The organism is Chryseobacterium sp. DZ-32 (assembly GCF_059587025.1).
Genome location: NZ_JCAIOM010000005.1, coordinates 1 through 56,995, shown reverse-complemented (window position 1 = coordinate 56,995; position 56,995 = coordinate 1). Strand labels below are relative to the sequence as shown.

Genomic DNA, 56,995 nt, shown 5'->3' with positions numbered 1-56,995 from the left:
GCTCCGCAGTAAGGACACTGATAATCCCCGTATTCTACAATGACTAAGCTGGCATCTGAGTTGCCCTGAGTATGGTCAGCATTGCTGACTGATGGTTTAAGTGACATAATTATTTCATGTTAAGGTTTTCTAATGCTTCTAAAATTCCGTCTGCGCCAGGATTGATGGCGGTGGGAGAGAGGTAGCTCCATTCGATGAGACCGTCTTTATTGATGACAAAAAGGGCTCTGTTGCATTCTCCTTCTTCGTCATTGTAAACACCATATTTCCTGGCTGTTTCTCCTTTGGCTTCAAAGTCTGCAAGCAGTGGGAAGTGCAGGTTTCTGGATTGTGAAAATGCCAGATGGCACCATTTGCTGTCTACGGAAATTCCGAAAATCTCCGCATCATATTTTTTGAAATACTTCAGCATTTCGTTGTACAATGCCATCTGGTCACTGCACACCGGGCTCCAGTCTGCCGGGTAAAATGCAAGGATAACGTTTCGTCCTCTGAATTCGGATAAGGTAATCTTCTGGTCCGGGGTTGCAAATAATGTAAAATCAGGGGCAACCGTATTTTTTTCTAGCATAGGATTAGTTTTTAATCGTTGTAATTGGTATTGTGAATGCACAGATGAGCAGTAAGGCTGCCGGAAACATCAACGTCCAGTTTCCTGAATAAGAGAGCAGGAAAGGAGCTGCTGAAGCACCGGAGAGAAAGCCCATCCATAAGAATAACAAATGAAAGATATTTATTTTGTATTCCTTCCGCTCCTCTGCCTGATTACTCATGACAAACAGAGCAGCTGTTCTTGCCAGACTGTTTAAAGTTCCTGTCACAAAATCGGTATTGATCTTTTGGTTACCTACCGATGTGATAATGGTATTCATAAGGCCCATTGAAAAACCGATAACAGCTATAGACACTTCATTGGCAATATGCTCATAATAATCAGTAATACTGTAAAGGATCATGATGCCGGAAACCGTGTAGAAGATCATCTTTGTACTTCTGAACTTCTTTGATAATGATAGACACGTTCCTGTATAAATCCCCACCAGAAAAAAGATGATTACAATGACAGAACTGATGATAACACCATATTTTCCACTGAAAACCGCTGCACCTAACTGAGTCGTATTGCCACTCATAAAAGAAACGTAGGTTTTCCATCGTATCAGTCCTGTGGCATCTGTATATCCTGCGATAAAAGCAAGGAATACTGCCAGTTTCTCCTGTGTTCTGACGGTCTTGTCAGGGAGCAGGATTTTTGTTTCCGGAATCACAGGCGCTATTTTCCAGGTTTTATGAATACTTTCTTTTCCGGAAATTTTTCTATTTCTCCTTCCTTCAGTCCGAAATTCGTAATGATCACATCTTTAGGGTTTCCTGCCAGCCATTCGCTGATATCAATGGATTCATAGGTGCCGCTATTAAATCCGATCAATACTTTACAGACGGTATCTCCGGTATTTTTGATATAGTGCCCGGCTCCCATAGGTACATAACCTACATCACCGGCATTGAACTGTTCTGTAACAGAAACTCCTTCTGCCAGGAATACCGACATTTCTGCCTGTCCGGATATAAAATACTGCCACTCATCCGCATTCGGATGCCAGTGCATTTCTCTTAAAGCACCGGGCTGCAGCTCCAGCACAGAACCGGCCATTGTGGTGCTGATCGGAAATTCCTTACTAGTAACCAATCTTTGGAGACCGCCGCCGGGAATGATTCTTGGCTGCTGGGAATGTAGAGGATATCGGTGCAGGCTTGTCAGTTCAATGTCTGATTCCTCGGGACGGGCTGCAGCATTCACAGAGAGTTCATCCGGAACGACTCCCGCTGCGAAGTAAACCTCTTTCTGTGGAAGTTCTGCTACTTCTTCAAGGCTTAGTCCTAAATTCTGTGCAACGATTTCAGGAGGCATACTTGACACAAAATCTGTAACGCTGAAGGTATGGTCTTCGGAAAAATTACCATTGTCAAAAATCAGAATGAAATGACATTCCTCTGTTCCGGTAGCCTGGATGGAATGTCCGTAGCCTTTCGGGAAATACCATACATCCCCGGGTTCAAAATTATCAGTATAACTTCGTCCGTCCGGATGGATAATCGTTGTACGTACCGTTCCTGAAATTACATACGCCCATTCTGCGGCATTGGCATGCCAGTGAAGTTCTCTCATGCTTCCGGGCTGTAATCTCATGGAAACTCCTGCAATACCTACAGAAGCAGGGAATTCTTTTACGGAAGCACCTCTTGTTGTACCACCGTCATTGGTACGCGGTTCTTTTTTTTCTAATTCGTATCTGAAACTTAATGATGATGGATTCATAGTATTATTTTTTTTGTGATTAATGCTCTTTGTTTTTGCTATTGTAAAGCTACTTCTGAATTTTACTTTTTCTTGATGTCATTCGGTGAAAAGGCAAAATGAGTCGTTGAGGATATAGAGGGGTTGCTACTTTTTTAAAAAGGCTGGATATATTGACCTGTCAGTGCTTTATTTTCAATGCTTTTTGCAAAGTTTGGTGTTTCCTCATGATTGTGGGCATCAGAAGCAGCCTGTCTTGATGCAGCGGCATCTGCAAGGTTGATCCCGTGTTCTTTCAGATATTCAAACATTTCGGGGGTGGCTGTCGCATGAATTTCATTGGTATAAAGACAGGTGTTTTCATCAATCTTTGTCACTTTCAGTTCCCATAGAACCTGAACTTTTGTACGTCCGTTTTTTGTAATTGAATCAGAGATGGAAAGCATGCGGCAGTAATCGGGGCGGTGAACATCTGCAACATAATGCTGTACCATCAGTGCATCCCCAATGGTTTCTACATTTAAAGATACCGGCTTACCATCAAAGGTAACTGAAATAGCAGCTCCGATATGCTGGGTAGAGCAGCGCTGATATTCGGCGTCCGGCAGATTAAGCAGCCAGTCTGCGATATTCACTTTTTCAATGGGTGCATGGATGATGGCACTTACGCTTGAGTGAGATAGTGCGTTTTCGGGAGTTTGTAAGATTTCCATAGTTGTTGATTTTGATTGTGATGTTATTGATGATGTAAAGCTACAAACCGGTTGTTTTAATTTTTAATGCTGTTCGGTCAACAGGCGAAAACTGTCGTTGAATAAGGCGATGATGTTCAAACGATAACAGGACAAACGTTCCTGAAAACAAAAAAATCACTGTAGGTTACAGTGATTGATAAAGGATAATTTTTAGATAGAGTTATTTATACAGCCATTTTTTGATCAGCCTGGTATAATTGGGCATCACGGCAAATACCATCAGAAAAACGATGATTCCGGAATTGATGAATCCGTCGGAATAATGATTGGCCGGAATATGTAAAAACCGTAAAAAAGGAATGATCAAAGCAGGAATAAGTACAGACAGCGGATAAATGGCAGACCAGGTTGCCAGAAACTGTTTCCAGCGTACCGGAACTTTATTCCCTTCATTTTCTGTCGTAAAAAGAAAATCAAGCCCGGATCTGATCTGATAATGGTCATTTTTTCTGAACAGCGGATTGGCTTTCTCAATGAGTTTTTTCCGGTTATCCGACTCCATCCAGCTTTTAAGATGATTAATCGTATCAAAACGGATAATGACAGTGTATACAAAAGTCAGATCGGGAATAGGACGAACAATCTGAAGATCAATAAAGCCTTCCGAATGCCTGGTGACAGGCACAATTTCGTCCAGCCATTTTTCATACTGTGATTGTTTTCCATCCAGAATATGATGGGTAATGACTACTGAAGCACCCTGATTTTCCATAACTGATTTTTTATGGGTTAATTTAATATGCCCTTTTATACTGCCACGGAATTTCTGTTTCAATATCTAATGTCTTGGCAGAATGAATAGCAAAATAAGGATCTCTCAGATGTTCCCGGGCAATGATTACCAGATCTGCATCTCCATTGACAATAATATCATTAGCCTGTTCTGCTTCCGTAATCATTCCAACAGCTCCTGTTAAAATCCCGGTCTGTTCTTTAATCGCTTTTGCAAAAGGAACCTGATATCCGGGAAATACCTTATCCTTGCTTACATTGGTAAATCCACCGCCAGATGCCGTAATGAAATCTACACCATTTTCTTTAAGGATCTCTGAAAGTTTAATGCTGTCTTCCAGAGTCCAGGCTTCCTCCGATTCTATATAGTCAGTAGAGGAAATTCTTACGAAAAGAGGCATCTCAGCAGGAATAGCTTTTCTGATTTCCTGAACGGTTTCCACAAGGAAACGGATCCTGTTTTCAAAACTTCCGCCATATTCATCCTGTCTTTTGTTGATCACTGCGGAATAAAACTGATGGAACAGGTAACCATGTGCTGCATGAAGTTCAATGGTATCAAAGCCTGCTTCAAGAGTACGAAGGGCTGCTTTAACAAATTTCGTCTTTAGTTCCTGGATCTCATCAATGGTGAGCTCTTCAGCAAAAACTCCGTTGAATTCCTGGGCAGAAGATGATTTTACCGTCCAGCCTCCTTCTTCCGGAGTGAGAGGTTTCATTCTTTCATTGGGATGTTTCAGGCTGCCTTTTCCTCCTGCATGCCAGAGTTGAACCCCTATTTTGGCATCCTGTTCATGCACAAAATTTACGATGTTTTTCCAGGCATTTTTCTGTTCATCGTTCCAGATCCCTACATCAGATAATGTTGCCAGACCTTCTTCTGAAACGGCTGTACATTCGGTAAGAATCAATCCTGCACCGCCAACAGCCCTGCTTCCGAGGTGAACGAGATGCCAGTTGTCGGGAACTCCGTTTTTAGCGCTGTATTGCTGCATAGGAGATAGTGCAATCCTGTTCTTTAAGGTAAGACTGCGAATGTGTATGGGTGAAAATAAATTCATTTTTTCTTATTTTTAAATTGTTTTTGAAAATGCTTCAGCTTCAGAAACAGCTTTCAACAAAACGTTCTGTACTTCTGCCAGTATTTTTTGCAGATCAGTATTTTCTGCTGATGCTGTTTCAAGAATATCAAGTCTTTCCTTTAACAGAGGATGTAATCCCATGATGGCAATGCTGGATTTCAGATCATGAGCCCACAGTTTCATCCCTGAAAAATCCCGGTTTTCATAAGCTGTTGTCAATTTCTGTAGATGATTGGGAATATTCTCAATAAACTGTTGAGTGACCATTTGTTCGAAGCTTTTATCTCCGCCGCTTACCGTCTGCATATAAGTGAGATCAATATACTGATAGTCAGATGATGGATTTTCGGTTTTCTTTTCGTTTTTATTATTTTCTTTAAACCCTAGTTTCGAAATCAGCATAAACAACTCTTCTTCATTGACAGGCTTAGGAATATATTCGTTCATCCCACGGCTCAGGCATCTTTCTCTTTCTCCTGCCAGCGCATGGGCGGTCATTGCGATGATCGGAATATCCAGTTTGAGTTCTTCCCGTATTTTTTGGGTGGCAGCATATCCATCCATCTGCGGCATCTGTATATCCATTAAAACCAGATCGCATGTATTGCTTTTGAGATAGCTTACTCCTTCAAGACCATTCGATGCAATATGAAAATCAATATTCCACTGGGAGAGCAAATGTTTCATCAGGCTTTGATTGATCACATTATCATCAACCACCAGTACTTTCAGGGGCGTATTGGACTTATCTTTAAAATAGTGGGGATCAACAGCTGGAATGACAGTAAGCTGTTCCTCAGCAATTCCGTAAGGAATATAGAAATGAAATGTAGTTCCTTTGCCTTGTTCACTGCTTACTTCGATGTTTCCGTTTTGCAGTACAATCAGGCTTTTCACTATGGATAAACCTAATCCTGTTCCGCCGTAATTTCTTGTCGTTGAATCTTCTCCCTGGTTGAATCTTTCGAATATTTCAGTAAGCTTTTCTTTGTCAATTCCAATTCCGGTATCTGAAATTTTAAATCCCAGAACAGCTTCGTTCTCTGTTTGCTGTTTACTGTAGATTTCAATAGAAATATTTCCCTGATGGGTAAATTTTATGGCATTTCCGATCAGGTTAACTAAAATCTGTGTCAGTCTTGTAGCGTCTCCCACCAATGTGTCAGGAATGGAAGAATCAACAGTACTGGAAATGGTAAGTCCTTTTTCTCTGGCCCGTTCTGTAAAAAATGTTTCTACGGAATTAACCAGACCATTGATGCTGAAAATTCCCGGGGTAATGCGCATCATTCCTGCTTCTATTTTGGATAAATCAAGAATGTCATTAATGATGGCCATAAGGTTTTCTCCGGAACGTTGTATGGAAGAAACAAATTCTGCTGAGGTTTCGTCCAGTGGGCGTTTTTGCAGCAAATTGGTGAAACCGAGAATTCCGCTTAAAGGAGTTCTGATTTCGTGGCTCATATTGGCAAGGAAATTTTCTTTGGTCTGTGCCGCTACCAACGCTTTTTTCTCGGCAATATCAAGTTCGCTTATGAGTAATCTCTGACGTTTAAACTGACGAAGAATGTGATACCCAACGACAGAACCTCCCAAAATCAGTAAGACCAATATTGAAATGTCATAAAATCTTGCTTTCTGCCCCATTTCCTCACTTTTCTGGCTGAGTTCAACCATATTCAGTTTTCTGCTTTCATATATTTTAGCCGTGATGCTGGTGATTTCATTAGAAATTTTTCTTGCATGCGGATTAGCAATGGAGGTATTATCGTCCATGTTTCCAACAGAAAGATAACGGTGCAGGAGTTTATCTTTGGTTGTTTTCTTTTCCATGGCAAGAACACTTAACCTGTGGATCAGCTTTTCTTCTTCGGCGTTTACATTGTCTTTGGAAAGAGAATCCAGGAAATTTTCAATCTGACTGATTTTTTGGTCGATGCCTTCAAGATGGGTGGTATCATTCGTTGCAATAGAAGCTCTGATTCTGCTTTCCACCCCCAGAATATCACGGTCAATCTCCCGTAAATGATTGCTTGAACGCAATTCGCTCAGCAAAGTATTGTTATTCTGAATCAGCGCCTTGGTATTTCCTGCAGAATTGAGCTGAACAGCTATCAATAGGAGTGAGCCCGCAATAAAAGTCAGGATAATAAAATAGCTGAATCGTTTGTTATCCATTACTGAAGATATGTTTTTCATAAATAACGGTCTGATTTAAGATAAAGAGTTCCGGGTAACAGTCGGGTTTACTCCGGGCCCATCCACAAATAGAGATCAAAAGATGGACAGACATGCCAGATGTCTGTCAATGCTAAAAGACATTCATTCTTGTATTGAGTGCTTTACGGTACGCATCCGCTACGGGAATGAATTTACCGTTGATCATAATACCGCCGTCCTGAAGGGTGTCAATTTTGCCTACAGAAACAATATAGGAACGGTGGACTCTTATAAAATGATCCTTGGGAAGACGTTCTTCGGCAGTTTTCATTTTACCGTGAATGGCAAACATCTTTTCTTTGGTGTAAAACTTTACATAATCACCCATGGCTTCTGCGTAGAAAATATCATCCAGCTTTAAGCGCCTTGTAATATTGGAATCCCTTACAAAAAGAAACTCGTCCCTTGTGATTTCCACATTTTCTTTTCTGCTTTCAAGAATCGTCTGTGCCTTGCTTACAGCCTGCAGAAATCTTACCGGCATAATGGGCTTTAGAAGGTAATCTGCAATATTAAGCTCAAAGGCTTCCAGTGCATATTCTTTTTTCGAGGTCGTGAAAATGATGATGGTCTCTTTACCGGAAAGGGTTTTCGTGAGCTCAATCCCTGTCATTTCCGGCATTTCTATATCAAGAAATATCAGATCTACTTGATTGGACTGAAGATAATGATAAGCTTCTATGGCATTGGAAAACTCGCTGACAATGGAAAGCTCCGGAACCTGTTTGGCGAGATGGGCTAATGTTGTTCTTGCAATATCATTATCATCCACGATTAAGGCTTTCATAGGTATAGTTGTTTATGATTCACACAAAGATAATTATAACTTTTTTATTTTATGTTATCTGAAATAGGAGCGGATCATCCAGGCCATTTCTTCATGAGCTTCCATCAGGCCTGTAATAAAATCGCTGGTACCGTAGTCTTTATAGGTTTCTGCAAATGGAGTAATATTTCCGCGGAGAAATTCGATAATGCTTTCATGGTCACTTAATAAATCTTTCATGTATCCGGGGCCATCGTTTGTTCTTTCACTGTATTCCGTTAAATGAGTCAGTTCCAGATAGATTTTCATAGTCGCCGGTGCATAATGTCCGATTTTACGCATTCTTTCTGCAACGCTGTCCATCAGTTCATCCAGTTGTTTGTATTGTTCTTCAAAGAAAATGTGATTGGCATGGAAGTTATCTCCGGTTACGTTCCAGTGGGCATTTCTTGTTTTAATGTAAAGCAGTGTTTCATCTGCCAATAATTTTGCTAATTGTTCTGCAACAGCTTCAGTGTTTTTTTCTGTAATTCCGATTTTTGTTTTCATAATAATAAGATTTTAGTTGAGCATTATTGCCTTTTTCTGATGTAAAGGTCAGTCATAATCCTGGAAAACAATCTGTATTTTCGGCGAACGGGCAGAATCAATCGGTGAAAAGCGGACAATTTCCGCTTTCCATAAGTTTCAGAATAATATAACAGATAATTTTATAAGCTGAGATGCTTCTTTAAAAAGGCAAGACTTCCTTCTGCCAATGTCTGAGCATCATAAGGTGATTTCTGCCATAATGAAACCTTTTCCTGCATTCCCGGAATTGAGGAACTGAAATTTTCAAGAACCAAATTCCCTTCAAAATTGATCTTTTTCAATGCCGAGAAAAATTCTTCCCAATTGATGGTCCCTTCTCCAAGCATGCCCCGGTGAGACTCTGTCACATGAATATGCTTCAGCATTTTTCCGGAATTGATGATTGGGTCATAAAAATTATCTTCCTCGATATTCATATGGAAGGTATCAAGGTGAAGGAAGAGATTATTTCGGCCCGTTTTCTTAATAAGTTCCAGTACATTTTCTGCCGTATTGCAGACATAGGATTCATAGCGGTTAATAGGCTCTATGGCAATATCTATACTTTTGGTTTGGGCGTAATCCGCCACATGGCACCACACATCAGCAATGATTTCTTTTTCGTTTTCTGTAAGTGGTTTTCCTGTAAAAACACCGATTCCGCCATGCAGGACACCAGCCAGAAGATGGGTTTCCAGTTCATATACTTTATCGATGGCTTTTTTGATAAGCTTTTCCGCAGCTTCAGGATAGAATGCAATATGAGCGTCTTTGGGAAGGTTCAGTGAGCATACTGCTTCCAGATGGTTGTCTTTCAGTTGTTTTTTTACGGTTTTGGCATCAAAATCCATTGATGCAGGTAACAGTATTTCGATCAGATCAAATCCGGCCTGAGCCGTTTTTTCTATCGCATATTTTCCTGATTCCGCATTCCATAACGGAGTGATCCAGGAGAGTAGGGAAGCCCCTAATTTTATATTCATTATATTTTTTTATTTAATTTAAAAAATCCACCATTCTGTTCGTATTCCGAAATAAGTCCCGTATCTTTTGGCTCCTGACTGCTGTAAAAACGGTGAGTAAAGACTGTTCATAGCCTCATCATTATACCTTGATACTTCTGCAATAAAACGGATGTGGGGTCTTGCCCAGACGCTTCTTTCAGCGGTAGGTACCATGGTAGGAGCTAAAACCAGCTTCATCATTGATGCCGCATCCTGGGTTCCGTTTTTACGGGTTGCATAGTGAAATTCAGAGAGAATATGAAACCAGTTGTTGTAATAATAAGTGGCCCTGATTCCTGTATTAAACTCTGTTTTTTTGTTGAAAATTTCACGGTTATAATAGTCCATCGCTTTATCAGTACTGGTTGATCCTCCTTTACTTTTGGTGAAAACAGCATAGGGATTAAGCGACCACCGGTTTGAAATATTCCAGAGGAAATGTTCAACAACCGTAAGAGAGTAAGCTCCTTTATATGTTTTTGTGACCTCATCAGGAGCTCCGTAGGTTCGCCAGGTCTGTGTGTTACCATTATCACCTCCATTGGCAATTCCTGTCCCGTATCTTACAGAAAGCTGATTGAATGAACCCGGAATTGTTGTTGGAATATCTGTATTTAATTTAGCTCCAAAAACCCAGCCCTGATCCGATGGATATTGCTCTACAGAATTTTCCCCTGATTTTTCTACATGATGAAATTCTGCCAGTAATTTCAGCTTGTGCTTTGTATTTTTAAAGGGAAGGGTCTGCTCAAGGACAAAAACCTCCCTTTGCCTGTAGATCAGGTTTTTTGATCCGCTGATCACATTGGTGTAAGAATATGGAGTGGAGTTGCTGGCTGTGGTATCAATAGCTGCCGGGAAAAACATTGAAAACCTTGTGTTTTTATGTCTTAGTCCCCAACCGGTTGCGGAATGGTCATCAAAATAAAAGTAATCTGCAATGTGAATGTCATCATATCTCAGCCATCTTGATCCCGCCCAGACATCCCAGTCACTTCCCATAATGTTTCTTGCTTCAACAAAGGCTTCCGGCAAGGCAATAATCATCCCCTGATTGGATTTTGAGTCTACATTTCCCAGAAAAGTCCCTCCTGAATAAAAGCTCAGTCTGGCCTGCATATCGATCTTTGTACTTTTTGTACTGTCACCGTTTATCACCGGGCTAAAATGGAAGGCTGGTAAGAAATCTACGTAATCTCCCTGATCCATTCTGCCACCTAAAGATCCCTGATTGTTCAGATTCAGCTGCCTTCCTGTTTTTCCATCGGCATTCGGAGAATAACCGGCTCCGATTCTTCCGGTTGTTCCGAAGGAAAATTTCTTATTGGTTATCGTGATCTGGGCATTAATTTCCCTGCCAGCACACGTAAGTAACATGAGCCAGGCTAATAAAAGCTTTGTTTTCATAGGGATTATTTAAGTGTTTTGGGCTTGTAGAATTTTAATGCAAATAATAAAATAACGACATAGCAGAGAATAGGAAGGAGGTAGGCATGTGCAATATCTTTTTCAGCAATTCTCCCCATGATCGGTGGGAAAACAGCTCCTCCAAACATTGCCATAACCAGGAATGAGGAAGCCTGCTGAACTTTAGATCCTAATCTTTTAAGCCCAAGACTGAATATGGTAGGATACATCACACTGAGGAAAAGGTTGAGCAAAATAAGGCTTACAAATGATACCCATCCGAAACTTTGGGAAATAATCAGGCACAGAACGATATTACATGCGGTAAAAATAGCCAGCAGTTTGTTGGGAGCAATGAATCTCATCAGGAAAGTTCCGATAAATCTTCCGATCATCATCATGGCCATACTTAAAGAAAAGTAATAGGAAGCCTGAATTTCCGGAAGGTGCATTTTTTCTACCCCGTAATTGATAAAATAAGCCCAGGTTCCGCCCTGTGCGGCAATATTAAAAAACTGGGCAATAACTGCAAATATAAAATGTCTCTGCTTGTAGAGCGGTGCGTGCGGATCTGATACAGACTGGTCTTCTCCTTTTTCATTTTCTGAAATGATGATATCTTCCGCATGAGGGTCTTTCAGATCAGGAACCCTGATAAAGCTGAAAATAATAGTAATCGCAAGAATGACAATCCCAATCCAGGTATAAAGATTTTTTACTGAATCCAGTGATCCAGATCCGGAATCAGGAGTTCCGAAAATAAAATATCCGCCTAAAAGAGGACCGATAATAGCTCCCAGACCATTAAAAGACTGGGCAAAATTAACCCTCTGATCACTCGTCCTTTCATCCCCCAAAGCGGCTACAAAAGGATGGGCTACCGTTTCAAGGGTTGCCATTCCCATCGCAAGAACAAAAAGAGCTAGTCTGAAAAAGTTAAATGAGGAAGTGTCGGCGGCCGGAATAAACAGAAAGGCTCCCAGTGCAAACAATGAAAGACCCAGGATGACTCCTAATTTATAACCAAATCTTTTCATAAACAGACCTGCCGGAACGCCCATCAATGCATATGCCCCAAAAATGGAAAGCTGTACCAGCCCTGATTTGGACTTCGAAATGTGAAGAACGTTCTGGAAATGCTTATTCAGAACATCACCCATGGTAAGAGCAATAGCCCAGAAAAAGAATAAGGAGGTAACAAAGGACAGGATGATATAGTATTTTTTATCTGTAAATTTTGGAGTATTCATATCGTATGTTTTTAAGAGGTTTTACAGCTGTTTTTTTCTCTGAATGCCTTGAATTCTTCATAGGTATAATCCGGACATGCTCCTGATTTCGATGTGATAAAGGCTCCCAGTGAAGTTGCCTGTTTCATGATCTCTTCCGGCGATTTTCCCTGAATTCTTTTAGACAGAAACCCGGCAAGAAAAGAATCCCCACTGCCCACAGTATCTGCAATTTCAATATGAACTGCCGGAAAATTATAGGCAGTATCCCCCACAAAATATCTGGCGCCTTTACTTCCTTTCGTAAGCACAATTTCATTCAGATTAAAATAAGTCTGGAGATGTCTGATACTGGTATCTTCATCAATATAGTCTTCACCGAGATATTCAAGAATTGTTCTGAGCTCTGCCTTATTCATTTTAACAAGGTCAGCTTTATGCAATAATTTTTTAATGAATTCAAAATCGATGAAAGGAGGGCGGAAATTAACATCAAAAACCCTGAACTTTGAATATTCCAAAAGTTGCAATAGTGTATTTTGGGAAGCTTCACTTCTTGTGATCAGACTTCCAAAAACAAATGCTTCTGAATTTTGAATCAGTTCTTTATGTTCCGGCAGAGGTTGGATATAGTCCCAGGCAACTTCCTTTACAATGTCATATACAGCTTCTCCATGCTCATCAAAATCAGCAATTACAGTTCCTGTAGCCTTTTCCTGGTCTACCTGAATGAAATCTGTTGTTATTCCCCAATCCTGAATTTGGTTAAGAAGACGGTGCCCTAATTCATCATTTCCTATACGGCTTAGCATTTTGGTGCCGATTCCCATTTTAAAAAGGTTGTAGGCAACATTAAATGGTGCACCACCAGCTCTGGATCCGGAAGGGAAGATGTCCCACAGAACTTCTCCGAAACATACCACGTGATTTAATTTATTTTTTATCATAATAGATTAAACGTTTAAGTTGTTATTTAAAAAAAATGATTGTTATAGATTTGATTATTTTAAAGATGCTTTGGCAATCAGTTTGGCGGATAATGTTATTCTTTTACCTGTTGCTGCGTAATGGTTAATTTGTCCGTCCAGAAGCTTGATAGCCTCTTCAGCCATTTCTTCAATGGGCTGCTGGATGTAGGTAATCTCCGTAGGGAAGAGGTCATAGGCATCCGTTTCATCAAATGCCAATACTGAGACCTGTTCCGGAACTTTTATATTGTTTTTAACGAGATAGGAAAGCCCTGCTACCGCAAGTTTATTACTGGAAAAATATAACGCAGTATTTTCTGGAGTTTTCCCCAACGTACTTTCAAGCTTAGAATGTACCTCCTGTACAATATTTTCCAATCCTACCAGAAGATATTGAATTTCAACTGTTTTGCTGGAAGAACTTACCGCTTTCTCAAAACCATGCTGGCGGTCCAGAAGATGTGGAAGATCAGTTTCATAGCCAACGTAGATCATTTTGTCAAAGTTCTTATTAAGAAGCAGGCTGGCTGTGTTTTCCGCAATCTCTTGATTATCAATGGTAATTCCGGGAACAGAAACCCCTTTAAGATATCTGTCAATCGTTACAACAGGATATTTAATATGAATAAGGTTTTCTAGTGTCTTTTCTGATCCTGCTACGGGGGCAACGATCATTCCGTCTACCTGCTGCTGTGAAAAGAGTTCGGTAAGTTTTTTAAATTTTTCTGCATTCTCATCAGAACTGCCGATGATCAGGGTATAACCCAACTTTAAAGCTTTATCTTCAAGATTTCTTGCCATATGGGAATAGAAGTCATTGGAGATATCCGCCACGATTAATCCAAGAAGCTTTGTTTTATTGGTTTTCAAACTTTTTGCAATCTTATTCGGAGTGTAGTTAATCGTTTCAGCAATTTCAAAAATTTTTTTCCGGGTCTCCTCACTGATACGCTGTCCTTCCTTTCTGTTAAGAACATAAGATACAGTGGCTACGGAAACTCCTGCCAGTTTAGCAATATCTTTTATGGAAGACCTTTTCATTTTATTTTTTTAGTGCACAAAAATATTTCAGAAAATAGTAAAAAAACAATAGCTGTTTTTTTTGGTGGTTTCCGAAAAATATGTAATTTCGCACTTTTTTTAAAAATAACCAACATCTTCATTATCAGCGTTTTACTTTATTGTTGTCTTTTTTCAATATGAATAAATTGTTAACTTATTGAATGTAGAGATTAAATTTAGGTTAAACGTTTATCCAATAAATTTAATTTTTAAATTTAAACAGCTGGAAACTAAGTTTTATATTTAATAATAAAGAAACATAATAATGAGAGTTTTTACTTTATACTATAAAATAAAACCCTGCAACTCATATGAATTGCAGGGCTTATTTTGAGAATACAGTCTTTTAACTTAAAATATCACATGGCGCTACACAGATCACCCATGGACATCTTTTGATTCCCGGAGGTGGGCAGCAGGCTTCAGAGCAGCTTGTCGCTCCGCCATTAATATTCCTCAACTGGTCTCTTGAAATTTTTTTTACATTTTTCATAGTCAAGTAATTGAATTACACTGAAATTAAGGCTGGTTTCCGCCACCGCATCCGTCGTAAGGCATACATTGCCACTTACCACCGATTAAACAAAGTTGACCACCTCTGCAGTCAATTCCTCCCTTAATTGTTTTCAATTCTTTTCTTTCGATTTTCTTTAAATTTTTCATAATAAATTGTACGTTTAGTTCAATTCGAAATTAATAAAATTTTATCAACCATGATAGAATTATTGTAAAATTTTTATTTTTTAGTTGCTTAATTGTAGAATGATTAAAGTTTATTTTATGTAATGAAGTAAAATGTTTTTTGGGAATAAGTTTAAACCAATCCTTAAACTATTCCTCTCATTTCTATAAAATCTTGCCCTGTGACAAGTCCGTTTTCCGATCGGGTTGGTAACTTTGACTTAAAATTAATCCACCAAATCTGATAATATTATGAAAAGTCTATTCAAATTCTCTGCAGTATTGTTCTTTATTATTATCCTTGCCTCCTCTCTGGTATATGGACAAAAAATAAAACCTTCTGAAAGTGGTTATGCACCTGTTAATGGCATCAAAGTTTATTATGAAGTCTATGGCAAAGGAAAGCCTCTTGTACTGTTACATGGCGCTTTCATGACGATTGATTTGAACTGGGGTGAATTGATCCCGGAATTGTCCAAAAACAGAAAAGTAATAGCTCTTGAATTACAGGGACATGGTCACACGCCTTTTTCAGAAAGGAAATTATCACATGCTACTTTAGCCAGTGATGTTACAAAGGTAATGGACTATCTGAAAATAGACAAGGCAGATGTGGCAGGGTACAGCTTTGGAGGTGAAGTGGCCTATAAACTGGCTATTCAAAGTCCGGAAAGACTGAACAAACTGGTTATCATTTCATCAACCTATAAAACTAACGGATGGCTGCCCGAAGTAAATAAAGCTCTTGAAGGAATGAAACCTGAACTCTTTACAAACAGCCCTATGCATACTGCTTATAATGCTGTAGCACCTGATAAAACAAAATGGAAACCATTTCTGGAGCAGATGATGGCTTCTGCCGGACAGCCTTTTGACCTGGGTGATGATAATATCTCTAAAATTCCGGTGCCTGTCTTAATCATAGCTGGTGATAATGACGGATTGGATAAAACAGAACTTTCAAAAACCTATAAATTATTGGGAGGTGATGTTTTTGCAGATATGGGCGAATTACCAAAGTCCCAGCTGGCTATCGCTCCCGGACAAACCCATGTAAGCCTGATGATGCAGACGGCAATGATTGTGAATTATCTGAATGTTTTTTTGAAATAATAGAATGCCATCAAAGAATTGAAATCTGTTTATAAAGTTCAAAATCTATACTATGAATACAAAATTTGAGGCAGGAATTAATATTGCTATCAAAATTCCCAAAAATAAATACGAAAAAACGGTTGCTTTTTACAGGGATATTTTAAAATTGAATGTTGAGGAAAAGCCGATAAAAAATCCCACTGTTTCCAGAACCCACGAGGTGAAATTCGGGAATAATATCATATGGCTGGATTGTGTTGACAACTATACCCATTCTGAAACATGGCTCCAGCTTACCGTTCCCGATGTAGAAGCTGCTACACAATATCTGCTGTCAAACGGTGTGGAAACCTGTGACGAAATAGAAGAGCTTCCTGAAAATATGCACTGGATTACCGATCCTGCCGGTACCGTGTTCAATTTACAGGAAAGAAAATAGCCAAAAACAGAAGTGCGATGTAAAAAATTGCTTAAAATAGAGCTTTGCCCAAAATTTTAATATCTTTAGCCATCAAATCATTACAATTTAAAATATTTTTATGCAGACGAGACCATTCCATTTCATTGTCACCATCTTTTTTCTGGTATTAAGTGCAACTGCATTTTCACAGAAAACAGCCGTGTTGGGTTCTTTACTGGACAAAAACTCAGAATTCATATTCCCACAGACTCCGGATAAAATTTCAAAAGCGTTGAACGTAAAAACTGTTTTTTATGAAGATGCCAACGAAGAAAAATATGCAAAATGGCCTATGAAAACAGGACTGGAGCTTTATTGCAGCCTGGGAAAAGACAATAGTATCAATGAGATGTTTTTTGTGACTTCAGACAATAAATCTGTCATTGTGGAAGGGCTTCCTTTTGGTCTTGTTCTGAATAAAAGTACATTACAGGACAGTAAAACGAAGTTCGGTAAGTACAATGCCAAAATACAAAAATCGGGAGCAGACAGTGAATTCCCCGGAGGGTCCAAACTGGTTTTTAAAAAAGGGAAACATTATACAACATTGCTTTTCGACAGTAAGAACCTGTTAAAATCAATAGGTTTAACAACAGAACTAATGGATCCCGCAGCTAATTGAGTACTGAAAAAATTATATAATATAGTATCCGTCATTATTGACGGATTTTTTTATCCTCAGACGGCGTTGACTTTAAAATAAATCTATATCGTCAGTCCATGGTTGTTTTTTACCTCAGCCATCACAAAAGTACTGTGCGTGCTGCCGATAGAATCTACGGATCCCAGCTTGTTAAATACAAAATCCTGATAATGCTTCATATCCCGCACCTGCACTTTCAGAAGGAAATCAAAATCTCCGGAAATATTGTAACATTCCGCAACTTCTTCAATTTCTAAAATTTCTTTTACAAAATCATACCCCACAGACCGGTCATGAATTTTAAGTTTGATCTGGCAAAACACCGTAAATCCACGGTTCAATTTTTCAGCATCAAGAACTGCCGCATATCTTTTAACAAAACCTTCCTGTTCAAGCCTTTTTACCCTTTCGAAAACCGGTGAAGTAGAAAGGTTCACTTCTTTAGCGAGCTCTTTAACGGTAAGTTTGGCGTTTTTCTGGAGGAGCCTGAGCAGCTGTACATCCTTATCATCGAGTTGTTCCACAGAATATTATTCTTTTAAATGATTAAAACAGTCAAATATAAAGAATTATATGCTTTTATTTTTACTTTATGAAGTTTAATTTGCTTAATTATTTGTTTTATATTGTGTTTTTATTCTGTATTACTAATTTTACACAAAATTAAAAACTTTTACTGACAACCTTTGTTAAAGGTAAAAGTACAGTTCTTTACAGATACTTCATCAAACAGGAAAGGTTTTACTTAAGGTAGATTAATAGGGAATCGTGTGCAAATCACGAGCTGTCGCGCAACTGTAAGTAACCCACCAAAAGTTTCTGTCCTTGCAGATCCACTGCCAAAAGCGGGAAGGATGACAGAAACTGTTACAAGTCAGGAGACCTGCCTTTACTGAATTGACAATGCTTTCGCGGGCTGAAGCTTTGGGTCATACAGATGATATATCAGATTTTGTATTTTCTTATGAAGGGAAATACATTGTCTGCTATGTCACTATTTTCCTGAAACTTTTTCTGCAAAACATAACGAAGCATTTTAAAGAACTTCCCAATAAGTTTAATTAAAAAGTTTAAAAAAATGCAAACTCACATTCTTGGCTATCCGCGTATCGGTAGCAAAAGAGAACTCAAAAAAGCCTGCGAGCAGTACTGGTCAGGTAAAATCCTTTTGGAAGAACTTCTGAACACCGGAAGAACTCTCTGCAGTCAAAACTGGAATATCCAGAAAGAAGCAGGAATAGATCTTATCCCATGTAATGATTTTTCATATTATGATCAGGTATTGGATATGAGCCTTGTAGTAGGTGCCATTCCAACACGGTACCATGAAGTGGTGCTTAAAAAAAACAATACTGAGCTGGATCTTTACTTTGCCATGGCGAGAGGCTATCAGAAAGATGGATTGGATATCACTGCCATGGAAATGACCAAATGGTTCGATACCAACTATCATTACATCGTTCCGGAATTTTATAAAAATCAACAGTTTAAGCTGAGCTCAGATAAAATTTTCAATGAATTTGCAGGAGCAAAACAAGCTGGAATCAATGCGAAACCGGTTATTATCGGACTGGTTTCTTATCTGTTATTAGGAAAAGAAAAAGAAGAAGGATTTGATAAACTGGATCTGGCCGGAAATCTTCTTCCTGTTTATACAGAGATTTTAACCAAACTTCAGGAGCAGGGTGCAGAATGGATCCAGTTTGATGAACCTTTTCTGGCATTGGATTTAACAGAGAAAGCCAAAGAAACTTACCGTTATGTGTATGCCGAAATCAGAAAACGTTTCCCGAAACTGAAATTTATTGTGGCTTCCTATTTTGACGGATTAAAAGACAATACTTCACTTGCCGTTTCACTTCCTGTCAATACATTGCATGTTGATCTGGTTAGAAATCCTGAGCAGCTGGATGATATTCTGAATGTTATTCCGGACAGTCTAAACCTTTCATTAGGACTGGTTGACGGTAGAAATATCTGGAAAAATGATTATGAAAAATCCTTGTCTTTCATCAGAAAAGCTGTTGAAAAATTAGGATCTGAAAGGATTTTCATTGCACCATCATGCTCATTGCTTCACTCACCTTGCGACCTGGATTTTGAAACCAATCTTAACCCGGAAATTAAGAACTGGCTGGCTTTTGCCAAACAAAAAGTGGCAGAAGTTGTAATGCTTAAAGAGCTGGCTTCCGGAACGGAAAATGAACAGATTTTTGAAGCATTTGAAGAAAATAAAAAAGCAATTGAGAGTAGAAGAACTTCTTCTCTTATCCATAATAATGAAGTGAAGCAAAGAGCCAATGCTGTTACTGAAAAAGATGCTCAGAGAATAAACACCTTCAAAATCCGTAAAAAAGAGCAACAGGAAGTATTGCAGCTTCCTTTGTTCCCCACCACTACGATCGGATCATTCCCGCAAACCACAGAAGTAAGAAGCTGGAGAGCAAAATTTAAAAAAGGAGAACTGACAGCAGAAAAGTATGATACCTTACTGAAAGAGGAAACGCAGAGAACAATCCGCTGGCAGGAAGACATCGGAATTGATGTATTGGTTCATGGAGAATTTGAGCGAAACGACATGGTGGAATATTTCGGAGAACAGTTGGAAGGATTTGTATTCACTAAAAACGGTTGGGTACAAAGCTACGGAAGCCGTTGTGTAAAACCACCTGTGATATTCGGTGATGTTTCCCGCCCGACTCCGATGACGGTGTACTGGTCTCAATATGCCCAATCTCAGACTGAAAAATGGGTAAAAGGAATGTTGACAGGTCCGGTTACCATTTTACAGTGGTCTTTTGTACGTGATGATCAGCCTCGTTCAGAAACTTGTAAGCAGATTGCCTTAGCTATTCGTGACGAGGTTGTGGACCTGGAAAAAGCAGGAATCAGAATTATTCAGATTGATGAGCCTGCCATCAGAGAAGGTCTTCCATTAAGAAAAGCAGATTGGCAGAACTATTTGAAATGGGCCGTAGAAGCTTTCAGAATTTCAGCAAGCGGAGTAGAAGATGCTACCCAGATCCATACACATATGTGCTATTCCGAATTCAATGATATTATTGAAAATATTGCCGATATGGATGCCGATGTGATTACGATAGAATGTTCCCGTTCTCAGATGGAGCTGCTGAATGCTTTTGCAGATTTCAAATATCCGAATGAAATTGGTCCTGGAATATATGATATTCACTCACCAAGAGTTCCGTCAAAAGAAGAAATGACTGAACTGCTGAGAAAGGCTCAGAATGTCATTCCTGCCAATCAGCTCTGGGTAAATCCGGATTGCGGACTGAAGACAAGACACTGGGAAGAAACCGAAAAAGCTTTAATCGCAATGGTGGCTGCTGCCAAAGAAGCTTCAGTAGAATATGCGCTTTAGAAAACTTTTACAATAATTAGATTCAATAATTAAGATCGTGTTATGATTTTCATGGCACGATCTGTTATTTTTAAACTATTAAAATTTTTGAAGAATAAAGTAGTTGAAAATCGTTCTGATTTAAAGAGTAAGTAAACTTGTCTTCATAATCTTAACACCTAATAGGATCTTAATGGTTCAAAATCTAAGTTATTTTGCCTGTAAAGCAGTTGGCGGATAGCCAAATTGTTTTTTAAAGGCAAATGAGAAATGGGATAAATTTTCAAATCCAAGATCCAGATAAATATCAGAAACGGACTTTCCTTTTTGGCTTAGCAGAAAATGAGCTTCCTTTAATCTTCGAAGCTGCAGCCATTGTCTTGGCGGAATTCCGAATATCTTTTGAAAATCCCTTTTAAATGCAGACAGACTTCTCCCCGTTAAATAAGCAAAACGTTCTACATTGACATTGAAATGAAAGTTTTTATTCATAAAACTCTCAATATCTATTTTATAGGGCTCGGAAAAATCAAACAAAATATCCTTAAGACCGGGATCGTAATTCAACAGTAAGAGGAGAGCTTCTTTTTGTTTAAGCCTCAGGATTTCTTCAGAAGCAGGAAGATCTTCATACGGTAATAATGAGTACATAAAAGAATGTAATGCCTTTTGCTCCGGTTTTATATAGGCCTGGACATTGTCCTTTTTTTCTGCCTGATACCCATACTCACGGCTGAAGTCATGAAGCATGGCATCGTCAAAATAGATGGATATGGTTTTGATTTCCCCATTTTTGGGTGGATATTTTGCAAATTTTAATAAATGGTTTTTTCTGGCAGAATAGAGTTCTCCTTCTTTAAATATCGTTTTTGTGATGCCATCATTAAGTTCCATTTCCCCGGAAAGCACCAGGCCGAGGCTGTGAATTCGTGCAAATTGTTCTCCTTCCCTGAATTCTGAAAAATGACAGGAATAATTGATGGGAAAAGGAATATTATTTTCGCTCATAGCTCAGAAAGTTGTTTCTTGATCAATTCTTATTCAAACTTACAAAACTTTTCAGGATCATAGAATCTCCACAGCAAAGTAATCCTGAGAATATTTTGCTGTGAAGAAGATCATATTAAGCCAGAATCGTTTTGGGTTCCAGGTAAGCTTCCAGTCCGAATACACCAAACTCACGTCCAATACCGCTTTGCTTGAAACCACCGAAAGGAGCGTATGGATCGTGGGCAAACCCGTTAATACAGATTCTTCCGGCATCAATCTGTGCGGCTACACGTTCTGCATGTTCATGATTATCAGAACTGATATAAGCTGCAAGACCATAAGTAGTGTCATTGGCAATGGCAATTGCTTCTTCCTCATCAGCATAAGGAATAATAGACAGTACAGGCCCGAAAATCTCTTCCTGCGCGATACGCATATCATTACGGACATTGGTAAAGATGGTTGCTTTTACAAAATTACCGCTTTCAAGACCTTCCGGTTTTCCTTCACCACCTGCAAGCAGAACGGCTCCTTCTTCCTGTCCCAGACGGATATAACTTTGTACTCTTTCAAATTGTTTTACACTCACCATAGGTCCTACAAGAGTATCTTCTTCAGCAGGATTTCCTACCTTTACCTGTCCGGCTGCTTTTTTAGCCAGTTCATTTACCTCCTCCAGTCTGTTTTGCGGAACCAATAATCGGGTAGGGGCGATGCAGGCCTGACCATTATTCATATAAGCCCCGAAAACAGCCATAGGAATTGCTTTTTCAAAATCGGCATCTTCAAGAATGATATTAGGAGACTTCCCTCCAAGTTCCAGGGTTACCCTTTTCATGGTGTCTACAGCTCCTTTGGCAATCGCTTTTCCTGTAAGTGTAGATCCGGTGAAAGAGATTTTTGCGATATCAGGATGCTGAGTAATTTCATTTCCAACTACATTTCCTAATCCGTTGACGATATTGAAAACTCCTTCCGGAAGGCCGGCTTCGTGGAAACATTCAGTAAGCAGCTGGGTTTGTGCCGCACTCATTTCGCTGGGTTTGATAACAGCGGTACACCCGGCAGCAATGGCAGTGGCAAGTTTATTACAGATAAAGCTGTTGCTGGCATTCCATGGGGTAATGATTCCAACTACACCTAAAGATTCAAAACGTACTTTGGAATGTCCCACCGTTCTTTCGAAATCATAAGATTCCAAAGTATTGATGGTGGCTGTAAAGGCAGAGACTGCATTCTGGACACTCATTCTGCTGAACTGTAAAGTTCCTCCATATTCATTCACCATAACAGCAACCAACTCATCTTCTCTTTTGCTTACAGCATCGTGCAGTTTTCTGAGAAAATGGATCCTTTCTTCCTTTGTTGTTTTTGAAAAAGTTTTAAAAGCTTTCTTTGCTGCTGCAATGGCCATTCTGGTATCTTCTTCATTTCCCAGAACCACTTCTCCGGTTTTTTGGTTAGTAACGGGATTGATAAGATCAAAAGTTTCTGTTCCTCTTGGCGTAACAAATTCGCCGTTGATGTAAATTTTATTAATCTGATTCATTTTTGATGATTTTAATACCACAAATTTCGGCAGAAACGAAAAAGAGAGGTTTGTTGTAAAGCTCAATTTTTCTTTGTTGTATGGTCCATTGTAAAGCTTGTTCATTTTTATTTTTTGAATTTATCCGTAAAAAGTTCCGTTCTCCAATAAAATTGACTACTTTTATCATAACCAAGTAAATAAAACGTTTTGAGAACAACTCTTAAACTTATTTTCGCTTAGTATCAGTCTCAGTAACCACAGGCTGATCGTTCTTTCGTTTGGGTAATTCTGCCTGAACAGGTTTTTATTTCATCCTATTATTTATCGTATTCACTGTTAAAGGTGACTTTATCTCTGCTATTCCGGCTTTGACCAATGCTATTGATCAAAACTTTACTGCAGAGAAAAACTATAGCTTACCTGATCTTTGAATAATACTACAGAGGTATACCTTTCTGTAATGCGTGAATAATATGGAAAAATCCAACAAAGAATATTAAGCACGATTATAAGTAATGAATACCCAATATATCTGGGAGGTAAAAGCGAAAAATACTCCCTTACTCAAAAAGAAATGCAATCAATGTAGCAGCGACAGATTTCAATGCAGTGATAAATTCAGACTGAATGCCCAGAAAAAGAATATTGATATATGGCTGATTTACCGGTGTGTAAAATGCCGCAATACCTATAATATGACCGTATTTTCAAGAATCAGAACAGAATCTATCAGTAAAGAAACATTCCGTAAATTCTCAGAAAACAATGTGGAAACTGCCTGGCAATACTCTTTCTCACAGGAAATAAGAAGAAAAAATAATGTGGAAGCCGACTGGGAAAGTGTGGAATATGAAATTCTATACCCAAATCTTCCCGTAGAAGATCTTATGAATAGGGAAGATGAGTTCATTTCTTTTCAAATACAGTCTTCTTTTGATTTTAATATGAGAGTCTCAACAGTCATGCGAATCTGTTTAGGGCTTTCATCATCTAAACTGAACCTCTTGCTTGCTTCAGGTAAGGTTTACTTTAATGAGAAGCCTCTTCAAAAGAAATATAAGTTCAAGAATGGAGATATTGTTGATATCAACAGGCAGGAGCTGATCAATATTTATCTTATCGGAAAAGAGGATTTTTTCTCAACACAGTAAATGATCAATAATTATAAAAGCCTTCCGGTTGTTGATCGGGAGGCTTTTTATTGAGTTCACTTTATGTATTTCATTTGGATTAATCCCACTTATTTTGGGTTGAAACTGCATATTTTCCTGCGCCGGTAAAGAAAAAGCTTAAGCTTACAAGCATATAGATGACAAGCAGTTCCAAAGCCCAGCCTCCGAATTCATTAAGTTTGAAAATATTAGCTGTTTGCGCCAGTAGGGTAGCTGTGAAGCAATTGGCAGCAAAGATTAATCCTGCCAGACGAGCCCGAAATCCTATGATCAGCATGACAGGTGCAATAATTTCTCCTGCAAACACACCATACGCAAAAAATGGCGGTAAGCCATGAATGCTCATCATATCTTCAATAAAACCAACTCCATGGATCACTTTACTGATTCCATAAACCGACATTGGAAATGCAATTGCTATTCTGGTGATCAGTAATCCTGAATCAATGTTTTTTTTCATTTCTTATAAATTATTTAAAAGTTATATTTTACAAATGCCCCGATATTTTCCAGGGTCTTTTTTCCGTTATTAAACTGGTCGAAATTGGAAGCCAGCCCGTACATCATTTTATCCTTTTTCAGGCCCAGTCTGATAAACTGCAGCCCTCTGGGATATCCACTATTATCGAGGTTTCCAATAGCGAGTACACTGAAGTATCCTTTGAAATTTTCTGTCAGATAAGGGGTGTATTCAAATGATACAGACTGTTCCAGAGAAAATCCTTTCTGATACGTAGTTCCTATAGAGTAGGAAAGTGAATAGGAGGACTGGATGATTTTATATTGCAGATAAATACTGAAAAATGCGCCGGGATTTTTCATTCCCAATGCCGCATTGGCACTAAGTCTTTTGGTAAGATTATACGAGAGGGTATTTCTGATGAAGAATATGTTTTCTTTATCTTTGGTATATTCTGTATCAAATAGGGTAAGATTGTTCAGTTTCAACCGTTCATTCAGCTGATAATTGATATTGTGCATATAAGTATAGGAGCGATGTCCTAAAACAAGATCCGGGGTATAGGAAAGCTGCTGTGCATTCAGGCTCAGGGAAGCTGATACAAGAGCTGTTATAGCGATAATTTTTGCCTTCATATTTCACTCATTAAATTTCTGTGAGCAAAATTATTCAGGCCGGAACGGAATAAACTTAAGAAATCTTAAGAAACGTCAGACAGGTGTTTTTTTCTCAGATAGCTGAGGTATTCTACGGTGATTCCCAGGTAGGAAGCGATCATGTATTGAGGAAAACGCTGTTCGATATTACGGTAAGTAGTGACAAATGTGCGGTATTTGGTATAAGCATCAACACGGGAATGTTCAAAGGTTCTTTCCTGTAACGTAACATAGGCACTCTGCATCTTCAGACGCCAGAACTCTGAGACAGCCGGAACTTCTTTGTACAATGATTCCAGATTATTTTTACTGATCTGTATGATGGTGGTATCTTCATTAGCCTGAATAAACATTCTTGAAGGCAGTTCGCTAAGATAGCTGTAAAGATCATTTACCCACCAGTTTTCAATACCCAGCTGAGTGGTATTTTCTTTTCCTTTTTCATCAATGTGGTACGCATAGAGGCTTCCCTGTGCAATGAAACGCATATGTCTGGAAACCTGTCCTTCGCGAAGCAGATAATCTTTCTTTTTAAGTTGTATAATTTCTAATTTGGAACTAATACAGTCAATATCATTATCTTTTAAAGAGACAATTTCTCTAAAGTGTTCTATGAGTTGTGAAACTATTGTATCTGTATCCATCATTAGATTTTGTATGTATAGGCACAAATTTACGCAAATATTAAATTACGGAAGTAAGATGAAACAATTATACATAAGAAGACCACAATTTATCATGTAAATTGTGGTCTTCCTCAACTAAGAACTATTTAACTACGATTCTGTTTTCAAATAACCATAATGTAAAACAGTTTCCTTTCCGAATAAGCTTGAGAAAATATTCTGAAACTCATGGATATATTTACACTTTATGGCGTTCCCGTATATTTTCAGCCCTTCCAGTATTTTTCTGGAACTCAGGTCTATATCATATTTTATAAAAGCTTCCGGTCTTTCATACCGTATACTCTGATCTGAACTGTCTGTTCGTGAAAAGCCGAGCTTTTCAAGCCATTCTTCCGTTATTTTAATCGGTTTAATGGATGCTGCCGGGACCGAAATACTTTGAATATCATTTTCAATTTTAACAAAATAAGCCTGTTCGACATTTTGAAAGATCTCAGCAATGGTATAAATCTGATTTTTATACTCAACCAAGTTCTTGATTTTTAGATCTGCTACGTTCATAATATTTTGATTTTAAATGGTGATATGGTCTTTAGTAAAATAGCAAATAGTATGCCCGACATTGCATTGTTAAATCTTGTTTTGAAGGATATTAGGTTAAATTTTTGATATAAAAAATTAACAATACGTTAAAATAGTACACTATACGTGAATTATCACATAATCATGAAGTACCGGATGTGGTATCTATGTGGTATTAGTTTTTTATTCCCGCTTTTGGATTGGTATTAAAAGTGGTAAGAAGAAGAGCGGTTATAATACTTATCATAAGAACTGCTATGAAAACATCCCATGAAAAGGCATGAAGCAGATAACCGGTACCGCTTCCCAGAATACTTGAACCAAAATAATAAAAAAGCCAGTAAATAGAAGTGGCTGAAGATTTTCCCCGCCTTGCATACAATGCAGTCATCTGACTGGCCATAGTATGAGCAGCGAAGAATGAAAGGGTGAAAAGCCCAAGTCCGAAAATAAGAATATAAATATTTTCAGATAATAGAAGGGCAGCTCCGGTAAGCATGCACAGGATAGAAGCTTTCAGAATACTATTCATCGGAAACCTTCTGGAAAGACGGCCTACGATCATCGTTCCGAAGACTCCAAAAATATACATCAGAAAGATAAAGGCTATAATAAAATGGCTTAACGAAAAAGGTTTTGCTTCCAGTCTGAATGTCAGGTAATTATAAACACTCACGAAAACTCCCATCAGCAGTGCGGCAGTACAATATAACCGAAGCATATAAGGGTTGGTAAGGAAAAATTTCATTTGTTTTACCTTTAGATGATAATCTGTTTTCTGTGGATTGAAGAACTTTGATTCCGGAAACAGTTTCCAGAATACAGCGCCTAGGATTAAACTTTCTATGCCAATCAGAAGAACGGCATTACGCCATCCGAATTCCCCCGCAAACAAAGTAGCCATTATTCTTCCGCTCATTCCTCCAATGGTATTACCGCTGAGATACATACTGATGGCTGCTGGTACTGCCAGAGCATCCACTTCTTCCGTAAGATAGGCCAGAGCAACTGCAGAAACCCCGGAAACAACAAAACCTTTCAATACTCCAACGGCAATCAGGAGTGTTAAATCGGGTATCCAGGTAGAAATAACAGTAAGGCTCGCAGAAGAAATCAAAGAAAAAACAATGAGGCTTTTTCTGGAATAACTGTCAGCTTTAAAGGCAAAAAATAATAAGCCCAATGCCATACCTATCGTGGATGAAGATACCAGCAGGGAAGTATCACCTACGGATACCCCAAACTGTTCCGCAGCCATAGGCAGCATCGGTTGGAAAAGATAAAGTTGTGCAAAAACCGAAAGTCCTGAAAAAAAAATACAAAGTTTTATATATCGGAAACGTAAGCTTCCCTGAATGGCTTTTTCAGATGAATTCATGATTTTTTTGCAATTACAATGCAGTGGTTTTACAGAAAATTTGTCTTGTAAATTTCCTGATTATTTTCCGAACTTAAAAATTATTATCTCAATGATATTGATTGGCGAAACAAATCAATGAAGCTGCAGACTGTTGATGTACTCTGAAGGAGTAATATTCTCCATCTGTTTGAAAACTCTGTTGAAGGTGGACTGATTAGAAAATCCTGCTTCTGTGTAAATATACATAAGGGTTACTTTTTCAATGTCATTTTCATGAAGTAATCTTTTTACACACTCAATTCTGTGCATATTCAGGTAATTATTGAAGTTGGGATATCCTTTTGCACGAATTGATTTTGAGATATAACTACTGTTGATTTCCATTTCTGTGGAAAGCTTTGAAATATTGAAATTAACATCTTTATACAGCTGTTTCTCTCTCATCACTGATTCAATTTTTTCAAACAGTTCATCCGCAAAAGGAGCTTTGTCTGCTGTAGGAACCGGCTGTATTGCTGTACTCTGGGCTTTCTCCTCAATTTCATGGTAAATTTCAACCCGTTTTATTTTATCCTTAAAATAGAGCAGGAGTGCAATGACTGCTACATTGGAAATCATAAGGATGGTATCGGTAATTCTTACATCTTCTGGTTGGTGTATCGGGAATTTAAAGCTGAAAGATTTAGAAATAAGGTATCCCGCTATAATATTCAGCAAAACATATATGCTGTAAATAAAAACATACTTTCTTTGAAAGAAAACATAGGCTGCCAGCGGAATCGGAATAAGCCAGACAAAACTCGCTATAGAATTGTTCCAGAAAGCCAGCATAATGTAAAAATTATAAAGCGTCGCAATAATGATGTAGGAATGCACCATGACATTCACCGAGTAGGTTTTGCGCACAATCAGATACGTATACACCATTAAAAAAAGTCCTCCGAAAAGATACCAGGCCATTATTTTATCAGGAATAATAAAAGTAAATATTAAACCAAATAGGGCAAGAATAACAGACATCAGAATATTATAATAATACACCAGTTGTCTTTTGTACTGTTCAATTTTTATGTCTTTTTCGGTGGTCATTTGTGGCAGAAGGTAATTTTAAATCATTCCAATATTTTCTCGTAACAGTCAGATTTTAAAAAATGACTGGTTTAACTTTCTGGTTATTAGCGATTTGTGTTTTGTGAGCTGTTTCCTGTTTTTCATTGATTATTGATGGATTTGATTTGTCAGTCCGGATAACTTTGCACCAGCTAGCTCAACAAAGGCTGATTGATGATCTATCAATTAACCCTAAACGATTTATTCAATTTTTAAATAAATCAAATAATTTTTAAACAAATATACTAAAATGGAAAAAATAAAATTACCTCTTGCCAGCATTATGATGTGTTTTTCAATTGCGGCATTTTCCCAGGTTGGGATCAATACAGATTCTCCTAAAGTAACATTACATGTAGAAGGAAAACCGGACGTGGCTACTGCTGCTGATGGAGTGATGGCTCCCCGAATGACAGGAGACCAGTTAAGAGCTAAAGATAATGTTTATCTGGCAGCTCAGACCGGAGCTTTGGTCTATGTAACCCAGGCGGTAACTATTCCTTCTGTAAAAACTGCAAAAGTAGATAAAGCCGGCTATTATATGTTCAACGGAACTACCTGGAAATTTGCTTTTGGAGGACAGGATAATGATATTCCCATTGGAGATTTAATCTATTATCACGGGAGCATTCCTGCAGGTACTTCAGGAGCCAGTACATTGGCCAGTACTTATCTTACCGATCTTCCGGTTTTGGGAGGTTTCCTGAGACTTGATGCCCAGTTTAACAGCAGTTCAGCAGGTACGGGAGCGGCTACCACTTTTAATCCGAGACTTTACAATGTAGGAACTTCAGATGTGAAAATCTGGGTTTCGGAAATGTCTACCCATACCGGTGATTCTGATAATGGAAATATTAAATTATCACCGGGAGCTTACAGACAATTTGATGATGGTGTTTATCTTACCCAGACCCATAATGAGACGGTAACATTTGATATTACCGTACAGGAACCGGAGCCAAGATGGTACAGAGTGTATTATGCATTCCGTGTAGATAATAAATCTACAACAGGAAGCAGCGATGCTACAACCACAGATTCCAATACTTCTGATAATACAAGGGAGTTATTTCTCTCTGTACAGAGACTGTACTAGTACACCGACAGATGATTCTAAAAATACAATGATAAAAAATAACGCATAAAAAATCAATGGGTTAGCTATTAAAATCTCATGAGATTTGTGTTTTTTCGGGGCAGGAATACTTTAAATTCCGGCCCCGTTTTCTTAATGCATCATTTCATAGACTTTAATCAGCTCTGCAATATTTCCGACATTAAGCTTTTGAAAGATTCTTTTTTTATACGTACTTACTGTAGACATCTGAATATTGAGCCTGTTGGCAATTTCCAGATTACCGTTGCCGTCCGCCAGAAGTTTAAAAATTTCGTATTCCCTGGATGATAACTTCTCTACGGGATTATTTCTTTTGTTTTGAATAATAAGACCAATCAGCTCTGCGGGGTAGAAATATCCCTTTTCAATGACCGTTTTCACCGCATTTTTAATTTCCTCTTCACTGCTTTGTTTATTCAGATAGCCTTCAGCCCCTTCCCTGATATATTGGATGGCTACATCTTTATCATATCCTGAGAATATGAGAATTTTAAGGTCATTCTGTATATCTTTAAGCTCTGGAACCATTTTTTTATATTGGGTTCCCGGCATATCAATGTCTAAAATAATAAGGTCATACCGCTGATCTTCAAGTTTCTTTTTCACCTGGTCATAATTTTCAGCAAAATCTATATTCAGACCCGGATAAGCAGTTTCAAGAACCAAACAGGTTCCTGCCCTTACTACATAATGATCATCAGCAATTAAAATTTTTTCATTCATAAAGATTAGTTTTTTTTGAGCGTTACTTCCACAACAGTTCCCTTAGGATGGTTTTGCCTGAAATTCATTTCAGCATTGATCTTTTTTACCAGATGGATAACCATATGCAGACCCAATCCTTTTCCTTTAAAACTGGGGGTTTCCAGTTTTGGATTTCTGAACAGATTCATATAGATAGCAATCTGTTCCTCAGACATTCCTGTTCCTGTGTCACTAATTATTATTGTGGATTTTTGTAGATTTTCGGTAATCCTAAGGGTAATGTTTCCCTGAGAGGTATTCTTCACAGCATTATCAAGGAGGTTATGAATAATGGCTGTTAAAATACTTTCATTTACCCTGGAATAGATGACACCCTCAGTAAGATTGGTAATCGTAGTTCCTTTTTCTTTAGCAATTTCACAGAACAGCTTGTTCTTGGTCTCCAGGATTCTGTTGATGGGATATTCCTTTTCTTCGAAAATATTTTCTGCCTTATAAAGTTCAGTATACTCTTTCAAATTCAGCGTAAACTGATAAAGCTGCTCTGATGATTTATAGATACTGTCAAAATACTTTTTCTGAAGTTCCACATCATCAGACTCATGAAGTTTCTGGGAAAGCATAGCTATAAATCTGATCGGAGTGGTAATGTCGTGGCTGATGGTTTCCACCAGTTTTTTCTGGTATTCCGTTTCTTTCTGAAGGTTATTTTTTACGACCTCCAGGTGAAGAGAGGTTTCCTTCAGTTCAGAGTTTTTATTATGGACAATCTGTTTTAAAGCTTTATTTTTTATCCTTAGAAAATTTGTGGTTAACTGAACGATAACGATGATGATAATAAGGATAATGATGGAGGCAGACACTCTGAACAGCAATGTCTGATAAAAAAGAGGCTGAATTTTGAAACGTACTGTTTTTTCTTCATATTTCCCGTCAGCAGATATCAATACCCTTACCCTCAAGGTGTAATCCCCTGGAGAAAGATTGCTGATGGTGTATTTTAATTCTTTCCCTGTTGCGATCTTTTCCCATCCGGTATTTTCTTTTCCGGATATTTTAGCTTCAATATAAAGATTTTCCGGATTGGAAAAATAAGGAATATCAATAAAGATATCCGCTGTTTTGTAATCATTTTTCAAATCAAGGATCTGATGGAAATACTGAGGCTCAGAATTACCGATTTTTACCCTTTCTATATAAATGTTATTTCTTCCCGGATAATACGTCTGAATATTTTCCGGATTGAAAAACACAAAACCATCCATTGAAGGGAATACAAAATCCCCATTCTCAAGAGCATAGGCGTTAGGTTCTGAACTTCCATTAAATTCATTGGTCAGAAAACCATCCTTTTTAGTGAAACGATAATAGAAAACCGGAGTGTTTTTATGGTCTGCATAGCGCAGCAATTGCTTTTTGGAAACTTTAAACATCCCATTGTTTGAAGAAATCCAGTAATATCCCTTTTTGTCTTCAAGAATATAATGAGCTGACTGAAGATAATCGTTGATGTCGTTTGGCATCTTGACAAGCTTATGATTTCTAAAAAGATAAAAGCCGCTTTTCTCCGTTGTAATCCATATCAGATTATCTTTTGTCCTGATAATGCTTTTGACATGGATATTTTTGATCAAAGGAGTTATGGTATTGCTTCGCAGTGCTATGGAATAAAGGCCGTCGCTGTTTCCGGTCAGAATTTCATTCTCATTATATTGATGAAAAATATTGACAAAACTTTTAAAAGTATAGGTGTAATCCGGCTGGCTGAATATATCCTTTTTGTATAAATGAAGCTGAGTGCCTGAAAGATCTGTGAAGGTAGTGCCGTAAAGAGTTCCGCTTTTCATAAATGTTTCAAGCCCCTTTTTAACAAAAGTGGAATCCTTCTTTTTATAGCTCGAATTTTTATAAAACCTGACAATATGGTTTCTCTTTTTGATCAGAATATTTCCGGAATTGTCATACATCATGAGATAATTGTCATTGTTTCCGAAAAGGTGGCTGTTTACAATTCCGTTTCTTCCGAATTCTGTTCCGTCCTCAGCAATGATTGTGCTTTGGCTGAAAGGAAGAGATGCGAAATATACATTGCTGGAAAAATCAGCTTTTTTTCTTGATACATAGAAATTGGAAAGCTGAAGAACATTCAGACCGTTATTAAGCGTTCCCAGGTACAATTTGTTGAACGCTTTATCATAGAACATCGAACAGTAGGAATGATTTCCGATTTCTTCAAAATTGACAAGAAATTTTAAACGGAGATCCTTTTCGTTGCCTTCTAAAAGGTAAATATTGTCGTGGTTAATAATAAAAGTCTGATTGGTAATCTGCTGCCAGTATATTTTCGTATCAGGATGGTTAAAAAGTGTTGGTTGATCAGAAACAGAAAGATTTCCCTTGTAGATAGAGTAGGTTTTTCTTTTTTTCAGATCATTGATGAAAAGGTGGTTATTCAGTACAAAAATGTAATTCAGGTCTTTATTGGTAAAAGGCAGTGTAATCTTTATTTCCTTGTTCCCTTCCTTATAAATGATGGCATTTTTTTCGGTAAAATGATAAACAGAATTCTTAAGCTGAATAAAATACTGGACGTCATTATAGAAATCCGATGTAATGATATTATTGGCAATACGGTGCAGGATATCGGTACCATTGCAATAGGTCATTTTATCATGGGCAGTGAGCCTTGCGATTTTGGGAAACCTGTTTTTAATAATGATTTTACTTTCCTGAAAATTATTAAGAACCGTTATACTATCAAGACAGGGATCTCCTATAAATTCACCAAAATGCAGATTATTTACCCTGAAATTACTGAAGGTAATAAAAGAACTGCCGTCATACCTCACCAGCCCGTTTTCGGTAGAAATCCAGATAAAGCCATATTTGTCTTTGACAATGGCCTTTGCACTGCTTTGTGGAAGCCCATTGTCTATGTTGTACCACATAGAGGTATAGTGCTGTCCGGAAATGTTTAGATAGATGCAAGCAAAAATAAATGCCCAAACTCTCATATATGTGCAAAACTTATCTATATCTGCTGCTAATGCAATAGACGGTTAATAATGGTATTTGTACAAGTCAAAGTTTTTTTAAAAGGCAGGAACGATTGAGAATAAATTTTTATCATTGAAGTTTTCTGGTCTTTTGTGTTTTATATTTTTTGATCGTGTAAAAATAGTGAAATTATGGCGATAAATTAGTATTGCATATTTTGTTTTCTCTAAGTTTTATCATGTTTTGCAGACAATACATCATTCCGGGTTTTTACAAATATTATCGTATTTCAATAATAAGTGATAAATTAATGTAAGATTTATTTTAAATTCTCGCCTATAGATCTCAGTATTATGCTGGATTTGTGATTATTTTTAGAATTTTATAAATGGTAAATAATGTTGTGTTTGGAAATTTTTAATATTTTTTTAATTAATGGCTGAATATTTTGTTATGTGTTTTTTTGTAGTAATAGTTTGACAAAAAATACAGGTTTATTCTACATGATAACTTTGCCGTTGCCTATGGATATTCATATTTTTGCAAAATATTCTCATAACTATTAAAGAAGATTTATTACCCAAATAATGATTCTAAGAACACAAACGGTTTTTATCTCAAGAAAACAAAAGAGGCTGTACTTAAAGTAAACAGTCTCTTTTTATTACCAGCACTCAGAATATATAGAGTTGAATAAATGATAGATGTAGTCTTCTGTTATTTAAGTTTCGGCTGAAGCCAGATGAAAACGTCTTATTTTAGACCGGGCTAAAGCCCGGCCCTATTGAATTTCCAATATTGAAGATAAAACATAGAAAGTATAGGCTTTCATGGTAATTATTTTGTTTTTTCTCGCAGATAATCTTTTCTAAACAAAAAACCTCCCGGAAATGATGGGAGGTGAATAAAATTGACTGTATATTGAAGTGTAATTCAATCGTTATTGGTGAGTTTCAAGCCACTTCAGTCTGCGCTGGTCAGGCAGATGTTTTACTTTAAAGTTTTCGAAAACAGCATTGAATCCTTCTCCGTCAGGACAGGCTGCCATTAAGCCAACCATTACAGGAGTGTTATCCTGAAGAGGAGCATTCCGCATCATGATATAATTTTTATCATCAAAAGAATAAAATATTTCCACAGCATCCAGCCTTCTCACTGCCTTTATCCATAGGGCAGGAGGTGTTTTTTCCAATGTAATGACACTCCAGTCACTTTTGTTGTGGGTTACTACAGTGCTGAGATTGTATTTGCCGTCTACAAATTCTACTCCGGCTTTGATATAATGTTCCTGATCTGTTCTCAGCATAAGGCCCATCTGATCAAATCTTGCTTTATAACTGCCTGTTATTTTTACTTTTGCTTCAAATTCACCACCATAGGTAGCATAATAGAAAGGAGCGTCATCTACCGTGAATCCATAATGTGAAACCCTCCAGTAATCACTTTGTGAGGTTACGAACATGGAAAGACTGTTGTTTTTGATTTCCCATTTTTCAGGTTCATTAAACCAGGTCATTTTTTCCAGGCTCTGGGCGGAAAACTTTTGAATCAGGAATAAGACGCAAAAGCCGAAAATCATTTTCTTCATTCTCTTTGGGATAAGTTCTAAGCGTAAATTATTATTTTAGCAAAAGTATTATTAAACCTTATTTGCGTCAATACTGATAAATAACCATTATGGAAATCCGTAAACAGCTTAGTGATCAATTACTGGACAACACCCCGAAAAAATGCAGGCTTGACATCGGGGTCTATAAACAGCAGGCGTTGGCATATTCTCAGATGGAAGGTGCAATATGTGTGCTGAGTGATATGCAGGAGAATAAAAGCTTTATTTATAAATCTGCAGCCGCATATGAACTTGGACTTAAGATGGAGGAAAATCCTGCAGAAATAAACTCCATCTGGGAAGAAGAGATGCTGAAAAGAATACATCCCGATGACCGTCTGAAAAAGTACATCCATGAACTCCGTTTCTTTAAATTACTGGATGCTATGGAGATGGAGCAGCGCGCGGCATACAGTGTTGTATCAAAAATAAGAATGAAGGATAAAAATGAGAACTACAGATGGGTAAAACACCGCATGTTTTATGTTTATTCTCCTGATAACGGACGGTTGAGGCTGGCTCTTTGCCTTTATAATATGGCTCTGACTCCCTCTAATGCTTCCGGTTTTATGATTGTGAATACCGAAAAAGGAGAGGTGGTTGTAAAAGATAAGCTTGATTATAGAAATATTTTAAGCCCAAGGGAACTGGAAGTTTTAAAATTTATAGGGGAAGGGTATGCAAGCAAAGAAATTGCAGATCTTCTTTCTATAAGCATCAATACCGTAAACAGACACCGTCAGAATATACTGGAAAAGTTAAAAGTAAAAAATTCTACACAAGCCTTTAAGGATAGTTTTTATTAAACATTCATCCTGGAAGATCCGAAAAGTTCACCATGTTATTTTGTATCATATGATTAATTTTATAACTTGAATACAGATTAGCAAGATCCATATGATGAAAAGAAGTGAAGAAATTACCCGTCAGTATTTTACCTTTTTAGATCAGCATATCCAGAAGGTGATTTCCGGAACTGTACCTGAATTTATGGAACTGAATGAAATTGCCAGAGAACTTGCTGTTTCTCATAAACATCTTACTGATACCATTAAAAAGGAAACCGGACAGCATCCCTGTTTTTATTATGATGAAAAAATTATTGAACAGGCCAAAAAGATGCTCATTGTTACGGATAAATCTGTAGCAGAAGTTGCCCGTATTTTTACTTACGACCCTTCCAATTTTTCAAAATTTTTTAAAAAAATGACCGGTTTTACTCCCGGAAAATTCAGAGATTCCCATTCCGTTTAAAACTGACTTTTTTATTCTTTAAAATTCCTGTCACAGGAGTTTCGAGGCATTTTTCGTCTCCGGGTAGGGATTTAATCCTACTGAATTCCTGCTGTAAAAGACAATTTAGTGAATTATAATGTTAAAATTTATAGAAAATAATCTTTTATAAATGAGATGGTTGTAAAAAATAACGGTCATTTTTTATTATTTATCTATTAATATTTCTTTATTGTTTAGTTTTTTTATTAAATTTAGGTAAGAAAAAACTAATTAATTCAATACACATAAATGTTAAAAAGAAACCAGTATATGGTATTAAGTTTGGTTTCCAGGGGATAAGAATAAATTATTGTGTCTTTAATAATATTTAATCTTAATATGGAAGCTTAAGCCCTTTAAATAGTTATATATTTGTTTTTTTTAAAACCACAACAAACAAGATTAAGGATGAGCATCAATTTCACAACAGCAACCATTAAAGACTTTGAGAATATACCAGATAATGATATGGCTCAAAGGGCTGAAATTTTTTATGAATATTTAGACTTTGTAAAGTCTAATGGACACATGAATTACAGACTGAAGAATACTTCAGGAACCAATGCAGTACTGAATGTAAATATTGCAGATCACAACAGAGAATTTGTTAGTTTTGTATCAAGTGATTATTTAGGATTTACGCAGCACCCAAAAGTAAAACAGGCTGCCATTGAAGGAATCGAAAAATATGGTACAGGAACAGGAGCTACTCCTCTTATCGGAGGATATTTTGATTACCACAATGCATTAGAAAAAAAAATCTCAGGTTTTTTTAAAAGAACAGAAGATGAAGCTGTAGTATTTACTACGGGTTATACAGCTAATAGTGCTTCTTTACAATGCCTGATGCAGAAAGAAGACCTTGCTATTTTAGATATGGCTGTACATGCCAGTGTGCACGAAGGATGTGCTTTTACCAATAAAAAAACATTTCCACACAATAATTTGGAATCTTTGGAACACATTTTGAAGGTATCTGAAAATCTGTACCGTACGAAACTCGTTATTGTGGATGGAGTGTATTCCCAGGATGGTGATACCTCCCGTATTAATGAGATCTATGACCTTGTGAAGAAGTATAATGCCTTTCTGATGGTAGACGACGTACATGGTGTCGGTATCCTTGGAGAATCCGGAAGAGGTACTTTGGAACAGGCCGGGTTATTGGATAAAGTAGACCTTATTACAGGTACATTCAGCAAAACATTTGGAAATCTGGGAGGATATGTCATTGCAGATAAAAAAATAGCGGCATTCATCAGATTCCATTCCCGTCAGCAGATTTTCTCAGCGACAGCTCCACCATCATCAGCAGGAATAGTTAAAGCTATTGATTTAATTGACGAAGAACCTATCTGGAGACAAAAACTCTGGGATAACATCAATTATTTTAAAAAAGGGCTTGACGACTTAGGGTTGGATACAGGTGTTACCTGCTCTGCAATTATCCCTGTAAAAATCGGAGACCCCTATGTAACAGGAGAAGCCGGAAAACTACTAATAGAAAAAGGAATCTATACCAATCCGATTCTGTACCCGGCTGTACCCCGAAAAGATGCGCGTATCAGGATGAGTGTGACGGCAAGACACGAAAAAGAACATCTCGATAAAACGCTTAATGCGTTTGATGATATTAATAAAAAATTGCATATTGCGAAAAAATAATAATTATGCCTAGAAAAGTAGTGCAGGGCCCCATTAGGGACAAAGAAAAAACAAAGCAGAAACTGCTTGCTGCAGTTGGTAAAATTTTAAGAGTAAAAGGATATTCCGGATTAAAAGTAAGCAAAATAGCTGCCGTAGCCGGATTTGATAAAAAATTGATCTATGAGTACTTTGGAAGTACTGATAAGCTGATCGATGAATATATCAAGTCTCAGGATTACTGGAGCCAGGTCAACCAGGATGTTGATATGGATTTCTCGGACGGTGGACACGAGCTTACTAAAATGGTGGTCTTGAATCAGTTCGAAAACCTGAAGAAAAATAAAGAACTTCAGAAGATTATCCTTTGGGAGCTTTCAGAAAGCAAGCCTATTCTTAAGAAATTAGTTGAACAACGTGAAGAAGTTGGAGAAGTTTTATTTGGAAACATCTCAGATCCTTACTTTGGTGAAGGAGTAGCAACAAGACACAGGGCAATTATGGCTCTGATTGTTTCCGGAGCTTACTATCTTAACCTTTATACAGGATATAACGCAAACAAGTTCTGCGGTATTGACCTGAAAACTGAAGAAGGGCGAAAAGAGATTGAAGGCGCTATTGTTGAGTTGATTGACTTTGCATACAGCAAAAAGAAATAGAGGTTAAAAGTTTTCCGATTTGAACAGAAATATGTTTTTGTTGATATTTGAAAACTTTTAATTTTCAAATTAAAACTATATTTCTTATTTTTGACCAATGGAAAATTTTATAGTATCTGCAAGAAAATATCGTCCTCAGGAGTTTGATACGGTTGTAGGACAATCCCATATTACGGATACTTTAGAACATGCAATTGAAGAAAGTCAATTAGCTCAGGCATTACTTTTTTGCGGTCCTCGTGGTGTGGGTAAAACTACTTGTGCCAGAATTCTGGCAAGAAAGATCAATGAGAAAGATGGCTCGGTTTCAGAAGATGGCTTTGCTTACAATATCTATGAATTGGATGCTGCATCCAATAACTCTGTTGATGATATCAGAGAACTTATAGATCAGGTACGCTTTGCACCTCAGGTGGGTAAATACAAAGTATATATCATTGATGAGGTTCATATGCTGTCTTCTGCCGCTTTCAATGCATTCCTTAAAACGCTGGAAGAGCCGCCTGCGCATGCTATTTTTATTTTGGCTACCACGGAGAAACATAAAATTATTCCAACAATTTTATCCCGTTGTCAGATCTATGACTTCAAAAGAATCGTCATCGAAGACATACAGAGCCATCTGAGAAACATTGCCCAGAAAGAAAATATCCAGTATGAAGATGATGCCCTGTACCTGATTGCTCAGAAGGCAGACGGTGCATTAAGAGATGCACTTTCTATCTTCGACAGACTTTCTACTTTCTCCCAGAAAAATATTACACTGGCAAAAGCTGCCGAAGTGCTCAATATTCTGGATTACGATCAATATCTGAATATCGTGGATCTTGCCAGGGAAAACAAAATTCCTGAAGTGCTTTTCGCATTTAATGAGATTGTAAAGAAAGGTTTTGATCCTCATATTTTCATTGCCGGATTAGGAAATCATTTCAGAGATCTGATGATGGCACAGAATGCTTCCACTATGGAACTCATTGAAGTAGGAGAGAAGACCAAGGCCAGGTTTGTAGAGCAGGGACAGAAATGGGCCGCCCAGCAGCTTATTGATGGTATTGAAATCTGCAACCATGCAGATATTAATTATAAGAATTCCAAAAACCCTAGACTTACGGTTGAAATTGCATTAATGCAGCTGGCTTCACTGACAGCTAATTTAGGCGATACTAAAAAAAAAAATTCCTGATACTGGCTCCGTTTCTCAGTGAGAAACAGGAGGTGAAAATGCCGGAAAAAACTCCGGAGAAAAAAGAAGTTAAAACAGAACAGCTGTCTGTTACTACTCAGATGGTTCAGGAAGTTTCTGTGACCAAAACTACCAAGCCTTTGTCAAGACCGGGAATATCCTCCGGTTTCAGCATCAATTCCTTTTTGAATAAAGAAGATAAAGTGGAAACAGCAGAAGATGTTGTGGTGAGAACTGAAAATCTTCCTCAAAACCATTTTACAGATACAGATCTGCAGACGGAATGGAAAATTATGCTTAAACAGCTTCAGGTAAAAAATAACTTTGTATTTAATGCGGTAAAAACCTTTAAACTGGTAAAAGCTGAAGAGCATAAAATCAAAGTTTTGTTCCCGTCAGACTCTGCAAAAGTGGAATTTGATAAAATAAGTGGAGAATTTTTTAATCATTTTAAAAGAAAAATTCAGAATCATATTATTGAGGTAGAATACGTCAGAGACGTTGAAAATCTGAAGATTGAGGTGGTGACGAAGAGAAAATTATTTGAAAAGTTTATAGAAAAAAATCCACTTTTGAAAGATCTTGATGATTTAATGAAGTTTGATTTGACATAATTTTTATATATTTGTCAAATATTTCTGTCAGAAATAAGTTTCTGACAAAAACAAATTAAACCAGAAACGCTAAAACAAGACATTTCCAGATACAATGGAAAAATTGATTAACACATATCAGTCTTTTTTTGCACCCGCTAATTATTTTTTTAGCGGTTATTTTAGTTTTTCTGCTTCTTATTATAGAAATTTCAGAACGTATTACCGATTTTATTGGTACTGTTAACTGAATTTCTTTCCAAAAAATACAGGAGAAGTAGAGCCCTATTATTTTCCTGATTCCTTTAAACAATTTTGAACGGCATTTTTTGAAAAGAATTATAAATTAAATTTTATAATCCAAAGGGCTATTGCTGTCAATGAATAAATAATATAAAAAACAATAAAATTTAGAATAATGAATTTAAATGATTTAAAAAATGAGTGGATCGATGGGCTTACACAGCCACTAATGATTGCAGGACCATGTAGTGCGGAAAGTGAAGCTCAGATGCTTGAAACGGCCAGGAGAATTAAGGAATCCAATGCCAATGTATCCGTTTTCCGTGCCGGAATCTGGAAACCCCGTACCAAACCCAACGGTTTCGAAGGAGTAGGAGTGATCGGTTTGAACTGGCTGAAAAAAGTAAAAGAAGAATACGGTTTTAAAACAGCAACTGAGGTAGCCAATGCACACCACGTATTTGCAGCTTTAGAAGCAGACGTAGATGTTCTTTGGATCGGAGCGCGTTCTACAGTGAATCCATTTACGGTACAGGAAATTGCAATGGCTTTAAGAGGAACTGATAAACCGGTATTTGTGAAAAACCCTGTAAATCCGGATCTTGCTTTATGGATCGGAGCTTTGGAAAGACTTTTAGGACAGGACATTAAAAACCTTGGAGTTATTCACAGAGGATTTTCAACCTACCAGAAAACAAAATACAGAAACAATCCAAACTGGCAGATTGCCCTTGATTTCAAGAGCCAGTTTCCAAATATTCCAATGTTAATCGACCCTTCTCACATCTGCGGAAACAGAACAGGTCTTGCAGATATTACACAGGAGGCACTTAACGTAGGATACCAGGGAGCGATCATTGAATCTCACTGTAATCCTGATGAAGCATGGAGCGATGCTTCCCAGCAGATCACTCCTGAAGTTCTTGCAGATCTTATCGGAAATCTGAAAGTGAGAAGCTCTAATCTTGCCGGTTTTGAAGGAGAAATGGGAAGACACAGAACTTTAATCTCTGATCTTGACTTCCAGTTAATTGAACTTCTTTCTCAAAGAATGAAAATTTCTGAAAAGATCGGTAAGCTTAAAAAAGAAAATGACATTGCGATCTTCCAGCCTGAACGTTGGAAAGTAATCACAGAATACGCTACCCAAAAAGCAAAAGAAACAGGAATGTCTCAGGAGTTTATTGAAAAAGTATTCAAAGCGATTCACGAAGAATCTATTGAAGTTCAGAATAATATTATGATCGAGAGATAAATTGCAGATAATAGTAAGAGTAGTATAATTTTTACTAGATATTCAGTAAAAAAAATAAATCAGGGCTTAGCCATCAGTATTTAGGAGAATTGAAACATTGTGTTTTTGACCCTATTTTCTGAATGCTAAGCCCTAATTGCGTATATTTGCACCAGCATTATCTATGAAAGGAAAAATCATTAAATCTACAGGCAGTTGGTACCAGGTTTTGGAATTGGAAACAAATAAAATTTTCGAGGCCAGAATCAGGGGGAAATTCAAATTAATAAAAACCAGACTTACCAATCCACTTGCTGTAGGAGATTTTGTTGAGTTTCAACTGGAACAGGATGATATTGCCTGGATCACGAAAATTGAACCCCGCTCTAATTATCTGATCAGAAAATCCGTAAATCTTTCCAAAGAAGCTCATATTATTGCTTCCAATATCGATTTGGCGTGCTTTATCTTTACGCTGAAACATCCTGAAACATCATTAGGATTTCTTGACAGGTTCCTGGCATGCTGTGAAGCTTATAATATTACACCACTGATTCTTTTTAATAAGATTGATGTATTGCACGAAGAAGAAATTGAAATTGTAAAAGATATTGAATTCCTATATCAGGAGATAGGATATGATACTCTGGAAATTTCGTCCTATTCTAAATTGAATCTGGATCAGCTTCAGGAAATTCTTAAAGATAAAACTTCCGTCTTCTTTGGCCACTCAGGTTGTGGAAAATCTACCTTAGTGAATGCTTTGCAGCCGGGATTGAATTTAAAAACTTCTGAAATTTCAGATACCCACCTGAAAGGTAAGCACACCACAACTTTTGCCCAGATGCATTTCTGGGATTTTGGAGGAAACGTTATCGATACTCCCGGGGTTCGTGAATTTGCAATGATTGATATTGAAAAAGAAGAAGTACAGCATTACTTTCCTGAAATTTTCAAAAAGAGAGAAGAATGTAAATTTCACAACTGCCTTCACATCAATGAACCTAAATGTGCTGTTATCGATGCCCTTGAAACAGGAGAAATTCAGCATTCGCGCTATGCTACTTACATTAAACTGATGGACGAGGCAGAAGAAGCTTCTCAGAAATAATCAATAAAATTTATTTAACAGAACAAATTTTGTTAGAAATAATATAGAGACTATCATTGGATGGTCTCTTTTTCTGTTTAAAACTATTTTACCGAAATGACACCGTTGTCAAGGGTAGTACTTTCTTTTGTTAAAGAATAATATTTACCGCTATTATTTTTTTTAAGATTAGTTTAATGTATTTGATGGATTTTATTTTTTGTAATTTATTTTTTTTGATTTTTAAATGAAAAAATATTCGTTTTTAAATAACTCTACTTTTCAATTTTACAATTTTGGCAGATAACTCCACTTTTGTCATATTTCTGACCACCATGAGATTGGATTTTCAAAAAATAAAATTATTTCACCAATTGCAATAAAAAGAATAAAATTGTTAAATATGATTGAATATTAATTAAAAAATTACATAATTAACAAAAAATACCTTCATTTTTTGCAAATAAAAAACCCAGCCGAAGCTGGGTAAAAACTAATAACCATGAAAACTCAAATTAAACATGAGAATCGCAATAGAATAAACAATTACTGTGCCAAAGTTTGTGTTACAATTTCTTAATAAAAGTTATTTTTATGTTAAAAAAAAATTAAAATAAAAATCAAAGATATTTTTTGTAATTTTGCGCCATTAAAAAAATATACATTTATGTCTAACATTACATTCACTATGATTAAGCCTGATGCAGTTGCTGACGGACATATCGGTGCTATATTGGGTAAGATTGCTGAAGGAGGTTTTAAGATCAAAGCTTTAAAATTAACTCAGCTTACAGTTGCTGATGCAAAAAAATTCTATGAAGTACATGCTGAGAGACCATTTTATGGAGAATTGGTAGAATTCATGAGCTCTGGTCCTATCGTTGCAGCAGTTTTAGAAAAAGACAATGCAGTTGAAGACTTCAGAACATTAATCGGTTCTACTAACCCTGCAGAAGCTGCAGAAGGTACAATCAGAAAAATGTTTGCAAGAAGCATCGGAGAAAATGCTGTTCACGGTTCAGATTCTGACGAGAATGCATTAATCGAAGCTCAATTCCATTTTTCAGGAAGAGAGATTTTCTAAGAAAATCATCTTACAAAATAAAAAATCCGGAGAATTTTCTCCGGATTTTGTTTTTTATAGGATTATTTAAAGATTATTTTCAATAGCTCCCACTTTTTCTCTGTACAACTCAACAGGTTTATTAAGCAAAACTGCTATCACCGTCAGTTGTTTATCCAGTCTTTCTTTAGGGATATCAATATAAATAATTCCCGGGCGGTCACTCCAGTAAAGTTTATTATAGATCGTATGATTGAGCATACTCCCTTCACCTACGATTCTTATTCTGGCAATGTCATTTTTTATTCCTTTCAAAGCAATAGGTCCTGTAGGAATTCCTTCCACAAAAAGATACAGAGTCTGTTTGTCTTTTGACAGAGCGCTCATCCCTGAGAAATGACCTTCCGGCATTCCTTTTCCGGTCTCAAAAAACGCTTCTGCATGCTTACTTATCCATTGCAGTGTTTCCGGGTTTGTTGAAGGTGTTTTCTGTATTTTCATATCAAGGCCATCGGAGGTTAAGCCTTCATTGTTAAGTAGATTATTTCCGTTATGCAATACATTGCTCATATCATAGACTGCTTCCTGAGTATTTTTGTTGTTCAGTATTTTGGAAAGAGAAAGTTCACTTTTCTTAAAATCTTTTAAAAATACCGGAGGAGTGTCAAAAGTAAGTTCTGCCACAGTGACATCCTTGTCAAATTTTACTTTGGAGAAATTCAAATTCAGTGTTTTCTCGGCATTATAATCCATCGTAACAACAGCAGATGGATCTCCAATGATTTTTACAGAAAGAGGTTTTGTTGCCAGTCCATAGATTTTTGTAAGTTTTTTAGCTTCTTCAAGATAAAGAAACAACGATTTTTTCGAGTTGGACAGCGCTGATTTTCCTTTGTAGTTGTCAAAAGAAATTCCGCGTGTTGTTTCATAGATGGCAGGTTTGTTTTTGGAGGTCCATCTCCCCAGGTTTTTCAGGATCTCAACTTGCTCTTCAGGAATGGTACCGTCGGATTTCGGGCCCATATCAAGAAGGAGATTTCCTCCCATGCTGATCACGTCTGCCAAAGTCCTTACAATCATATTGGGTGTCTTATAACTTTTGTCAAAAGGCTGATACCCCCAGGAATCATTCATGGTATAACAAAGTTCCCAATATTGATTTTGGGGCGGAACTACCGGAATACCCTGCTCGGGAGTATCGTAATCACCATGATTATTGAGTCTTGAGTTAATAATGATATTGGAATTGTATTTCCTGAGTAAATCCAGGGTTTGAGAAGCTTTCCATTCTTCGGAAGTATGTTCCCAGTCTCCATCAAACCAGAGAAGGTCAGGTGAATATTGGGTAGAAAGTTCATTAAGCTGACCCTGATAATAGCTGATAAAATTCTGCCAGCGCTTTGGATCATTTTTAAGTTCATAACGTTTTTTTGTCCGGGTATTGATATCATAATACGGATGGCTCCAATCCGGCAAAGAGAAATAAAGTCCAGTTTTTAATCCTGACTTTTTCAGTGCGGAAACAAAAGGAGTTAACACATCTTTTCCGGCCAGAGAATTTTTAGGGATGGTAGTTGCTTTTTCTGCCTTTGAATTCCACAATGAAACTCCGTCATGATGTTTTGTGGTAATGACCGCATATTTTGCTCCGGATTCTTTTATCAGATCCACCCATTGTTGCGGCTGGTATTTTGAAGCTGAAAAACCATTCAGCTGTTTCATATAGTTTTCGTGATTGATATAATTATTGAAGAATGACCATGATTCTGAGATTCCATTAACCGAATAGATTCCCCAATGAATAAAAATTCCCAGTTTGGCATTTTTAAACCATTCCATTTTTTTGCTGTTGTCAACTGTCTGAACCTGTGCGTCGATACTATGTGCAGATAATATCAATCCAAGGAAAACAGCTTTAATCAGACTGTTTTTCATATATGTTTTATTTTAACATTAAATATAGATAAAGAAAACATTATAGTGTAGAATAGTTTGTGATATTTAATGATAATTGTTGTCAAAACGTTTCTTATTATTGTATTTTTATAAATGGAACGTTTATTGTAAAATTTACCCGAAAAAGCAATTATGAAAATTCCAGCAATATTAATGGCAAGTTTATTGGCGGTAAGTGTTTCTGCACAGACCACAAAACCAGAAACTAAAACAAAAAAGCCTGTCAAAAAAATAAAGAAAGCCACTTCTGCGGATACCGTCGGGAAGAAAAAACCGGTAACCCCTAAGCCGGTGGTTAAAAAAGATACCTTGGTACTCCGCGAGTATGGTTGTCCGGCCTGTGGAATGGGATAGAAGATGAGAAAGCCGATGTTAGGAGTATCAATGATGGCAGAAGCGGATTTTGTTTCTGCTGTTTTGCCATTGTTGCAGAATAATTCCATCGAAGTGATGGAATGGTCTTTTGATACCCTTTATCATACCAATGAACCGGAATGGCTTCGGGATCTGTTGAATTTTTATGCAGAAAATAACCGTTTAATAGGGCATGGAGTATATTATTCTTTATTTGATGCAAGATGGACAGCAAGGCAGGAAGAATGGCTGAAGAAATTGAAAGAAGAAGTCAGTCTGCGGAAATACAATCATATCACGGAACATTTTGGCTTCATGAATACTGAAAATTTTCATCAGGGAGTTCCGTTGCCGGTATCTCTGGGGCCGGAAACCTTACAGATTGGGAAAGACAGGTTATACAGACTTCAGGAAGCTGTCAATATTCCTGTAGGCGTGGAAAATCTTGCATTCTCGTTTTCCATTGATGATGTGAAAGAGCAAGGTGTTTTTCTTGATAAACTGATAGAAGATACCGATGGTTTCCTGATTCTTGATCTGCATAATATTTACTGCCAGTCCTGTAATTTTGAAGTCGGTCTTCAGGAAATAATAAACTTGTACCCACTCCATAAAATAAAAGAAATCCATCTTTCAGGCGGAAGCTGGCAGGAGAGTGCGTATGGAAAGAAGCAGGTGAGGAGAGATACGCATGATGATGTTATTCCTGAAGAAATTCTCTCTGTTTTACCCTCGGTTCTTACACAATGTCCAAATCTGGAATACATTATTATTGAAAGATTGGGGAATACCTTGAAAACCGAGGAAGAAAGAAATGATTTTCTGGATGATTTTAATAAAGTCACAACAATAATTGAAACTTCAGACCTGAAATTCAAAGAAAAAAACCGTTGGTGTAAAAAGGTAGTGAAACTTTCCGAAAAACCTTTGGAAGACCTGCTTTTGTATGAAGAACAGTCGAAACTCACAAGGCTTCTTTATGATAACTCAGATGTGAAGGCTATTCAAGATCTGGACTTTCATTATTTTAAAACACAACACTGGGACGCTGAAATGATTCTTACAGCACAGAATATCATTAAAAAATGGAATCCTTATTAATTATTCTATCCTGATAACCAAAATCAAATTATATGAAAATGACAACATTAGTATTGATCATTACCGCTGTCCTCACTGCTTTGATAGGAGGACTTTTCTATGCGTATTCATGCTCAGTTGTTCTCGGTCTGGGAAAACTTTCTGATACAGAATACCTGAAAGCAATGCAGAATATCAACAGGGAAATCCTGAATCCGGTGTTCTTTATGAGTTTTATGGGAACTATGATTCTTCTTCCCTTATCTACATTTTTGCTCCGCGGACAGCAGCCTGTTTTTATTTTTCTTCTTCTTGCTACACTGGCTTATCTGATTGGAGTTTTTGGGGTAACGGTTGCCGGAAATGTTCCGATGAATGATACTTTGGATAAATTTGATATCTCTAATTCTACAGCAGAAGCGATCAGACAGATGCGGGAAAATTTTGAAAACAGATGGAATTTTCTCAATAATATAAGAACTGTTTTTTCCGTCATTACCATCCTTTTTGTAGTCTGTGCCTGTGTCTGGAATAAAGAATTATAAAGGATTAAGTGAAAATACCTACTATTAAATTACGTATTTCTACCGATGTGTACGTCTGGTTTTATTCAGATCTTTGTGTTGTTAGCAAGACCATTTTAAACATTTCAATATGTTGAAAAAAAGATTATAACCAGGACGACTTAAATTTCCAAACAAGAGAAAAGGCAGCCAATGGCTGCCTTTTGTTTATCATAAAGATAGTTTCTTTAGATTTTTAAAAGCTCGATTGTTCTTTCCGGGCTTTCAGCTGAGAAAACAGCATTTCCCGCAACAAGAACATCGGCACCTGCTTCAAATAATTTGGAAGCGTTATCAAGATTTACTCCTCCGTCTACCTCGATAAGTGCAGTTGAGTTGTTACTTAAGATCAGATCCTTGGTTTCTGCAATCTTTTTGTAAGTATTTTCAATGAACTTCTGCCCTCCGAATCCCGGATTTACGCTCATTAACAATACAAGATCCACATCTGCAATAATATCTTCAAGCATCAATACAGGAGTAGAAGGATTTAAAACAACACCTGCTTTTGCTCCCTTGCTCTGAATATGGTGAATAGTTCTGTGAAGGTGGGTACATGCTTCATAATGAACAGAAACAAGGTCAGCACCATGATTGATGAATTCATCAACATATTTTTCAGGTTCCACGATCATCAGGTGAACATCCACAAATTTTTTAGCATGCTGCTGAACAGTTTTCATCACCGGAAAACCAAAAGAAATGTTAGGAACAAATCTTCCGTCCATGACATCAATGTGGAACCAGTCGGCCTGAGAATTATTCAGCATTTCAATGTCTCTTTGCAGATTCCCAAAGTCTGCTGATAAAAGGGATGGAGCAATAAGCTTCGTTTTCATTTTTACTTTTTATACTTTTACTTTTATTATCCTATTGAAAATGAATGGTCATGGGTGAAGTAATAAATGGCTAGATATCCTGTTATTAACACCACTTCTATGACAGATAACTTTTTATTGTTAATATTTATGAGTAGAAATCTGTCGATTACAAGCAGTCCAAACAGTACTAAAAAGAAAATTATTTCTATTGTAATTCCTAAGCTTCCACTGGGATTGGATGTAAATAATTGATAGACAATTAAAGGAATCCCTAGCACTACAGTGTAATAAATACAATAGAGATAAAGGTTGGTCTTTTTATTAAATCAGAAATAGCCTTCATTTTAATTAATGATACTTCAGTTTCATTTCCGGCTTGATCTTAAGAACTGTTTCATAGATAAGTTTAATAACATTACCTACATCTTCTTTAGAGACCATTTCTACCGTAGTATGCATATAACGCAAAGGTAAGGAAATTAAAGCACTTGGTACTCCGCCGTTGGAATGGGCGAAGGCATCTGTATCAGTTCCGGTAGCTCTGCTGGCGGCAGCTCTCTGGAAAGGAATTTTCTTGGTTTTTGCAGTATCAATAATCAGTTCTCTGATAGTATGATGAACGCTTGGAGCAAAGAATACTACTGGTCCGGCACCACATTTCTGATCTCCTTCTTTTTTCTTTTCAATCATCGGAGTTGTAGTGTCGTGGGTAACATCCGTTACAATGGCAATATTCGGTTTGATGGTGTCAGCAATCATGTCTGCTCCGTATAAACCTACTTCTTCCTGTACAGAATTGGTAATATAAAGTCCGAACGGTATAGATTTTTTATTTTCTTTTAGCAGCCTGGCAACTTCAGCAATCATGAAACCGCCGATTCTGTTGTCCAGAGCTCTGCAGACAAAATATCTGTCGTTCATTTCAAAGAATTCATCCGGGTAGGTGATCATACAACCTACAAAAATTCCCATTTCTTCCACTTCTTTTTTAGAAGTCGCACCACAGTCGATGAAGATATTTTCAATTTTAGGCGTAGGCTCATTCTGATTGGTTCTTGTATGAATAGCCGGCCATCCGAATACCCCTTTTACAATTCCGTTTTCACCATGGATATGGACAACTTTTGAAGGAGCAATCGTCTGATCAGAACCTCCGTTTCGGATGACGTAGATCAATCCGTCATCTGTAATATAATTGACATACCATGATATCTCATCAGCGTGTGCTTCAATCACTACTTTGAATTCAGCTTCCGGATTGATGATCCCATAGCAGGTTCCATAATGGTCTACTTCAATTTTATCTACGTAAGGTCTGATGTAATCCATCCAGACTTCCTGACCTTTATGTTCGTAACCTGTTGGAGATGATGTGTTTAAATATTTCTCTAAAAATTTCAAAGATTTCTTTTCAAATTTCATAAAAAGGAATGATTTTTGCGTTTAATTTTTCTTCTTATAAGTGTAAAAATAATGAATTTTAGTAAGATTATCTGCCTTTTTATTTTCTTTTTTGGAGTCAGTGTTTTTGGTCAGAAAGATGGTATAGTGGCAAAACCACTCAATCAGTATCCGCCTGAATCTCTGAAAGTGGATGAATTTGGTAATAAATATTATTATGATGAACAGCAGAAGATTAAGGTGTATGAAATCAATGGAGAGCCTGTAGTCGTATTGGATGAGTTGGTTTTAGTGAATAAACCGAGATTTAATAACCAGCTGGATAAGAATTACTATTATTTTCTCAACAAAAAGCTGTACAGGGTATATCCGTTATTTGTGACTGCATTGCAGCAGTACAGAGATATCCAGAAAGATATGAATGATCTGGACAGCAAAGCCAAAAGAAAGTTTGTAAGAGAAAGACAGAATATACTGGCTGACCAATATGAAAAGCAATTGAGAGATCTTACAACTACAGAAGGACAGGTTTTTGCAAAACTGATGAACAGGGCAACCGGAAAAAATGTATTTGAGATTATCAAAGAATTAAGAGGTGGATGGAGTGCTTTCTGGTGGAATGTAAAAGGAAAAATGGCTGATATTGACCTGAAAGAACGCTATGATCCCCACACCAACAGAAGTGATGAATTTATAGAATCATTACTGCAGTCCAACTGGAACTCAGGTTATCTGCAGCCTTATCCCGGAGCTAATGATTTTAAAGTAAAGAAATAATATAAATTCCTGTAAGAATGCTTACAGGAATTTTTCTTTTAATTTATCAAATACAATTTTATCTATAGGAAGAGGAAAAGGATTGTCCGGTCTGTCGATATCAATCCATTCTGTTTTTTCGATACAGGGATCCAGAATAATAAAGTCTTCCTCGTTAACGATATCTACTATATAATATATGGTAAGAAGCTGTTCGTTTTCTCTGAAGCGCGATACCAGAAAATTTTCCTGAGTATAGAAATGTTCCAGCACATTGATTTTTACATTCAATTCTTCATCAAACTCGCGGTGCAGACATTCAAGAACTCCTTCACCATATTCCAATCCGCCGCCCGGAAATTTCATTAAAGGTTCGCCGGCATATTCTTCAAATAAGGTCAGAACTTGTTTATCTTTTACCGCACAGGCATACACTCTAATGTTGATCTTGTCTATCATATATATAATGTATAATATTTTGTATAGCTAATGTAAGGAATTTTGTTGGAAAAAGCCGGAAGTTGGAAGCGTGAAGCTGGAAGTTTAATACTGTCTAATAATATTGAATTATATTATATTGATTTATTATTCTAAAATAAAAAATCAAAATTAATTAAGCACCCGGCAGTAAACATCCAGCGTCCATCTTCTGGCTTCCTTCTACAACTTAATTGCATTAATCATCTCTCTTTTTCCCGGAGGTCCTTGTTTTTTCTCCACCTGGAAATTCAGTTCCTGAAGAATTCTTCTTACGCTGCCTTTAGAAGAGTAGGTGGTTAATAATCCGTTAATGGCCATTTTGTCAGCTACGAGTTCAAACAATGGCTTTTCCCAAAGGTCTGGCTGTACTCTGGCTCCAAAACAGTCAAAGTAAACAAGATTAATTTTAGGCAGATCAATGTCTTTCAGGTCGAAAAAATCACATTCTATCTTTTTTAAATTGAATCCACTAATAATTTCTACTGACTTTTCCCAATCTGCCAGATGAATTTTCTGATAAATATTTTTAAACTCTGGGTTATCAAAAAGTTCAAAGTAAGCCAAATCCTTAACTTCGGATTCATTTATGGGGTATTTTTCGAGCGAAAAATAATTGATGACATGATTTTTGTCAGTTTTTAAATATTCATTAATTGTTACCAAAACATTCAAACCTGTTCCAAAACCGAGTTCTAAAATATTAATTTCGCAATCATTTATTAAATTCAGTCCATTTTTGATAAACACGTGTTCAGCTTCCTGCAGGGCTCCATGATGAGAATGGTAGTTCTCATTTAAATTATTGATAAACAATGTTTTACTTCCGTCGTTTGTGGTCTTAATCTCTCTTTTCAAGCTAATTTTTTGTCAAATTTACTCTAAAATTTTTATATTTAGAAAATTATGTTAAATTTGTAGAACATCGTAAAAATTTTAAAAAATGATAATTCAAAAAACTGAAAACTCCAGAATTTCTACATTTGACCCTAACAATTTTTCATTTGGTAGTACTTTCATCGATCATATGATCATTTGTGAGTATGAAAACGGAAAATGGGGTGATGTAAAATTAGTTCCTTACGGTCCGATTCCATTTACGCCTGCTATGATGGGAGTAAACTACGGACAAGCTTGTTTTGAAGGTATGAAAGCCTATAAAGACAAAGACGGGCAGGTTTTCCTTTTCAGGCCTGAAAAGAATTTTGAACGTATCAACAAGTCAGCGAAACGTCTTGCTATGCCGGAAGTGACTGAAGAAATGTTTTTAGACGGATTGAAAGCTTTGGTAGATATTGACAGAGAGTGGATTCCACAGGGGGAAGGAATGTCGCTTTATATCAGACCTTTGATTTTTGCTACAGAGGAAGCTTTGAAAGCAAGAGTTGCTAATAAATATATGTTTGCCATCGTTGCAACACCAGCACAAAGTTATTATTCAGAACCGGTATCTGTAAAGATCTCTGATCACTATTCAAGAGCGGCAAACGGAGGGGTAGGTTCTGCAAAGGCTGCAGGTAACTATGCGGCTTCTTTCTATCCTACGCAGTTGGCCATTGAAGAAGGGTATGAGCAAATCATCTGGACGGATGATGCTACACACGAATATTTCGAAGAGAGTGGTACAATGAACGTGTTTGTTAGAATCAACGATACGATCTATACACCGCCAACATCTGAGAAAATCCTTGACGGAGTAACGAGAGACAGCTTCATCCAGTTAGCGAAGAAAAGAGGTATCGAAGTGAAAATTGAACCGATTGCGGTAAAAACTGTAATTGAAGCTTTAAAGAACGGTGAACTTAAAGAAGTATGGGGAGTAGGTACAGCAGTAGTAACCACTCAATTCCAGGCTTTAGGATATCAGGGAGAAAAACTTGCGCTTCCGAGATTATCTGATGAAGAAAGCTATGCGGCTATCCTTAAAAAAGATTTGGTAGATTTACAAACCAACTTGTCTGAAGATCCGTTCGGATGGAGAGTAATGGTAGATCACGTATTGGAAACAGTATAATACTATTGATATAACGATATGAAAGCCGGGTTTTTCCCGGCTTTTTCATATCTGTCTATTCACGTAAAATGGACGAAGAGTTTTTGGCTAAGATCAATGCGTTACAACATTCACATATTTCTGTGTCAAGTTTTGTAATTGATTCGCGAAATGTGTATTTTCGCAAAAGTTTATGAAAAAAATACTCTTCATATCAGCCATAAGCCTGTTGAGCTGCAACAGAAATACACAGACGGTGCATCCCCCTGTAGGCGGGGTTTTGAGCCAGAAAGATCTGGATGTTTCTAAAAACAGGATGAAAAATTTAAATGTTATAGAACGTGGCCAGATTCAGGACTGGATCAGCGGCCAGTCTGTAAAATACTATCCTACGCAGCTTAATTATTGGGTAACCGTGGAAGGCTATGATCAGAGAGAAAGAAGGAAAGACGAAACAACCATTTCCTATTCTTATGATCTGTATGATTTTGACCAGACTAAAATCTATGATCAGCCTTTTGAGAGAAGAGATGCCAGATTCGGACACTTTGATGAACTGAGAGCAGTGGAGAACGCTTTGCGTTTTATACATGATGGAGAGGAAGTAACACTTTTGGTACCGTCTTCTTTGGCCTACGGAACTTACGGAGACGAAAAGAAAATAGACAACGACATTCCATTAATCATAAAATTAAAAGCTTTATAAATACATGAAATTGTTTAACAAGAATATAATTCTGGCAGCGGCAAGTATTTCGCTGATGAGTTGTACCCCAATTTATAAAAAAATGAACGTAGACAAAGAAACTTACGAAGGTCTTAATGACGGACTTTATGCCAATCTTCAAACTACAAAAGGTAACCTGATTGTAAAATTTGAAGACAAGAAAGCACCAGTAACTGTAGCCAACTTTATCGGTCTTGCAGAAGGGAAAATCGACAACAAAGCTAAGGCTAAAGGAGTTCCTTACTATGACGGAACTATTTTCCACAGAGTAATCAAAGACTTCATGATCCAGGGAGGTGATCCTCAGGGAACAGGAATGGGAGATCCCGGATATAAATTCGAAGACGAAAGAAACGACCTTAAACACACAGGGAAAGGTATTCTTTCTATGGCGAATTCAGGACCAAATACCAACGGTTCTCAATTCTTTATTACTGAAGTGGCTACCCCTTGGTTAGATGGAAGACATACGATCTTCGGAAAAGTGGTAAAAGGAAATGAGGTAATTGATGCGATTGCTAACGTTGAAAAAGGAGCTCAGGATAAACCTAAAACAGATATTGTTTTAGAAAAAGTTTCTGTTTTCAGCAAAGGTGATGAGTACAAGCATTACGATGCAGCTAAAACTTTCAATGAAGGAAAGGCTAAAATCGCAGAAAACAATAAAGCTTTCATCGCTAAAGAAGAAGCTGAAAAAAAGAAAAGAGAAGAAGAATTCAAAGCTAACCAGGAGAAATTGGTTGAAAACCTAAAAGCTGGTATGCAAAAAACTGAATCAGGCCTTTACTATAAAATTACAAAAACAGCTGACGGTAAAGCTCCAAAAGCTGGTGACAATGTATCTGTACACTATGCAGGTAAATTGGTAGACGGAACTGAATTCGATTCTTCATTCAAGAGAAACGAGCCTATCGAAATTCCAATCGGAATGGGAAGAGTAATCAAAGGATGGGATGAAGGTATCCTGTTATTGAAAGAAGGTGAAACTGCTACATTATTGATCCCGCCTGCAATGGCTTACGGAGAAAGAGGAGCAGGAGGAGTGATCCCACCAAACTCATGGTTGGTTTTCGATGTTGAGCTTGTAAAAGTAAAATAATTGAATTTCACAATAGTATCAAAGCCGTCCGAGAGGATGGCTTTTTTTATTCTGCTGAGAGATATTCTGTAACGATCTGCGTAAATGGTACGACCCATTTACTATCCGGAAAGGCTCACTGTTTTTCTGATACGAATTATTTTAAACTTGTAACAATAATCAAGAAAATGAAAACCAAATCACTTCTGTTTCTGTTCATTATGCTGTCGTTGATGGCTTTTTCCCAGACTAAAGCAAATCCTGACGATGCAGCAATCAGAAAATCACTTACTTATTTTGTCAACAGCATTCAATCCAAACAGATAGATCAGGCGGTAAGCGGCATATATCCAAAATTCTTCACCATAGTGTCAAAAGAGCAGATGACACAGATTTTGAATATGACTTACAATAATCCATTTATGAAAATTGAAGTAGAAGATCTGAAGTTTGGAAATATTGAAAAGCCTGAACTCATAACCGGGGAATATTTTTCTATTACCCCTTATTTTTTGAAACTGAAATGCAATGTCAGTTCATTAAATGATGATATGAAAAAGAAAATGAACGGTGCTTTGACAGCCAAATACGGAGCAAATAATGTGAAATATGTCGCCAGTGAAGGCTCATATCTCATCAACGCCGCTATGAAAGCCTGTGCGGTTTCAAAAGATAAAAAGACATGGAAATTTGTTATTCTTGAAAAAGAATATAAAAAAGAACTGGTGAAGATTTTACCCAAGAAAATTCTGGATAAGTTCTAAAGAATAAACATTAATTTTTACATTGAATCGTACCGTCCCGAAAAAGACGGTTTTTTGTTTCCTGAAAATACCGTAGAAATACGGATTTCGGTATGAATTTATTACTTCTATCTTTATCATGCACTTAAAAAAACAAAATAAAAAAATATGTTTGACCTGAATTACGACCAGATAAAGAAGGAAATAGAATCTGAAGTATGTAAAGAACACAGTAGGCATCCGGAATTTGTAAAAACAGATGAAGGTTTTGGAATAAAAGCCTGCTGTGAACCATTCAGAGAAGAACTCGTTGAAAAGTCAGGGAAAATGATTGAAGAAAAAACAAAGAAGATCCTTGAAGGAATGATGAAGGATCTGTTTAAAGAATAAGTTTTTACGATGTTAAGATAACTTTGTTATCGGAAGCTGCTCCGGAAGGAGTGGCTTTTTTGTTAGAAATACTATGTTATTATTAACAATATAAATGGAGTAAGACCGTGACTAGTCCTGAAAAAGGTTGACTAGTTTAATATTTCAAATATACTTAAATCAGAGTAGGAATTTTCCTATTCTGATTTTGTTTTTTGTATGTTTTTAATTTCACGTTATTTTTCATATGCACTTGGCTAGGGATGTTATAATTTAGGGAAAAATGAGGTCTTAAATTATTATAATAATAAATTGATTGGTCAAGCTGCTGTGAGAGATTCTTAAAGTTTTCAAAAGTATCAATTGTAATAGCCACGACTTTATCTGACAGTTAGGGGTTAAAAATAATTGTCAGTTATCCAATATTATCCTTACTTCCAA

Annotated in this window: 58 protein-coding genes, 1 pseudogene and 1 riboswitch (1 of these 60 cut by a window edge); of the genes and pseudogenes, 24 read left to right on the top strand and 35 right to left on the bottom strand. The window is 37.1% G+C overall.

Features of this window, described 5'->3' with window-relative positions:
* The 17 genes from AC59HC_RS06915 to AC59HC_RS06835 form a co-directional block, all read right to left on the bottom strand.
* A protein-coding gene (locus AC59HC_RS06915) for a DsbA family protein (protein ID WP_202842832.1) crosses the window boundary here: on the bottom strand, positions 1–107 show its 5' portion. Its footprint begins 412 nt before the window's first position; 107 of the gene's 519 nt are visible here — the first part of the coding sequence; the start codon lies at positions 105–107; its stop codon lies beyond the left edge, outside the window.
* 2 nt (positions 108–109) lie between these two features.
* Positions 110–571: a redoxin domain-containing protein gene (locus AC59HC_RS06910; RefSeq protein WP_202842830.1), complete on the bottom strand. Its 462-nt coding sequence runs from the start codon at positions 569–571 to the stop codon at positions 110–112.
* Positions 572–575: 4 nt separating this feature from the next.
* Entirely contained in the window at positions 576–1,268 is a 693-nt protein-coding gene (locus AC59HC_RS06905) for a YoaK family protein (RefSeq protein ID WP_202842828.1), read from the bottom strand.
* A gap of 5 nt (positions 1,269–1,273) precedes the next feature.
* The gene (locus tag AC59HC_RS06900; RefSeq protein WP_333597894.1) at positions 1,274–2,320 is read right to left on the bottom strand and encodes a cupin domain-containing protein; all 1,047 of its coding nucleotides are present in this window, start codon (positions 2,318–2,320) and stop codon (positions 1,274–1,276) included.
* A 134-nt stretch (positions 2,321–2,454) separates the two neighbouring features.
* Positions 2,455–3,012, bottom strand: coding sequence for a hypothetical protein (locus tag AC59HC_RS06895; RefSeq protein WP_333597895.1), 558 nt, complete (start codon positions 3,010–3,012; stop codon positions 2,455–2,457).
* A 202-nt stretch (positions 3,013–3,214) separates the two neighbouring features.
* Positions 3,215–3,766: an antibiotic biosynthesis monooxygenase gene (locus AC59HC_RS06890; RefSeq protein ID WP_333597896.1), complete on the bottom strand. Its 552-nt coding sequence runs from the start codon at positions 3,764–3,766 to the stop codon at positions 3,215–3,217.
* Between the two features lie 22 nt (positions 3,767–3,788).
* The gene (locus tag AC59HC_RS06885) at positions 3,789–4,847 is read right to left on the bottom strand and encodes an NADH:flavin oxidoreductase/NADH oxidase (protein ID WP_496558298.1); all 1,059 of its coding nucleotides are present in this window, start codon (positions 4,845–4,847) and stop codon (positions 3,789–3,791) included.
* A gap of 12 nt (positions 4,848–4,859) precedes the next feature.
* Positions 4,860–7,067, bottom strand: coding sequence for a hybrid sensor histidine kinase/response regulator (locus AC59HC_RS06880; protein ID WP_496558297.1), 2,208 nt, complete (start codon positions 7,065–7,067; stop codon positions 4,860–4,862).
* Between the two features lie 112 nt (positions 7,068–7,179).
* Positions 7,180–7,875 (bottom strand): LytR/AlgR family response regulator transcription factor, encoded by a 696-nt coding sequence (locus AC59HC_RS06875; RefSeq protein WP_343642573.1) that lies wholly within the window; start codon positions 7,873–7,875, stop codon positions 7,180–7,182.
* Between the two features lie 54 nt (positions 7,876–7,929).
* Positions 7,930–8,403: a Dps family protein gene (locus AC59HC_RS06870; RefSeq protein ID WP_482399533.1), complete on the bottom strand. Its 474-nt coding sequence runs from the start codon at positions 8,401–8,403 to the stop codon at positions 7,930–7,932.
* Positions 8,404–8,564: 161 nt separating this feature from the next.
* Entirely contained in the window at positions 8,565–9,407 is an 843-nt protein-coding gene (locus AC59HC_RS06865) for a sugar phosphate isomerase/epimerase family protein (protein ID WP_496558296.1), read from the bottom strand.
* 18 nt (positions 9,408–9,425) lie between these two features.
* A complete protein-coding gene (locus AC59HC_RS06860) occupies positions 9,426–10,835 on the bottom strand; it encodes a carbohydrate porin (protein ID WP_496558295.1) in 1,410 nt (469 codons plus the stop codon).
* A 5-nt stretch (positions 10,836–10,840) separates the two neighbouring features.
* The gene (locus AC59HC_RS06855; RefSeq protein ID WP_496558294.1) at positions 10,841–12,085 is read right to left on the bottom strand and encodes a sugar MFS transporter; all 1,245 of its coding nucleotides are present in this window, start codon (positions 12,083–12,085) and stop codon (positions 10,841–10,843) included.
* Positions 12,086–12,096: 11 nt separating this feature from the next.
* Entirely contained in the window at positions 12,097–13,011 is a 915-nt protein-coding gene (locus tag AC59HC_RS06850) for a carbohydrate kinase family protein (RefSeq protein WP_496558293.1), read from the bottom strand.
* A 54-nt stretch (positions 13,012–13,065) separates the two neighbouring features.
* Positions 13,066–14,073 carry a LacI family DNA-binding transcriptional regulator gene (locus AC59HC_RS06845; protein WP_496558292.1) on the bottom strand — a complete coding sequence of 336 codons (1,008 nt, stop codon included), beginning with the start codon at positions 14,071–14,073 and terminating at the stop codon, positions 13,066–13,068.
* A gap of 367 nt (positions 14,074–14,440) precedes the next feature.
* Positions 14,441–14,587, bottom strand: a complete 147-nt coding sequence (locus AC59HC_RS06840) for a bacteriocin-like protein (protein WP_171006234.1) — start codon at positions 14,585–14,587, stop codon at positions 14,441–14,443.
* Between the two features lie 26 nt (positions 14,588–14,613).
* Complete coding sequence (locus AC59HC_RS06835; protein ID WP_171006235.1) at positions 14,614–14,757, bottom strand: bacteriocin-like protein; 144 nt, start codon at positions 14,755–14,757, stop codon at positions 14,614–14,616.
* Between the two features lie 270 nt (positions 14,758–15,027).
* On the opposite strand from AC59HC_RS06835, the gene AC59HC_RS06830 reads away from it, so the two are divergent.
* The 3 genes from AC59HC_RS06830 to AC59HC_RS06820 all read left to right on the top strand — a co-directional run bounded on the left by AC59HC_RS06830 (position 15,028) and on the right by AC59HC_RS06820 (position 16,952).
* The gene (locus tag AC59HC_RS06830) at positions 15,028–15,888 is read left to right on the top strand and encodes an alpha/beta fold hydrolase (protein WP_496558291.1); all 861 of its coding nucleotides are present in this window, start codon (positions 15,028–15,030) and stop codon (positions 15,886–15,888) included.
* A gap of 52 nt (positions 15,889–15,940) precedes the next feature.
* Positions 15,941–16,309: a VOC family protein gene (locus tag AC59HC_RS06825; RefSeq protein ID WP_496558290.1), complete on the top strand. Its 369-nt coding sequence runs from the start codon at positions 15,941–15,943 to the stop codon at positions 16,307–16,309.
* Positions 16,310–16,409: 100 nt separating this feature from the next.
* The gene (locus AC59HC_RS06820) at positions 16,410–16,952 is read left to right on the top strand and encodes a hypothetical protein (RefSeq protein ID WP_496558289.1); all 543 of its coding nucleotides are present in this window, start codon (positions 16,410–16,412) and stop codon (positions 16,950–16,952) included.
* An 83-nt stretch (positions 16,953–17,035) separates the two neighbouring features.
* Here the strand turns inward: AC59HC_RS06820 and AC59HC_RS06815 are convergent, their stop codons facing one another.
* Positions 17,036–17,497, bottom strand: coding sequence for an Lrp/AsnC family transcriptional regulator (locus AC59HC_RS06815; RefSeq protein ID WP_047422640.1), 462 nt, complete (start codon positions 17,495–17,497; stop codon positions 17,036–17,038).
* Between the two features lie 195 nt (positions 17,498–17,692).
* Positions 17,693–17,878, top strand: a riboswitch (cobalamin riboswitch).
* A 173-nt stretch (positions 17,879–18,051) separates the two neighbouring features.
* Between AC59HC_RS06815 and metE the strand changes: the two genes are divergently transcribed.
* Positions 18,052–20,355, top strand: a complete 2,304-nt coding sequence (metE, locus tag AC59HC_RS06810) for a 5-methyltetrahydropteroyltriglutamate--homocysteine S-methyltransferase (RefSeq protein ID WP_496558288.1) — start codon at positions 18,052–18,054, stop codon at positions 20,353–20,355.
* Positions 20,356–20,544: 189 nt separating this feature from the next.
* On the opposite strand, the gene AC59HC_RS06805 is transcribed toward metE, so the two are convergent.
* Together AC59HC_RS06805 and AC59HC_RS06800 are read right to left on the bottom strand one after the other, a co-directional pair.
* Positions 20,545–21,342, bottom strand: coding sequence for a helix-turn-helix domain-containing protein (locus tag AC59HC_RS06805; protein WP_496558287.1), 798 nt, complete (start codon positions 21,340–21,342; stop codon positions 20,545–20,547).
* A 115-nt stretch (positions 21,343–21,457) separates the two neighbouring features.
* Positions 21,458–22,873 (bottom strand): aldehyde dehydrogenase family protein, encoded by a 1,416-nt coding sequence (locus AC59HC_RS06800; RefSeq protein ID WP_496558286.1) that lies wholly within the window; start codon positions 22,871–22,873, stop codon positions 21,458–21,460.
* Between the two features lie 497 nt (positions 22,874–23,370).
* On the opposite strand from AC59HC_RS06800, the gene AC59HC_RS06795 reads away from it, so the two are divergent.
* A complete protein-coding gene (locus AC59HC_RS06795) occupies positions 23,371–24,006 on the top strand; it encodes a DUF1062 domain-containing protein (RefSeq protein WP_496558285.1) in 636 nt (211 codons plus the stop codon).
* 79 nt (positions 24,007–24,085) lie between these two features.
* Here AC59HC_RS06795 and AC59HC_RS06790 read toward each other — a convergent pair whose 3' ends face one another.
* From AC59HC_RS06790 to AC59HC_RS06765, 6 genes are all read right to left on the bottom strand, one after another.
* The gene (locus tag AC59HC_RS06790) at positions 24,086–24,487 is read right to left on the bottom strand and encodes a DoxX family protein (protein ID WP_411413891.1); all 402 of its coding nucleotides are present in this window, start codon (positions 24,485–24,487) and stop codon (positions 24,086–24,088) included.
* Positions 24,488–24,501: 14 nt separating this feature from the next.
* Entirely contained in the window at positions 24,502–25,122 is a 621-nt protein-coding gene (locus AC59HC_RS06785; protein ID WP_411413892.1) for a hypothetical protein, read from the bottom strand.
* A 65-nt stretch (positions 25,123–25,187) separates the two neighbouring features.
* A complete protein-coding gene (locus AC59HC_RS06780; RefSeq protein ID WP_343642547.1) occupies positions 25,188–25,790 on the bottom strand; it encodes a Crp/Fnr family transcriptional regulator in 603 nt (200 codons plus the stop codon).
* A gap of 129 nt (positions 25,791–25,919) precedes the next feature.
* Positions 25,920–26,333 carry a hypothetical protein gene (locus AC59HC_RS06775; protein ID WP_062670388.1) on the bottom strand — a complete coding sequence of 138 codons (414 nt, stop codon included), beginning with the start codon at positions 26,331–26,333 and terminating at the stop codon, positions 25,920–25,922.
* A 196-nt stretch (positions 26,334–26,529) separates the two neighbouring features.
* The gene (locus tag AC59HC_RS06770; RefSeq protein ID WP_496558284.1) at positions 26,530–27,732 is read right to left on the bottom strand and encodes an MFS transporter; all 1,203 of its coding nucleotides are present in this window, start codon (positions 27,730–27,732) and stop codon (positions 26,530–26,532) included.
* Between the two features lie 114 nt (positions 27,733–27,846).
* Positions 27,847–28,803 (bottom strand): helix-turn-helix domain-containing protein, encoded by a 957-nt coding sequence (locus AC59HC_RS06765; RefSeq protein ID WP_496558283.1) that lies wholly within the window; start codon positions 28,801–28,803, stop codon positions 27,847–27,849.
* Positions 28,804–29,074: 271 nt separating this feature from the next.
* On the opposite strand from AC59HC_RS06765, the gene AC59HC_RS06760 reads away from it, so the two are divergent.
* A complete protein-coding gene (locus tag AC59HC_RS06760) occupies positions 29,075–29,920 on the top strand; it encodes a phage tail-like protein (RefSeq protein WP_496558282.1) in 846 nt (281 codons plus the stop codon).
* Positions 29,921–30,052: 132 nt separating this feature from the next.
* Here the strand turns inward: AC59HC_RS06760 and AC59HC_RS06755 are convergent, their stop codons facing one another.
* The 3 genes from AC59HC_RS06755 to AC59HC_RS06745 form a co-directional block, all read right to left on the bottom strand.
* Positions 30,053–30,664 (bottom strand): response regulator, encoded by a 612-nt coding sequence (locus AC59HC_RS06755; protein WP_062670379.1) that lies wholly within the window; start codon positions 30,662–30,664, stop codon positions 30,053–30,055.
* A 5-nt stretch (positions 30,665–30,669) separates the two neighbouring features.
* Positions 30,670–33,594, bottom strand: coding sequence for a sensor histidine kinase (locus AC59HC_RS06750; RefSeq protein ID WP_411413894.1), 2,925 nt, complete (start codon positions 33,592–33,594; stop codon positions 30,670–30,672).
* A gap of 989 nt (positions 33,595–34,583) precedes the next feature.
* The gene (locus tag AC59HC_RS06745; RefSeq protein WP_496558281.1) at positions 34,584–35,231 is read right to left on the bottom strand and encodes a DUF1349 domain-containing protein; all 648 of its coding nucleotides are present in this window, start codon (positions 35,229–35,231) and stop codon (positions 34,584–34,586) included.
* 89 nt (positions 35,232–35,320) lie between these two features.
* Here AC59HC_RS06745 and AC59HC_RS06740 point away from each other — a divergent pair, with 89 nt between their 5' ends.
* The 9 genes from AC59HC_RS06740 (at position 35,321) to AC59HC_RS06700 (ending at position 44,257) form a co-directional block, all read left to right on the top strand.
* Positions 35,321–36,058, top strand: a complete 738-nt coding sequence (locus tag AC59HC_RS06740; RefSeq protein WP_395973305.1) for a LuxR C-terminal-related transcriptional regulator — start codon at positions 35,321–35,323, stop codon at positions 36,056–36,058.
* A gap of 91 nt (positions 36,059–36,149) precedes the next feature.
* The gene (locus AC59HC_RS06735) at positions 36,150–36,506 is read left to right on the top strand and encodes a helix-turn-helix domain-containing protein (protein ID WP_202842772.1); all 357 of its coding nucleotides are present in this window, start codon (positions 36,150–36,152) and stop codon (positions 36,504–36,506) included.
* A 429-nt stretch (positions 36,507–36,935) separates the two neighbouring features.
* Complete coding sequence (locus AC59HC_RS06730; protein WP_110011634.1) at positions 36,936–38,192, top strand: aminotransferase class I/II-fold pyridoxal phosphate-dependent enzyme; 1,257 nt, start codon at positions 36,936–36,938, stop codon at positions 38,190–38,192.
* 5 nt (positions 38,193–38,197) lie between these two features.
* Complete coding sequence (locus AC59HC_RS06725; RefSeq protein WP_047375406.1) at positions 38,198–38,830, top strand: TetR/AcrR family transcriptional regulator; 633 nt, start codon at positions 38,198–38,200, stop codon at positions 38,828–38,830.
* 97 nt (positions 38,831–38,927) lie between these two features.
* Positions 38,928–40,013, top strand: coding sequence for a DNA polymerase III subunit gamma/tau (dnaX, locus tag AC59HC_RS06720; protein WP_202842770.1), 1,086 nt, complete (start codon positions 38,928–38,930; stop codon positions 40,011–40,013).
* Positions 40,014–40,051: 38 nt separating this feature from the next.
* Positions 40,052–40,627, top strand: a complete 576-nt coding sequence (locus AC59HC_RS06715) for a DUF8439 domain-containing protein (protein WP_238349684.1) — start codon at positions 40,052–40,054, stop codon at positions 40,625–40,627.
* A gap of 397 nt (positions 40,628–41,024) precedes the next feature.
* Positions 41,025–42,104: a chorismate mutase gene (locus tag AC59HC_RS06710; protein WP_047431451.1), complete on the top strand. Its 1,080-nt coding sequence runs from the start codon at positions 41,025–41,027 to the stop codon at positions 42,102–42,104.
* A 163-nt stretch (positions 42,105–42,267) separates the two neighbouring features.
* Positions 42,268–43,194: a ribosome small subunit-dependent GTPase A gene (gene rsgA, locus AC59HC_RS06705; protein ID WP_062670366.1), complete on the top strand. Its 927-nt coding sequence runs from the start codon at positions 42,268–42,270 to the stop codon at positions 43,192–43,194.
* A gap of 646 nt (positions 43,195–43,840) precedes the next feature.
* Positions 43,841–44,257 (top strand): nucleoside-diphosphate kinase, encoded by a 417-nt coding sequence (locus AC59HC_RS06700; protein ID WP_034722935.1) that lies wholly within the window; start codon positions 43,841–43,843, stop codon positions 44,255–44,257.
* 66 nt (positions 44,258–44,323) lie between these two features.
* Here the strand turns inward: AC59HC_RS06700 and AC59HC_RS06695 are convergent, their stop codons facing one another.
* The gene (locus AC59HC_RS06695; protein WP_496558280.1) at positions 44,324–46,171 is read right to left on the bottom strand and encodes an alpha-L-fucosidase; all 1,848 of its coding nucleotides are present in this window, start codon (positions 46,169–46,171) and stop codon (positions 44,324–44,326) included.
* Between the two features lie 153 nt (positions 46,172–46,324).
* Here AC59HC_RS06695 and chrA point away from each other — a divergent pair, with 153 nt between their 5' ends.
* From chrA to chrI, 3 genes are read left to right on the top strand one after another with little or no spacing between them, the layout of a single operon-like run.
* Entirely contained in the window at positions 46,325–46,546 is a 222-nt protein-coding gene (gene chrA / locus AC59HC_RS06690) for an MNIO class RiPP chryseobasin precursor ChrA (protein WP_496558279.1), read from the top strand.
* Positions 46,547–46,549: 3 nt separating this feature from the next.
* Positions 46,550–47,647 (top strand): MNIO family chryseobactin maturase, encoded by a 1,098-nt coding sequence (gene chrH / locus AC59HC_RS06685; RefSeq protein ID WP_496558278.1) that lies wholly within the window; start codon positions 46,550–46,552, stop codon positions 47,645–47,647.
* A 32-nt stretch (positions 47,648–47,679) separates the two neighbouring features.
* Complete coding sequence (gene chrI, locus AC59HC_RS06680; protein WP_411413898.1) at positions 47,680–48,171, top strand: chryseobasin maturation helper ChrI; 492 nt, start codon at positions 47,680–47,682, stop codon at positions 48,169–48,171.
* A 206-nt stretch (positions 48,172–48,377) separates the two neighbouring features.
* Here the strand turns inward: chrI and rpe are convergent, their stop codons facing one another.
* Positions 48,378–49,028 carry a ribulose-phosphate 3-epimerase gene (rpe, locus tag AC59HC_RS06675; RefSeq protein ID WP_034698534.1) on the bottom strand — a complete coding sequence of 217 codons (651 nt, stop codon included), beginning with the start codon at positions 49,026–49,028 and terminating at the stop codon, positions 48,378–48,380.
* A gap of 330 nt (positions 49,029–49,358) precedes the next feature.
* A complete protein-coding gene (chrP, locus tag AC59HC_RS06670; RefSeq protein WP_062670358.1) occupies positions 49,359–50,432 on the bottom strand; it encodes a chryseobasin maturation metalloprotease ChrP in 1,074 nt (357 codons plus the stop codon).
* A 51-nt stretch (positions 50,433–50,483) separates the two neighbouring features.
* Between chrP and AC59HC_RS06665 the strand changes: the two genes are divergently transcribed.
* Entirely contained in the window at positions 50,484–51,188 is a 705-nt protein-coding gene (locus AC59HC_RS06665; RefSeq protein ID WP_110011641.1) for a DUF4294 domain-containing protein, read from the top strand.
* 21 nt (positions 51,189–51,209) lie between these two features.
* On the opposite strand, the gene AC59HC_RS06660 is transcribed toward AC59HC_RS06665, so the two are convergent.
* The gene (locus tag AC59HC_RS06660) at positions 51,210–51,626 is read right to left on the bottom strand and encodes an NUDIX domain-containing protein (RefSeq protein WP_110011642.1); all 417 of its coding nucleotides are present in this window, start codon (positions 51,624–51,626) and stop codon (positions 51,210–51,212) included.
* A 201-nt stretch (positions 51,627–51,827) separates the two neighbouring features.
* The gene (gene mnmC2, locus AC59HC_RS06655) at positions 51,828–52,502 is read right to left on the bottom strand and encodes a tRNA (5-methylaminomethyl-2-thiouridine)(34)-methyltransferase MnmC2 (RefSeq protein WP_496558277.1); all 675 of its coding nucleotides are present in this window, start codon (positions 52,500–52,502) and stop codon (positions 51,828–51,830) included.
* Positions 52,503–52,587: 85 nt separating this feature from the next.
* Between mnmC2 and AC59HC_RS06650 the strand changes: the two genes are divergently transcribed.
* The 5 genes from AC59HC_RS06650 to AC59HC_RS06630 all read left to right on the top strand — a co-directional run bounded on the left by AC59HC_RS06650 (position 52,588) and on the right by AC59HC_RS06630 (position 56,575).
* A complete protein-coding gene (locus tag AC59HC_RS06650; protein WP_277694593.1) occupies positions 52,588–53,658 on the top strand; it encodes a branched-chain amino acid aminotransferase in 1,071 nt (356 codons plus the stop codon).
* Between the two features lie 172 nt (positions 53,659–53,830).
* Positions 53,831–54,343, top strand: coding sequence for an FKBP-type peptidyl-prolyl cis-trans isomerase (locus tag AC59HC_RS06645; RefSeq protein WP_110011645.1), 513 nt, complete (start codon positions 53,831–53,833; stop codon positions 54,341–54,343).
* 82 nt (positions 54,344–54,425) lie between these two features.
* The gene (locus AC59HC_RS06640; RefSeq protein ID WP_228406592.1) at positions 54,426–55,463 is read left to right on the top strand and encodes a peptidylprolyl isomerase; all 1,038 of its coding nucleotides are present in this window, start codon (positions 54,426–54,428) and stop codon (positions 55,461–55,463) included.
* 167 nt (positions 55,464–55,630) lie between these two features.
* Positions 55,631–56,206 carry a hypothetical protein gene (locus AC59HC_RS06635; protein ID WP_202842757.1) on the top strand — a complete coding sequence of 192 codons (576 nt, stop codon included), beginning with the start codon at positions 55,631–55,633 and terminating at the stop codon, positions 56,204–56,206.
* 147 nt (positions 56,207–56,353) lie between these two features.
* Entirely contained in the window at positions 56,354–56,575 is a 222-nt protein-coding gene (locus tag AC59HC_RS06630) for a hypothetical protein (protein ID WP_343644238.1), read from the top strand.
* 154 nt (positions 56,576–56,729) lie between these two features.
* On the opposite strand, the pseudogene AC59HC_RS06625 reads toward AC59HC_RS06630, so the two are convergent.
* Positions 56,730–56,918 (bottom strand): annotated as a pseudogene (locus AC59HC_RS06625) (IS3-like element ISElsp1 family transposase); the annotation flags it as partial.
* Positions 56,919–56,995 lie beyond the last annotated feature (77 nt).

Excerpts from the sequence above, each read along its gene's own strand:
- AC59HC_RS06910 (WP_202842830.1), bottom strand. The coding sequence starts at position 571 with ATGCTAGAAAAAAATACGGTTGCCCCTGATTTTACATTATTTGCAACC.
- AC59HC_RS06900 (WP_333597894.1), bottom strand. The coding sequence starts at position 2,320 with ATGAATCCATCATCATTAAGTTTCAGATACGAATTAGAAAAAAAAGAA.
- AC59HC_RS06895 (WP_333597895.1), bottom strand. The coding sequence starts at position 3,012 with ATGGAAATCTTACAAACTCCCGAAAACGCACTATCTCACTCAAGCGTA.
- AC59HC_RS06890 (WP_333597896.1), bottom strand. The coding sequence starts at position 3,766 with ATGGAAAATCAGGGTGCTTCAGTAGTCATTACCCATCATATTCTGGAT.
- AC59HC_RS06885 (WP_496558298.1), bottom strand. The coding sequence starts at position 4,847 with ATGAATTTATTTTCACCCATACACATTCGCAGTCTTACCTTAAAGAAC.
- AC59HC_RS06880 (WP_496558297.1), bottom strand. The coding sequence starts at position 7,067 with ATGAAAAACATATCTTCAGTAATGGATAACAAACGATTCAGCTATTTT.
- AC59HC_RS06875 (WP_343642573.1), bottom strand. The coding sequence starts at position 7,875 with ATGAAAGCCTTAATCGTGGATGATAATGATATTGCAAGAACAACATTA.
- AC59HC_RS06870 (WP_482399533.1), bottom strand. The coding sequence starts at position 8,403 with ATGAAAACAAAAATCGGAATTACAGAAAAAAACACTGAAGCTGTTGCA.
- AC59HC_RS06865 (WP_496558296.1), bottom strand. The coding sequence starts at position 9,407 with ATGAATATAAAATTAGGGGCTTCCCTACTCTCCTGGATCACTCCGTTA.
- AC59HC_RS06860 (WP_496558295.1), bottom strand. The coding sequence starts at position 10,835 with ATGAAAACAAAGCTTTTATTAGCCTGGCTCATGTTACTTACGTGTGCT.
- AC59HC_RS06855 (WP_496558294.1), bottom strand. The coding sequence starts at position 12,085 with ATGAATACTCCAAAATTTACAGATAAAAAATACTATATCATCCTGTCC.
- AC59HC_RS06850 (WP_496558293.1), bottom strand. The coding sequence starts at position 13,011 with ATGATAAAAAATAAATTAAATCACGTGGTATGTTTCGGAGAAGTTCTG.
- AC59HC_RS06845 (WP_496558292.1), bottom strand. The coding sequence starts at position 14,073 with ATGAAAAGGTCTTCCATAAAAGATATTGCTAAACTGGCAGGAGTTTCC.
- AC59HC_RS06840 (WP_171006234.1), bottom strand. The coding sequence starts at position 14,587 with ATGAAAAATGTAAAAAAAATTTCAAGAGACCAGTTGAGGAATATTAAT.
- AC59HC_RS06835 (WP_171006235.1), bottom strand. The coding sequence starts at position 14,757 with ATGAAAAATTTAAAGAAAATCGAAAGAAAAGAATTGAAAACAATTAAG.
- AC59HC_RS06830 (WP_496558291.1), top strand. The coding sequence starts at position 15,028 with ATGAAAAGTCTATTCAAATTCTCTGCAGTATTGTTCTTTATTATTATC.
- AC59HC_RS06825 (WP_496558290.1), top strand. The coding sequence starts at position 15,941 with ATGAATACAAAATTTGAGGCAGGAATTAATATTGCTATCAAAATTCCC.
- AC59HC_RS06820 (WP_496558289.1), top strand. The coding sequence starts at position 16,410 with ATGCAGACGAGACCATTCCATTTCATTGTCACCATCTTTTTTCTGGTA.
- metE (WP_496558288.1), top strand. The coding sequence starts at position 18,052 with ATGCAAACTCACATTCTTGGCTATCCGCGTATCGGTAGCAAAAGAGAA.
- AC59HC_RS06805 (WP_496558287.1), bottom strand. The coding sequence starts at position 21,342 with ATGAGCGAAAATAATATTCCTTTTCCCATCAATTATTCCTGTCATTTT.
- AC59HC_RS06800 (WP_496558286.1), bottom strand. The coding sequence starts at position 22,873 with ATGAATCAGATTAATAAAATTTACATCAACGGCGAATTTGTTACGCCA.
- AC59HC_RS06795 (WP_496558285.1), top strand. The coding sequence starts at position 23,371 with ATGAATACCCAATATATCTGGGAGGTAAAAGCGAAAAATACTCCCTTA.
- AC59HC_RS06790 (WP_411413891.1), bottom strand. The coding sequence starts at position 24,487 with ATGAAAAAAAACATTGATTCAGGATTACTGATCACCAGAATAGCAATT.
- AC59HC_RS06785 (WP_411413892.1), bottom strand. The coding sequence starts at position 25,122 with ATGAAGGCAAAAATTATCGCTATAACAGCTCTTGTATCAGCTTCCCTG.
- AC59HC_RS06780 (WP_343642547.1), bottom strand. The coding sequence starts at position 25,790 with ATGATGGATACAGATACAATAGTTTCACAACTCATAGAACACTTTAGA.
- AC59HC_RS06775 (WP_062670388.1), bottom strand. The coding sequence starts at position 26,333 with ATGAACGTAGCAGATCTAAAAATCAAGAACTTGGTTGAGTATAAAAAT.
- AC59HC_RS06770 (WP_496558284.1), bottom strand. The coding sequence starts at position 27,732 with ATGAATTCATCTGAAAAAGCCATTCAGGGAAGCTTACGTTTCCGATAT.
- AC59HC_RS06765 (WP_496558283.1), bottom strand. The coding sequence starts at position 28,803 with ATGACCACCGAAAAAGACATAAAAATTGAACAGTACAAAAGACAACTG.
- AC59HC_RS06760 (WP_496558282.1), top strand. The coding sequence starts at position 29,075 with ATGGAAAAAATAAAATTACCTCTTGCCAGCATTATGATGTGTTTTTCA.
- AC59HC_RS06755 (WP_062670379.1), bottom strand. The coding sequence starts at position 30,664 with ATGAATGAAAAAATTTTAATTGCTGATGATCATTATGTAGTAAGGGCA.
- AC59HC_RS06750 (WP_411413894.1), bottom strand. The coding sequence starts at position 33,594 with ATGTGGTACAACATAGACAATGGGCTTCCACAAAGCAGTGCAAAGGCC.
- AC59HC_RS06745 (WP_496558281.1), bottom strand. The coding sequence starts at position 35,231 with ATGAAGAAAATGATTTTCGGCTTTTGCGTCTTATTCCTGATTCAAAAG.
- AC59HC_RS06740 (WP_395973305.1), top strand. The coding sequence starts at position 35,321 with ATGGAAATCCGTAAACAGCTTAGTGATCAATTACTGGACAACACCCCG.
- AC59HC_RS06735 (WP_202842772.1), top strand. The coding sequence starts at position 36,150 with ATGATGAAAAGAAGTGAAGAAATTACCCGTCAGTATTTTACCTTTTTA.
- AC59HC_RS06730 (WP_110011634.1), top strand. The coding sequence starts at position 36,936 with ATGAGCATCAATTTCACAACAGCAACCATTAAAGACTTTGAGAATATA.
- AC59HC_RS06725 (WP_047375406.1), top strand. The coding sequence starts at position 38,198 with ATGCCTAGAAAAGTAGTGCAGGGCCCCATTAGGGACAAAGAAAAAACA.
- dnaX (WP_202842770.1), top strand. The coding sequence starts at position 38,928 with ATGGAAAATTTTATAGTATCTGCAAGAAAATATCGTCCTCAGGAGTTT.
- AC59HC_RS06715 (WP_238349684.1), top strand. The coding sequence starts at position 40,052 with ATGCCGGAAAAAACTCCGGAGAAAAAAGAAGTTAAAACAGAACAGCTG.
- AC59HC_RS06710 (WP_047431451.1), top strand. The coding sequence starts at position 41,025 with ATGAATTTAAATGATTTAAAAAATGAGTGGATCGATGGGCTTACACAG.
- rsgA (WP_062670366.1), top strand. The coding sequence starts at position 42,268 with ATGAAAGGAAAAATCATTAAATCTACAGGCAGTTGGTACCAGGTTTTG.
- AC59HC_RS06700 (WP_034722935.1), top strand. The coding sequence starts at position 43,841 with ATGTCTAACATTACATTCACTATGATTAAGCCTGATGCAGTTGCTGAC.
- AC59HC_RS06695 (WP_496558280.1), bottom strand. The coding sequence starts at position 46,171 with ATGAAAAACAGTCTGATTAAAGCTGTTTTCCTTGGATTGATATTATCT.
- chrA (WP_496558279.1), top strand. The coding sequence starts at position 46,325 with ATGAAAATTCCAGCAATATTAATGGCAAGTTTATTGGCGGTAAGTGTT.
- chrH (WP_496558278.1), top strand. The coding sequence starts at position 46,550 with ATGAGAAAGCCGATGTTAGGAGTATCAATGATGGCAGAAGCGGATTTT.
- chrI (WP_411413898.1), top strand. The coding sequence starts at position 47,680 with ATGAAAATGACAACATTAGTATTGATCATTACCGCTGTCCTCACTGCT.
- rpe (WP_034698534.1), bottom strand. The coding sequence starts at position 49,028 with ATGAAAACGAAGCTTATTGCTCCATCCCTTTTATCAGCAGACTTTGGG.
- chrP (WP_062670358.1), bottom strand. The coding sequence starts at position 50,432 with ATGAAATTTGAAAAGAAATCTTTGAAATTTTTAGAGAAATATTTAAAC.
- AC59HC_RS06665 (WP_110011641.1), top strand. The coding sequence starts at position 50,484 with ATGAATTTTAGTAAGATTATCTGCCTTTTTATTTTCTTTTTTGGAGTC.
- AC59HC_RS06660 (WP_110011642.1), bottom strand. The coding sequence starts at position 51,626 with ATGATAGACAAGATCAACATTAGAGTGTATGCCTGTGCGGTAAAAGAT.
- AC59HC_RS06650 (WP_277694593.1), top strand. The coding sequence starts at position 52,588 with ATGATAATTCAAAAAACTGAAAACTCCAGAATTTCTACATTTGACCCT.
- AC59HC_RS06645 (WP_110011645.1), top strand. The coding sequence starts at position 53,831 with ATGAAAAAAATACTCTTCATATCAGCCATAAGCCTGTTGAGCTGCAAC.
- AC59HC_RS06640 (WP_228406592.1), top strand. The coding sequence starts at position 54,426 with ATGAACGTAGACAAAGAAACTTACGAAGGTCTTAATGACGGACTTTAT.
- AC59HC_RS06635 (WP_202842757.1), top strand. The coding sequence starts at position 55,631 with ATGAAAACCAAATCACTTCTGTTTCTGTTCATTATGCTGTCGTTGATG.
- AC59HC_RS06630 (WP_343644238.1), top strand. The coding sequence starts at position 56,354 with ATGTTTGACCTGAATTACGACCAGATAAAGAAGGAAATAGAATCTGAA.